The 57,671-nt window shown below is 49.3% G+C and carries 53 protein-coding genes and 1 pseudogene (1 of these 54 running past the window's edge); 50 read left to right on the top strand and 4 right to left on the bottom strand.

What is annotated here, in order from left to right; genetic code table 11:
• The 15 genes from HFE64_05970 to HFE64_05900 all read left to right on the top strand — a co-directional run.
• Positions 1–114 carry the 3' portion of a 1-deoxy-D-xylulose-5-phosphate reductoisomerase gene (locus tag HFE64_05970; protein MCI8633011.1) on the top strand. It extends 1,047 nt beyond the left edge of the window, so only the last 114 of its 1,161 coding nucleotides appear in the window; its start codon lies beyond the left edge, outside the window; its stop codon occupies positions 112–114.
• A gap of 23 nt (positions 115–137) precedes the next feature.
• Positions 138–1,220 (top strand): site-2 protease family protein, encoded by a 1,083-nt coding sequence (locus HFE64_05965; GenBank protein MCI8633010.1) that lies wholly within the window; start codon positions 138–140, stop codon positions 1,218–1,220.
• A 17-nt stretch (positions 1,221–1,237) separates the two neighbouring features.
• Complete coding sequence (gene ispG, locus HFE64_05960) at positions 1,238–2,284, top strand: flavodoxin-dependent (E)-4-hydroxy-3-methylbut-2-enyl-diphosphate synthase (protein ID MCI8633009.1); 1,047 nt, start codon at positions 1,238–1,240, stop codon at positions 2,282–2,284.
• Entirely contained in the window at positions 2,271–7,109 is a 4,839-nt protein-coding gene (locus HFE64_05955; GenBank protein ID MCI8633008.1) for a PolC-type DNA polymerase III, read from the top strand. The genes ispG and HFE64_05955 overlap by 14 nt, the downstream gene beginning before the upstream one ends.
• Before the next feature lie 170 nt (positions 7,110–7,279).
• The gene (locus tag HFE64_05950) at positions 7,280–7,699 is read left to right on the top strand and encodes a ribosome maturation factor RimP (GenBank protein ID MCI8633007.1); all 420 of its coding nucleotides are present in this window, start codon (positions 7,280–7,282) and stop codon (positions 7,697–7,699) included.
• A 25-nt stretch (positions 7,700–7,724) separates the two neighbouring features.
• Positions 7,725–8,852, top strand: coding sequence for a transcription termination/antitermination protein NusA (nusA, locus tag HFE64_05945; GenBank protein MCI8633006.1), 1,128 nt, complete (start codon positions 7,725–7,727; stop codon positions 8,850–8,852).
• The gene (locus tag HFE64_05940) at positions 8,849–9,118 is read left to right on the top strand and encodes a YlxR family protein (GenBank protein MCI8633005.1); all 270 of its coding nucleotides are present in this window, start codon (positions 8,849–8,851) and stop codon (positions 9,116–9,118) included. Before nusA ends, HFE64_05940 begins: the two co-directional genes overlap by 4 nt.
• A complete protein-coding gene (locus HFE64_05935) occupies positions 9,108–9,434 on the top strand; it encodes a 50S ribosomal protein L7ae (protein ID MCI8633004.1) in 327 nt (108 codons plus the stop codon). The genes HFE64_05940 and HFE64_05935 overlap by 11 nt, the downstream gene beginning before the upstream one ends.
• Before the next feature lie 16 nt (positions 9,435–9,450).
• Positions 9,451–12,327 carry a translation initiation factor IF-2 gene (infB, locus tag HFE64_05930; GenBank protein ID MCI8633003.1) on the top strand — a complete coding sequence of 959 codons (2,877 nt, stop codon included), beginning with the start codon at positions 9,451–9,453 and terminating at the stop codon, positions 12,325–12,327.
• A gap of 25 nt (positions 12,328–12,352) precedes the next feature.
• Positions 12,353–12,754, top strand: a complete 402-nt coding sequence (rbfA, locus tag HFE64_05925; GenBank protein ID MCI8633002.1) for a 30S ribosome-binding factor RbfA — start codon at positions 12,353–12,355, stop codon at positions 12,752–12,754.
• The gene (locus HFE64_05920) at positions 12,751–13,758 is read left to right on the top strand and encodes a bifunctional oligoribonuclease/PAP phosphatase NrnA (GenBank protein ID MCI8633001.1); all 1,008 of its coding nucleotides are present in this window, start codon (positions 12,751–12,753) and stop codon (positions 13,756–13,758) included. The genes rbfA and HFE64_05920 overlap by 4 nt, the downstream gene beginning before the upstream one ends.
• Positions 13,758–14,660: a tRNA pseudouridine(55) synthase TruB gene (gene truB, locus HFE64_05915; GenBank protein MCI8633000.1), complete on the top strand. Its 903-nt coding sequence runs from the start codon at positions 13,758–13,760 to the stop codon at positions 14,658–14,660. The genes HFE64_05920 and truB overlap by 1 nt, the downstream gene beginning before the upstream one ends.
• Before the next feature lie 13 nt (positions 14,661–14,673).
• Positions 14,674–15,624 (top strand): bifunctional riboflavin kinase/FAD synthetase, encoded by a 951-nt coding sequence (locus HFE64_05910; protein ID MCI8632999.1) that lies wholly within the window; start codon positions 14,674–14,676, stop codon positions 15,622–15,624.
• Complete coding sequence (alaS, locus tag HFE64_05905; GenBank protein ID MCI8632998.1) at positions 15,611–18,250, top strand: alanine--tRNA ligase; 2,640 nt, start codon at positions 15,611–15,613, stop codon at positions 18,248–18,250. The genes HFE64_05910 and alaS overlap by 14 nt, the downstream gene beginning before the upstream one ends.
• Positions 18,251–18,370: 120 nt before the next feature.
• Complete coding sequence (locus tag HFE64_05900; protein MCI8632997.1) at positions 18,371–18,931, top strand: biotin transporter BioY; 561 nt, start codon at positions 18,371–18,373, stop codon at positions 18,929–18,931.
• A gap of 18 nt (positions 18,932–18,949) precedes the next feature.
• Here HFE64_05900 and HFE64_05895 read toward each other — a convergent pair whose 3' ends face one another.
• Positions 18,950–19,414: a hypothetical protein gene (locus HFE64_05895; protein ID MCI8632996.1), complete on the bottom strand. Its 465-nt coding sequence runs from the start codon at positions 19,412–19,414 to the stop codon at positions 18,950–18,952.
• A gap of 308 nt (positions 19,415–19,722) precedes the next feature.
• Here HFE64_05895 and rsgA point away from each other — a divergent pair, with 308 nt between their 5' ends.
• The 3 genes and pseudogenes from rsgA (at position 19,723) to HFE64_05880 (ending at position 22,486) form a co-directional block, all read left to right on the top strand.
• Entirely contained in the window at positions 19,723–20,754 is a 1,032-nt protein-coding gene (gene rsgA / locus HFE64_05890) for a ribosome small subunit-dependent GTPase A (GenBank protein MCI8632995.1), read from the top strand.
• A 67-nt stretch (positions 20,755–20,821) separates the two neighbouring features.
• On the top strand, positions 20,822–21,976 hold the full coding sequence (locus HFE64_05885) for a S1 RNA-binding domain-containing protein (GenBank protein MCI8632994.1): 1,155 nt from the start codon (positions 20,822–20,824) through the stop codon (positions 21,974–21,976).
• Positions 21,977–22,304: 328 nt separating this feature from the next.
• Positions 22,305–22,486 (top strand): annotated as a pseudogene (locus tag HFE64_05880) (transposase).
• 141 nt (positions 22,487–22,627) lie between these two features.
• Here HFE64_05880 and HFE64_05875 read toward each other — a convergent pair.
• Positions 22,628–23,539, bottom strand: a complete 912-nt coding sequence (locus tag HFE64_05875; GenBank protein MCI8632993.1) for a sugar phosphate isomerase/epimerase — start codon at positions 23,537–23,539, stop codon at positions 22,628–22,630.
• A 200-nt stretch (positions 23,540–23,739) separates the two neighbouring features.
• Here HFE64_05875 and HFE64_05870 point away from each other — a divergent pair, with 200 nt between their 5' ends.
• The 29 genes from HFE64_05870 to HFE64_05730 all read left to right on the top strand — a co-directional run bounded on the left by HFE64_05870 (position 23,740) and on the right by HFE64_05730 (position 54,776).
• The gene (locus tag HFE64_05870) at positions 23,740–24,390 is read left to right on the top strand and encodes a single-stranded DNA-binding protein (protein MCI8632992.1); all 651 of its coding nucleotides are present in this window, start codon (positions 23,740–23,742) and stop codon (positions 24,388–24,390) included.
• A gap of 312 nt (positions 24,391–24,702) precedes the next feature.
• A complete protein-coding gene (locus HFE64_05865) occupies positions 24,703–24,921 on the top strand; it encodes an acyl carrier protein (protein MCI8632991.1) in 219 nt (72 codons plus the stop codon).
• Positions 24,918–25,814 carry a nucleotidyltransferase family protein gene (locus HFE64_05860; GenBank protein MCI8632990.1) on the top strand — a complete coding sequence of 299 codons (897 nt, stop codon included), beginning with the start codon at positions 24,918–24,920 and terminating at the stop codon, positions 25,812–25,814. Before HFE64_05865 ends, HFE64_05860 begins: the two co-directional genes overlap by 4 nt.
• Positions 25,811–27,277, top strand: a complete 1,467-nt coding sequence (locus HFE64_05855) for an HAD-IIIC family phosphatase (GenBank protein ID MCI8632989.1) — start codon at positions 25,811–25,813, stop codon at positions 27,275–27,277. The genes HFE64_05860 and HFE64_05855 overlap by 4 nt, the downstream gene beginning before the upstream one ends.
• A gap of 8 nt (positions 27,278–27,285) precedes the next feature.
• Entirely contained in the window at positions 27,286–28,320 is a 1,035-nt protein-coding gene (locus HFE64_05850; protein ID MCI8632988.1) for a hypothetical protein, read from the top strand.
• Positions 28,321–28,475: 155 nt separating this feature from the next.
• Positions 28,476–28,751, top strand: coding sequence for an HU family DNA-binding protein (locus tag HFE64_05845; GenBank protein MCI8632987.1), 276 nt, complete (start codon positions 28,476–28,478; stop codon positions 28,749–28,751).
• A gap of 75 nt (positions 28,752–28,826) precedes the next feature.
• Positions 28,827–29,066 carry an RNA-binding S4 domain-containing protein gene (locus HFE64_05840; GenBank protein MCI8632986.1) on the top strand — a complete coding sequence of 80 codons (240 nt, stop codon included), beginning with the start codon at positions 28,827–28,829 and terminating at the stop codon, positions 29,064–29,066.
• A gap of 73 nt (positions 29,067–29,139) precedes the next feature.
• On the top strand, positions 29,140–29,418 hold the full coding sequence (gene yabP / locus HFE64_05835; protein ID MCI8632985.1) for a sporulation protein YabP: 279 nt from the start codon (positions 29,140–29,142) through the stop codon (positions 29,416–29,418).
• A 3-nt stretch (positions 29,419–29,421) separates the two neighbouring features.
• Positions 29,422–29,826: a hypothetical protein gene (locus HFE64_05830; GenBank protein ID MCI8632984.1), complete on the top strand. Its 405-nt coding sequence runs from the start codon at positions 29,422–29,424 to the stop codon at positions 29,824–29,826.
• Between the two features lie 28 nt (positions 29,827–29,854).
• Entirely contained in the window at positions 29,855–30,193 is a 339-nt protein-coding gene (locus tag HFE64_05825) for a hypothetical protein (protein MCI8632983.1), read from the top strand.
• A gap of 364 nt (positions 30,194–30,557) precedes the next feature.
• Positions 30,558–32,861: a SpoIIE family protein phosphatase gene (locus HFE64_05820; GenBank protein MCI8632982.1), complete on the top strand. Its 2,304-nt coding sequence runs from the start codon at positions 30,558–30,560 to the stop codon at positions 32,859–32,861.
• A 76-nt stretch (positions 32,862–32,937) separates the two neighbouring features.
• Positions 32,938–34,287: a tRNA lysidine(34) synthetase TilS gene (gene tilS / locus HFE64_05815; protein ID MCI8632981.1), complete on the top strand. Its 1,350-nt coding sequence runs from the start codon at positions 32,938–32,940 to the stop codon at positions 34,285–34,287.
• Positions 34,280–34,780: a hypoxanthine phosphoribosyltransferase gene (hpt, locus tag HFE64_05810; protein ID MCI8632980.1), complete on the top strand. Its 501-nt coding sequence runs from the start codon at positions 34,280–34,282 to the stop codon at positions 34,778–34,780. Before tilS ends, hpt begins: the two co-directional genes overlap by 8 nt.
• A 60-nt stretch (positions 34,781–34,840) precedes the next feature.
• Positions 34,841–36,658: an ATP-dependent zinc metalloprotease FtsH gene (gene hflB / locus HFE64_05805; GenBank protein ID MCI8632979.1), complete on the top strand. Its 1,818-nt coding sequence runs from the start codon at positions 34,841–34,843 to the stop codon at positions 36,656–36,658.
• A gap of 70 nt (positions 36,659–36,728) precedes the next feature.
• A complete protein-coding gene (locus HFE64_05800) occupies positions 36,729–37,055 on the top strand; it encodes a hypothetical protein (protein MCI8632978.1) in 327 nt (108 codons plus the stop codon).
• Position 37,056: 1 nt separating this feature from the next.
• Positions 37,057–37,851 carry a type III pantothenate kinase gene (locus tag HFE64_05795; GenBank protein MCI8632977.1) on the top strand — a complete coding sequence of 265 codons (795 nt, stop codon included), beginning with the start codon at positions 37,057–37,059 and terminating at the stop codon, positions 37,849–37,851.
• Positions 37,848–38,792 (top strand): tRNA dihydrouridine synthase DusB, encoded by a 945-nt coding sequence (gene dusB, locus HFE64_05790; GenBank protein MCI8632976.1) that lies wholly within the window; start codon positions 37,848–37,850, stop codon positions 38,790–38,792. The genes HFE64_05795 and dusB overlap by 4 nt, the downstream gene beginning before the upstream one ends.
• A gap of 71 nt (positions 38,793–38,863) precedes the next feature.
• Complete coding sequence (greA, locus tag HFE64_05785) at positions 38,864–39,340, top strand: transcription elongation factor GreA (GenBank protein ID MCI8632975.1); 477 nt, start codon at positions 38,864–38,866, stop codon at positions 39,338–39,340.
• A gap of 20 nt (positions 39,341–39,360) precedes the next feature.
• Positions 39,361–40,848 carry a lysine--tRNA ligase gene (lysS, locus tag HFE64_05780; protein ID MCI8632974.1) on the top strand — a complete coding sequence of 496 codons (1,488 nt, stop codon included), beginning with the start codon at positions 39,361–39,363 and terminating at the stop codon, positions 40,846–40,848.
• A gap of 66 nt (positions 40,849–40,914) precedes the next feature.
• Positions 40,915–41,307: a cytidine deaminase gene (locus HFE64_05775; protein MCI8632973.1), complete on the top strand. Its 393-nt coding sequence runs from the start codon at positions 40,915–40,917 to the stop codon at positions 41,305–41,307.
• A gap of 38 nt (positions 41,308–41,345) precedes the next feature.
• Complete coding sequence (locus tag HFE64_05770) at positions 41,346–42,020, top strand: hypothetical protein (protein ID MCI8632972.1); 675 nt, start codon at positions 41,346–41,348, stop codon at positions 42,018–42,020.
• 53 nt (positions 42,021–42,073) lie between these two features.
• The gene (locus tag HFE64_05765; GenBank protein ID MCI8632971.1) at positions 42,074–42,997 is read left to right on the top strand and encodes a GNAT family N-acetyltransferase; all 924 of its coding nucleotides are present in this window, start codon (positions 42,074–42,076) and stop codon (positions 42,995–42,997) included.
• Positions 42,998–43,032: 35 nt separating this feature from the next.
• Complete coding sequence (locus HFE64_05760; protein ID MCI8632970.1) at positions 43,033–43,218, top strand: hypothetical protein; 186 nt, start codon at positions 43,033–43,035, stop codon at positions 43,216–43,218.
• Positions 43,200–44,804, top strand: coding sequence for a phosphoenolpyruvate carboxykinase (ATP) (pckA, locus tag HFE64_05755; GenBank protein MCI8632969.1), 1,605 nt, complete (start codon positions 43,200–43,202; stop codon positions 44,802–44,804). The genes HFE64_05760 and pckA overlap by 19 nt, the downstream gene beginning before the upstream one ends.
• Positions 44,805–45,021: 217 nt before the next feature.
• Positions 45,022–50,028: a hypothetical protein gene (locus tag HFE64_05750; GenBank protein MCI8632968.1), complete on the top strand. Its 5,007-nt coding sequence runs from the start codon at positions 45,022–45,024 to the stop codon at positions 50,026–50,028.
• Positions 50,029–50,182: 154 nt separating this feature from the next.
• Positions 50,183–50,860, top strand: coding sequence for a response regulator transcription factor (locus tag HFE64_05745; GenBank protein MCI8632967.1), 678 nt, complete (start codon positions 50,183–50,185; stop codon positions 50,858–50,860).
• 10 nt (positions 50,861–50,870) lie between these two features.
• On the top strand, positions 50,871–51,863 hold the full coding sequence (locus tag HFE64_05740; protein MCI8632966.1) for a HAMP domain-containing histidine kinase: 993 nt from the start codon (positions 50,871–50,873) through the stop codon (positions 51,861–51,863).
• A 121-nt stretch (positions 51,864–51,984) separates the two neighbouring features.
• Positions 51,985–52,749 (top strand): ABC transporter ATP-binding protein, encoded by a 765-nt coding sequence (locus tag HFE64_05735; GenBank protein MCI8632965.1) that lies wholly within the window; start codon positions 51,985–51,987, stop codon positions 52,747–52,749.
• A complete protein-coding gene (locus HFE64_05730) occupies positions 52,746–54,776 on the top strand; it encodes an FtsX-like permease family protein (GenBank protein MCI8632964.1) in 2,031 nt (676 codons plus the stop codon). The genes HFE64_05735 and HFE64_05730 overlap by 4 nt, the downstream gene beginning before the upstream one ends.
• Positions 54,777–54,816: 40 nt before the next feature.
• On the opposite strand, the gene HFE64_05725 is transcribed toward HFE64_05730, so the two are convergent.
• On the bottom strand, positions 54,817–55,848 hold the full coding sequence (locus tag HFE64_05725) for a radical SAM protein (protein ID MCI8632963.1): 1,032 nt from the start codon (positions 55,846–55,848) through the stop codon (positions 54,817–54,819).
• A complete protein-coding gene (locus HFE64_05720) occupies positions 55,839–56,105 on the bottom strand; it encodes an HPr-rel-A system PqqD family peptide chaperone (GenBank protein MCI8632962.1) in 267 nt (88 codons plus the stop codon). The genes HFE64_05725 and HFE64_05720 overlap by 10 nt, the downstream gene beginning before the upstream one ends.
• Positions 56,106–56,347: 242 nt before the next feature.
• Between HFE64_05720 and HFE64_05715 the strand changes: the two genes are divergently transcribed.
• From HFE64_05715 to HFE64_05705, 3 genes are all read left to right on the top strand, one after another.
• Positions 56,348–57,088: a transglycosylase domain-containing protein gene (locus tag HFE64_05715; GenBank protein ID MCI8632961.1), complete on the top strand. Its 741-nt coding sequence runs from the start codon at positions 56,348–56,350 to the stop codon at positions 57,086–57,088.
• Between the two features lie 85 nt (positions 57,089–57,173).
• A complete protein-coding gene (locus HFE64_05710) occupies positions 57,174–57,461 on the top strand; it encodes a DUF2325 domain-containing protein (GenBank protein MCI8632960.1) in 288 nt (95 codons plus the stop codon).
• A gap of 21 nt (positions 57,462–57,482) precedes the next feature.
• Entirely contained in the window at positions 57,483–57,647 is a 165-nt protein-coding gene (locus tag HFE64_05705) for a FeoB-associated Cys-rich membrane protein (protein MCI8632959.1), read from the top strand.
• Positions 57,648–57,671: the final 24 nt, after the last annotated feature.

The raw sequence follows: 57,671 nt of genomic DNA, 5'->3' as shown, positions 1-57,671 counted from the left end.
AGGGTCGTGGAACAGGCGCTGGAGGCCTATGACAGGCAGGAAAATACACAAAAGGAATATACGCTGGAAGAGGTAGTACAGATTCGGGGTTGGGTAGAAAAGCGGCTTTCATAAGGGCCGGGCTGAATGGAGGAAGTATGAGCATTATTCTGACGCTGCTGGTGTTTACAATCATCGTTGTGATCCATGAATGGGGACATTTTATCATGGCGCGCCACCATGGAATCCGGGTGGAGGAGTTTGCGATCGGCATGGGGCCGGCGCTGTGGAAGCATAAGACAAAAAAGGATATGATTTTTTCAGTGCGCCTCTTGCCAATCGGCGGGTTTTGCAAAATGAAGGGCGAAGAGCCGGAAGAGGGGCAGGAGGCAGATGAGGATTCTTTCACTGCCAAATCACCGGGAGCAAGGGCGAGCGTGGCGGCGGCAGGGCCGATCATGAATTTCATACTGGCCTTTGTTTTGCTGCTCATTTTTAATCTGTGCTATGGTTATGCCGATACAGAGGTGCAATCGGTGGAGGCGGATTATCCTGCCATGCAGGCAGGGCTGGAGGCGGGAGACCGTATTGTACAGCTGAATGGAGAGCGTATCCATGTGTATAATAAAATCAGCTTTTTGCTGATGAATTATCAGGCGGATGAAGAGGTGGAGCTGGTGGTAGAAAAGGCGGACGGCAGTGAGAAGACGCTGCGGTTTCCGCTGCGGTACGATGAAGAAAATCAGCGCTACCGGATGGGATTTACGGCAGGAAAATCAGGCGGCATAGGAGAACAGATTGCAAAAAAGGGATTTTTTAAGGCAGTATGGGATATGCTCAGCCAGAGCTTTTGGTATCTGTGCTTTGAGGTAGAGCTTACGATCCGCAGCTTTGCCATGCTGTTTACCGGTAAAATCGGACTGGATGCAGTGGCCGGACCCATCGGTATGGTCAGCGTGGTAGGCGAAACCTATCAGGCCGCGGCCTCTTACGGCATTATGGCGATTCTCAGCAGTATGTCCAGTCTGATGGTGCTCTTGAGCGCCAATTTGGGAGTGCTCAATCTGTTTCCGGTTCCGGGGCTGGACGGAAGCCGTTTAGTATTTTTAGGGCTGGAGAAAATTCGTAAAAAGCCGCTGAATCCGAAGCTGGAAAATACGATTTATTTAGTGGGCTTTATTTTATTATTTGGTCTGATGGCGGTGGTGGCGCTGAATGATGTGCTGCGGCTGTTCCAGTAAAAGGGGGACTACGGAGAATGCATACAAAAGAAGTGAATATTGGCGGCGTTAAGATCGGCGGTGAAAACCCGATTGCCATTCAGTCGATGACCAATACCAAGACAGCGGATGTGAAGGCAACGGTTGAGCAAATCTGCCGGCTGGAGGAGGCCGGCTGCGAAATCATCCGCTGTACGGTTCCGGATAGAGAGAGCGCACAGGCGCTGACGCAGATCAAAAAGCAGATTCATATCCCGCTGGTGGCGGATATTCATTTTGATTACCGCATGGCGATTGCCGCCATGGAAAACGGAGCGGATAAGATCCGCATCAATCCCGGCAATCTGGGCGGAGTAGAAAATCTGAAGAAGGTCGTAGAGGTCGCCAAGGAGCGTGAAATCCCCATCCGTGTAGGCGTAAACGGCGGATCGCTGGAGGCTGATCTGCTGCAAACCTATGGACATACAGCAAAGGCACTGAGCATGAGCGCCCTGCGGAATGTCCGCTATCTGGAGGAGCTTGGGTTTGAGGATATTGTCGTATCGATCAAGGCTTCTGAGGTCAGACGCTGCGTCGAAAGCTATGAGCTGTTTGCCAAAGAATGTACATATCCGTTGCATATTGGGATCACAGAGGCCGGCACGATCGAGGACGGCTCTATTAAATCGGCGCTGGGACTGGGTACTTTGCTATACGAGGGGCTGGGAGATACGCTGCGCGTTTCTTTGACCGGAGATCCGGTAGAGGAGGTGCGCGTGGCGCAGAAAATCCTGCATTTTATGGGACTGCGGCGGTTTGGAATCGAGTTCGTATCCTGCCCAACCTGCGGGAGAACCAATATTGATTTGATCGAGCTTGCCAATCAGGCACAGAAAGCACTGGCAGGGATTAAAAAGCCAATTAAAGTGGCCATCATGGGATGCATTGTCAATGGGCCGGGCGAAGCCAAGGAAGCCGATTTAGGAATCGCCGGCGGCAAAGGAGAAGGGCTGCTGTTTAGGAAAGGAGAAATCCTGCGCAAGGTGCCGGAGGATCAGCTTTTGGCAGCGCTGGTTGAAGAGGTGAAGGCCTATGACGCCGTATGACCGGTCGCTGATCGATGTTTTTCCGGGGGCTTTTCGGCAGGAGAGCGCCGGTCTGGCAGCAGGCGTGCAGGTGCTCAAGGTAGAGGTGTGCCAGAGCGCATGCAAAATGGACATCTATATTCGCTGCAGGCGGGCGCTTTCAGAGGATGAACGTGCCCTTTTGACGGCCTGTATCGATATATATATGGAAGGCCGGGTGCAGGTTTCGCTGATAGAAAACGAGCCGGTAAATCTGCAGCAAATGACGGACAATCAGAAAAAACAGGTGATACTCGAGAGGCTGCGTGAAGAGCAGCCTTCTTGCGCTGCCCTTTTGCATGCCATGCCGTTTTTGTTTGCACAGGGCCGGCTTGACATTCAGGTAAAACCGGCAGCGCTCAAGATTATGCGTTTGCGCCATACTAAGGAGAAGCTGGAAGAAATTCTTCAGTTCCTGGGAATGGAGTGCGAGGTCAGGCTCATAGAGAATGAAGCGGTCGAGCCAGAGGCAGAGCCTGTTTCGGCAGAGGCGCCGCCCAGCAGGCAGAGCAGGGCAGAAGAAGAGAGCCGGCCGGAGCTTCCCTGGGAGGAGGATGGAGCCGCCGAGGCGGCAAAAACGCTGCCGGATGATGCCTTTTTTGCCGCTTACGGAGCGGAGGAGCCGCTGCGCCCTGCCGAAAACAGCCGGCAGCAGATGCCGGCGGATCTGCCAGGCAGGGAAGCAGGCGATATAAAAGAAGAGGACATGCCGGTGGACAAAAAGAAAAAAAATCAGGTCATGTGCGGTAAGCCTATCAATACGAAGGATGAAATTCCGCTTGCCAGATGCGATGAGGAGCGGCGGATGGTAGTGACCCGCGGGATTATCAGTACGATTCACTGCCGGGAAATTCAAAACGGCAAAGCCATCTTAACGATTCGGATTACAGATTATATAGACAGTGTAGAGGTTAAGGCCTTTGTTGTGCACAAGACCTATAAAAGCCGGATGGAAACGCAGCTGGTAAAGGGCGCTACCATCCTTGTCAAAGGAAGTCTGCAGATGGATAGCTATGTGCAGGATCTGGTGCTGATGGCCAATCATATTACGCTGTGTGCAGAGCCTCTTCAGGTCAATGAGGAGAAAAAAAAGGAGCTGGAGGGGATGATTTTAGGCCGGCCCTTTGAGGGCGAAGCCGTAAGCATTAAAAGCGTATTAGGACAGGAGCCGGACAGGCCCGTGATTTTGCAAGGAGATATTATCCAGAGCGAAGGCAAGGAGATTCGAAATGGCCGCACGCTGATGACGATAGATATCACCGACTATACGGGTTCCATCTCCGTAAAGGCGTTTATGGAAACGGCTGATCTGGAAACAAAAGCCGGACTGATGAAAAAAGGCAAACAGATTAAAGTAAAGGGCCGCGTTAAATTTGATGATCAGTACGCACACGAATACCAGATGACAGCGGATGCGATCATTCCGACAAAGGACAGCTTAAAGCCAGAGCGGCAGGACACCTGTGAGGAAAAGAGGGTCGAGCTGCATGCGCATACCAAGATCAGTGAGATGGATGCCGTAGTATCACCGACGGATTTGGTCATGCAGGCGCATCGCTGGGGGCATCCGGCAGTGGCCATCACCGATCACGGCGTGGTGCAGGGCTTTCCGGAGGCAATGGATGCGGCCAAAAAATGCGGCATCAAGGTGATTTACGGCGTAGAGGCCTATTTGGTCGATGATTTAAAAACAGCCGTAGAGAATGATCAGGGACAGAGCTTCGAAGACCGGTTTGTTGTATTTGATATTGAGACAACCGGATTTAATAAAAAAGAGGATCAGATTCTGGAAATCGGCGCGGTGATGATAGAAAAGGGGAAAATCATAGATCGCTTTAGCCGGTTCATAGATCCACAGCGGCCGATCCCGGCCAGAATCACAGAGCTTACCTCTATTACGGATGAGGATGTCCGGGGGCAGGGGACAATTCAGGAGGTGCTGCCAGATTTTAAGGAATGGGCAGGCAGCAGTGTGCTGGTGGCCCATAATGCCGCGTTCGATACGGGTTTTATCCAAAATAAAAATGCGCAGCTAGGCGAGGCGCCGATGACCAATACGGTGGTCGATACATTGGAGCTGGCGCGGGGACTGTTTGAGCTGCGCCGCTATACGCTGGACTCTGTGGCGAAGCATTTGGACATATCATTGGAAAACCATCACCGGGCAGTGGACGATGCCGAAGCGACAGCGGAGATTTTTATAAAGTGTCTGGCTTTGCTGCGCGAGCAGGGCATAGAGGCGCTGTCACAGGTGAATGCATATATCCATAAAAACACCGATGTAAAGCGGCTGCGTTCGCATCATGCGGTGATTTTGGTGAAGAATCAGACGGGCCTGCGTAATCTGTATGAGCTGGTTTCGCTGGCGCATCTGGATTATTTTTACCGGCAGCCGCGGATTCCTAAAAGCGAGTATCTGCGGTTAAAGGAAGGGCTGCTGATCGGCACAGCCTGCGAGGCAGGCGAGCTGTACCAGGCTGTTCTGGAGAACGACGGGATGGAGACGCTGGAGCGTCTGGTCCGCTTTTATGATTATCTGGAAATTCAGCCAGTGGGAAACAATGCGTTTATGATTGCCGATCCGGACCGGGATAACGTAAACTCGGTAGAGGACCTGCAGGAGATCAATCGGCGGATTGTGCAGCTGGGGCTGGAGTATGATAAGCCGGTGGTGGCCACCTGCGACGTGCATTTCAAGGAACCGGAGGATGCTGTTTTCCGCAAGATCCTGATGGCCTCAAAGGGTTTTAAGGATGCGGACAATCAGGCGCCGCTGTATTTTAGAACGACCAATGAGATGCTGGAGGAGTTTGCCTATTTGGGCCCTGAGCTCTGCCATCAGGTGGTGATCGACAATCCGGTGCGGATCAGCGAAATGGTGGAGAAGATTCTGCCCATTCCGGACGGACAGTTTTCACCGGTGATTGAAGGCGCAGAGGAGGAGCTGCGTGATGCCGTATACGGAAAGGCAAAGGCCATGTACGGAGATCCGCTGCCGGAGGTTGTGGCAGCGCGTCTGGATCATGAGATGAAATGTATCATCAAAAACGGCTTTGCCACGCTCTATGTGCTGGCGAGGCGGTTGGTACTGCATTCGGTGGCCGATGGCTATTATGTGGGCTCGCGGGGATCGGTGGGCTCTTCCCTGGTGGCGACCATGGCGGAGATTACCGAGATCAATCCGCTACAGGCGCACTATTATTGCAAAAAATGTCAGTACAGCGATTTTGACTCTCCAGAGGTAAAGGCAAAGGCCGGTATGTCGGGCTTTGATCTGCCGGACAAGGTGTGTCCCGTGTGCGGTACGCCGCTGACGAAGGACGGACAGGAGATTCCGTTTGAGGTGTTCTTGGGCTTTGACGGCGATAAGGAGCCGGATATTGATCTGAACTTTTCCGGTGAATACCAGCCCAAGGCGCATGCCTATGTGGAGGAGATGTTTGGAACGGGTCATGTGTTTCGGGCGGGCACGATGGGCGGTTTGGCCGATAAAACGGCTTACGGAATGGTGCGCAAATATCTGGAGGAGCGCGGACAGACGGCCAGCAATGCTGAGATCAATTATCTGATCTCCGGCTGTTTGGATGTCAAGCGCACCACCGGGCAGCATCCCGGCGGTCAGATCATTGTACCGATGGGTTACAGCGTGTATGATTTCTGTCCGGTGCAGCATCCGGCCAACGATATGAATACGCCGATCGTAACGACGCATTTTGATTATAATCAGCTGCACGGCCGGTTGCTTAAGCTGGACATTCTGGGGCATGATGATCCTACGATGGTGCGTATGCTGGAGGATCTGACCCAGACAAAGGCCACAGAAGTGCCGCTAGATGATCCCAAGGTGATGTCACTGTTTTTAAATACTGATGCACTGGGCGTGACGCCGGAGCAGATCGGGAGCCCAGTGGGCACCTATGGCATCTCTGAGTTTGGTACGCGGTTCGTGCGGCAGATGCTGGTGGATACGAAGCCGCAGAATTTCTCGGATCTCGTGCGTATTTCAGGGCTTTCTCACGGGACAGATGTGTGGAATAATAATGCAAAGGATATCGTGGATCAGGGCATTGCGCCGATCTCAGAATGCATCTGTACGCGTGAGGATATCATGATTGATCTGATCCATCTGGGCATGGATAAGCTGCAGTCCTTTAAAATTATGGAGGCCGTGCGAAAGGGAAAAAAAGGACCAGGCCTTAAGCAAAGCGATATTGATGATATGATTGCACACGGCATTGAGCCATGGTATCTGGAATCCTGCAAAAAGATTCAGTACCTGTTTCCCAAGGGACATGCCGCCGCCTATGTGACTATGTCGCTGCGCATTGCCTATTACAAGGTGTACCACATGGAGGCCTATTACGCTGCCTTTTACACGATTCGCGCCGACAGCTTTGATTATGAGACGATGGCGCGCGGAGAAGAGCGGGCGCGCGAGGCCATGGCCGCAGTGGATGCCAAGTCCAAGGAGGAGCAGACGGCGAAGGATAAGGAGGTCCGTACGCTTTTGGAGCTTGTGATCGAATCCTATTGCCGGGGCATGGAATTTTTGCCGATCGATCTGTATGAGTCCGATCATCACAAATTCCGTATCATTGACGGCAAGCTGCTGCCGCCGTTTGATACCCTGAGCGGCATGGGCGCCACGGCAGCAGAGTCCATCGTGGAGGCGCGGCAGGAGGGAGAATTTCTGACCATCGAGGATTTTATCAACCGCACCAAGGTCAGCCGGACGATGGCCGAGACCATGAAGAGCCTGGGCATCATGGGCGATCTGCCGGACACCGATCAAATGAGCCTATTTTAATACTTGCATTTCATGCATGAAAGTGCTATAATATCCATAAAATATGGTAATGAGAGGAGTGAGCGAAGAGCTCACTCTTCTGTATTATAAGAGGGAAAACGGAGGGGAAAGTGAAAAAACAGGAGCTAATTGCATATGTAGAGTCCATAGCGCTCCCGCTTACGCAGCAAATGCACTACGAGCTGGTCGATGTGGATTATGTCAAAGAGGGACCCAACTGGTATTTAAAGGTATTCGCCGACAAAGAGGGCGGCTTTTCGATCAACGACTGCGTCGATCTGAGCCATGCGCTGGAGAAAGAGCTAGAAAAGCAGGATCCGATCGAGACGGCCTATATCCTGGAGGTCAGCTCTCCGGGGCTTGACCGGCCCCTTAAAAAAGACAAGGATTATGCCAGAAGCATTGGCAAGCTGGTCGATGTCAAGCTGTATCAGCCGTCAGAGGCGGCCGGAGGCCAAAAAAGCTTTCAGGCCAAGCTTTTGAGCTACGATCCGCAGACAGAAGCAGCAGAGCTGGAGCTGGAGGATGGAACCAGTCTTCAGGTGATGAAAAAAGAAATGTCCAGTATCAGGCTGGCCGTGGTTTTTTAAACATATTAAGGAGGAATTGGAAAAAATGAACGAATTGATTCAGGCTTTGGAGCAGCTCCAAGCGGAAAAGGGGATTGACAAAGAGGTCATCTTTGAAGCGATTGAGGCGTCGCTGGTGACAGCCTGTAAAAAGAATTTCGGAACCTCGCAGAATGTCACTGTGAATATGGACCGGAATAAAGGAACTGTTCGGGTGCTGGCCTGGAAGAACGTGGTAGAAGAAGTGACGGATCCGGCGCTGGAGATTCTGGTGGACGAGGCGGTCAAAATCAACGCCAATTATAAGGTGGGCGACGTATGTGAAATAGAAGTAACGCCTAAAAATTTTGGCCGCATTGCGGCCCAGAACGCGAAGCAGGTCGTTGTGCAGAAGCTGCGGGAGGCGGAGCGCGGCATTGTATACGGCGAATATAAGGGTAAGGAACGCGATATGGTGTCGGGACTGATTCAGCGCAAAGAGAAGGGAAATGTGTACCTCAATCTGGGCAAGATCGAGGCGCTTCTGGCACCGAAGGAGCAGATCCCGGGAGAGCCCTATGCGATGAACCAGCGGATCAAGGCCTATGTGCTGGAGGTGAAAAACGGACAGCGCGGCCCGATGGTGATGGTGTCCAGAACGCACCCGGAGCTGATCAAGCGGCTGTTTGAGCAGGAGGTGCCGGAAATTCATGATGGTATCGTGATGATCAAGAGCATTTCCCGCGAGGCCGGCTCCAGATCAAAGATTGCCGTGTACAGCAAGGATCCGATGGTAGATCCGCTGGGGGCCTGCGTGGGCCCAAGCGGAAACCGCGTAAATACCATCGTGCATGAGCTGGCGGGAGAGAAGATCGATATTGTGATCTGGAACGAGGAACCGGCTCGGTTTATCGCTGCGGCGCTGAGCCCGGCAGAGGTGGACCGGGTAGAGGTGGACAAAGAGGGCTTTACGGCTACGGTTGTCGTGCCGGATCATCAGCTTTCTTTGGCGATTGGTAAGGAAGGACAGAACGCGCGGCTGGCAGCGCGGCTGACAGGATACAAAATCGATATCAAGAGTGAAACGCAGGCAGCTCAGGAAGCGGAGGAAGAGGAGTACGAATACGAGTACGAGTTCGTAGAAGAAGACGAAGATGAGCTGACCATGGATGAGAGCATTGGTGAAGAAGAATGAAAATGCGAAAAACCCCGAGGCGTAAATGCATGGGGTGTCAGGAAGTGCAGGATAAAAAGAATCTGATCCGCGTTGTGCGGTCTCCGGAAGGAGAAATCAGTATCGATCTGACCGGACGAAAGGCAGGACGGGGCGCATACCTGTGTCCAAAGGCGGAATGTCTGGAGAAGGCGATTAAAACAAAGGCGCTGGAGCGGTCCTTAGAGGTAACGATGGAAGCGGCGCTCTATGATACATTGAGAAAAGAGCTGTCGGATGATGAATGAACAGAAAAAACCAAGAGCATTGTTTATGCTGGGGCTCTGCCGGAAGGCGGGAAAAAGCCGGAGCGGAGAGGAGCTCTGCGAGGAGGCCATACGAAGCCAAAAGGCGTGTGTGGTGCTGATTGCGCAGGATGCGTCCCCCAATACCTATAAGAAATTCCATGATAAATGCAGGTTTTATTCAGTGCCGATCATCGATACTCCTTTTTCTAAGGAAGAGCTGGGCGCTGCCATGGGGCAGACGGAGCGTTCCTGCGTTGCGATTTGTGAACAGGGCCTGGCTAAAGGATTAACGGAAGTTTTGCAGAAAAATGCATAGATGAGGTGGAAAAATAGTGGCAAAAATCAGAGTACAACAATTGGCAAAAGAGCTCAACGTACCGGTGCAGGAGATTATGAAAAAGCTGGAGGGGCTGGGAATTTTTGTTCCCAATCCGATGAGCACACTGGAACCGGCGGAGGTAGTGAAGATCAAATCCCTCATTACCGGCAAGAAAATTACAATGGTAAGAAAAAAGGTGGTCAAGACGGCGCCTGCGGAAGCGACGGAAAAGAAGGCAGAAGCCAAGGAGAAGCCGGCAGAGGCGGCTGAAGAGAAAAAGGCAGCGCCTGCAAAACCAGCGGAAGTGAAGGCTGAGGCAAAAGCAGAGGCAAAGGCGGAGCCGGCCAAAGAAGAAAAGAAGCCGGAAGCGGTAAAGGCAGCCGAAAAGCCGGAGAAGGCTCCAGAGACAAAGCCGGCAGAGGCGGCTTCTGCTAAGCCGGAGAAGTCAGCTTCTCAGCAGTCAGAAAAAGCCAAAGAGGAAAAGCCGGCGGCGGAAGCTGCGAAAGCGCGTCAGGAAACAGCAGGAGCGCAGCAAAGAGGCGGTGAGCGCAGACCGCGGACCGAGGGCGGTATGCAGGACAGAAGACAAAGCCGCAGCGGCGACGGAAGGCGCACAGGAGGCGCTCGCCCGGCCGATGGCCGCAGCAGTGAAGGCCGGGGCGGAGAGAATCGCCGGTATGGCGCGCAGGGCGGCGAACGCAGTGCAAACGGCTCTTATAACCGAAATGCAGGCGGCCGCAGCGGTGATAGCCGCGGCAGCGATAATCGGAGCGGTGAAGGCCGGCGCTATAATAACAATAACGGCAGCGGACGAGGCAGCCAGAGCGGCGATAGAAGCACAGGCGGCTATAACAGAGGCGGTCAGGACCATCGCCGCAGCGAAGGCAGAAGGAGCAGCGCTGATTTTCTGGATACGGGCCTGGCGATTCCGGAGCGTCCAAAGCTGGATGAAAAGCCGGTGAAGAAAAATGACCGGATCCGCAAGGAAAAACAGAAAAACACAGCCACTGAAGAATATAAGAATAAGAAAAATAAGCTGATGCAGGAGGCCAATTATCTGGAGGATGACCGTCTGGCCAGACACAAGAAAAAAGGCCCCAAGAAGCCGGTAGAGCGCCAGGCTGTGCAGGAGGAGGAGATCTCTATCATTGCACTGCCGGACAGCATGACGGTAAAAGAGTTTGCCGATATGCTGCACAAGCCGATTAACCAGATCATCAAGGCTTTGATGGGCAAGGGCATTATGGCAGGGCTTAATCAGATGATTGAATTTGAGCAGGCCGAAGAGCTGGCGATGGATATGGGCATTTTGGTAGAGCATCAGGTGGAAGAGGATATCTTTGCCGCCTACGCCAATCATGAAGAGGACAGCGAAGAGGATATGGCAACCAGACCTCCGGTCGTGGTTGTTATGGGACATGTCGATCATGGTAAAACCTCGTTGCTGGATGCGATCCGCGATACCAAGGTCACCGAAGGAGAGGCCGGCGGTATTACGCAGCACATCGGTGCTTCTGTGGTAGAGATTGAGGGACGCAAGATCACATTTTTAGATACGCCCGGACATGAGGCCTTTACGGCCATGCGTATGCGCGGCGCGCAGGTAACCGATATCGCGATCCTAGTAGTGGCCGCAGACGACGGCGTAATGCCGCAGACAGTGGAAGCCATCAATCATGCCAAGGCAGCCGGCATCCAGATCATCGTAGCCATTAACAAGATGGATAAGCCGGGAGCAAATCCGGATCGGGTGAAGCAGGAGCTCACGGAGCACGGCCTGATTGCAGAGGATTGGGGCGGTACGACGATCTGCGTTCCGGTCTCTGCCAAGAAAAGAGAAGGCATTGACAATCTGCTGGAGATGGTGCTTCTGGTGGCAGATATGGGAGAGTTAAAGGCAAATCCCAATTGCTTGGCCTCCGGAACCGTAGTAGAATCTCAGCTAGACCGCGGCCGCGGAGCTGTGGCGACAGTGCTTGTACAGCGCGGAACGCTGCATGTGGGCGATACCATTGTGGCCGGCAGTGCCTTCGGCAGAGTCAAGGCCATGGTGGATGATAAAGGCCGCCGCGTGAAGGAGGCAGGTCCTTCTAAGCCGGTGGAAATCATTGGCCTTAATGAGGTACCGGCGGCAGGAGAAACCTTCTATCATACGGAGACAGAGAGAGAAGCGCGCCTGCTGGCAGAAAAAGTGAGCGCAAGAGAAAGAACGAAGCTGATCGAGGGCAATAAGAAGGTCAACCTGAACGATCTGTTTGGCGATATCCAGGCCGGCAATGTGAAAGAATTAAACATTGTAGTAAAAGCAGATGTGCAGGGCTCGGTAGAAGCTGTGAAGCAGAGTCTGGAGAAGCTTTCCAATGAAGAAGTAAGCGTAAAGGTCATTCACGGTGCGGTCGGTGCTGTCAACGAATCCGATGTAATGCTGGCTTCAGCTTCTAATTCGATTATTATTGGCTTTAATGTACGCCCCGATGCTTCTGCAAAATCCGTAGCCGAAGAGCAGAAGGTAGATGTTCGCTTATACCGCGTTATCTATAATGCCATTGAGGATATCGAAGCAGCCATGAAGGGTATGCTGGATCCGGAATTCCAAGAGAAGGTGATCGGCCATGCCGAAGTGCGGCAGGTGTTTAAGGCTTCTGGAGTAGGCACCATTGCCGGCTCTTATGTAACAGATGGAAAAATCAACCGCAATGCATCGGCACGGCTGGTGCGCGACGGCATTGTCATCCATGAAGGGGCGCTTGGATCGCTGCGGCGCTTTAAGGATGATGTCAAAGAGGTGAATACCGGCTTTGAATGCGGTATCATGTTTGAAAAATACAGCGATATTAAAGAAGGCGATGTGATCGAAGCCTTCATTATGGAAGAAATTAAACGCGACTAAATGCGGCAGCATGAGAGGAAACAGAATGCAGACAAGAAGAAATCAAAACAGAGGCGTGCGGATCAATGAAGCGGTGAGAGAGGAAATGGCGCTTATTTTGCGCGATCTTAAGGATCCTCGCATCGATATGATGACCTCCATCGTGAAAACGGATATCACACGGGATCTGAAATACTGCAAGATCTATGTGAGCGTTCTGGGAGACGAGGTCAAAAAGGAAGAGGTGCAGGCAGCCCTAAAGTCGGCCAGCGGTTATATCCGGCGCGAGCTGGCCAGGAGGCTGAATCTGCGCAATACGCCGGAGCTTACTTTCCTCATGGATGATTCGATTGAATACAGCATCCACATAGGCGAGCGCTTCAAGGAGATTCAGCAGGAGGACGAAGCCAGGCACAGGCTGCAGGAAAATCCGGAGGAGGAAGCATGAGCCGGGAAGAATTTGCGAAGCAGCTGCTTCGGTTTATGAGCCGGTATGACCGCTTTTTGCTGAGCGGTCATATCCGGCCCGACGGCGACAGTGTGGGCGTTTGCACAGCCATGGCGCTGGCACTGCAGAATATGGGCAAGGAGGCCTGCATTGTATTTGACGGCGATGCAAGCCGGTATACGAGTATCGTGCCTCGGGTTCCGGCTCTGCCGGAGGAGCTGGCAGTTAAAGATGCCGGAAAGTTCTTTAAAACAGGGACAAGCTATGCGTTTATGATGATGGACTGCTCAGAACCGGAGCGCACCGGGCGGGCGGCGGATGCGATCATGACGGCTGAGGCCAGTATGACGATCGATCATCATATTACCAGCAAGGAAACGGCAGATTTTAATTATACAGAAGCCCAAACGGGCTCGACATGTGAAATTCTGTATGCGCTTTTCAAGCTGGCGCAGGTGCCGATCACGCAGGAGATGGCGACCGCGCTGTTTATGGGAGCGGCCTTTGATACAGGAGGCTTCCGCCACAGCAATACGACGGCAGATACCTACGCCATGGCGGCCGATCTGAAGGCAAAGGGCGTTGACAGCACCTTTTTGCTGAATTATCTTTTCCACACGCGCAAGTTTATCGAAGCAAGGGCCATGAGCGCCGCGCTGAAAAACGCTAAGCTTTATGAAGGAGGCATCCTGATCTCCTGCATGACGCAGCGGGACTTCTTTATGATGGGAATGAATGCGAAGGATGCAGACGGCGTCGTCGGCAGTCTGATGGAGATCGAAGAGGCGCAGGTGGCCTGTTATCTGCGCGAGATCGAGGACGGCCTGATCCGCGTGAATATGCGGTCAAGAGAAACAGTGAATGTGGCCCGCATCGCGCAGCTTTTTGGCGGCGGCGGCCATGTGCAGGCAGCCGGCTGCACAGTAGAAGAGCCGATGCTGCTGGTTAAGGAAAAGCTGCTGGAGGCAATCCGCCGCCAGCTGACAGAGGAAGTCAAGGCGTGATGGAACTAAATGGCGTCATCAATCTTTATAAGGAAAAGGGCTTTACCTCCCACGATGCAATTGCGGTGCTGCGCGGCATTTTGAAGGTTAAAAAAATCGGACATACCGGAACGCTGGATCCAGATGCGACAGGCGTGCTGCCGGTCTGCGTCGGCAAAGCAACCAAGGTAGCGCAGCTCATTATGGGGAGCGACAAGGAGTACATCGCGGAGCTCGCCTTTGGCAGCGAGACAGATACGCAGGATGCCTCGGGCAAAGTGCTGCAAACCTTTGACTATGAGTATGATCCCCGAAAGGTGGAGGAGGCCGTGCAGTCCTTTGCCGGCAGCTACGATCAGGTTCCGCCCATGTATTCAGCGCTCAAGGTAGGCGGGATGAAGCTCTATGAGCTGGCGCGCGAGGGCATGGAGGTCGAACGTGCCTCCCGGACGGTGCAGATCCAAGAGATTGCCCTTTTAGCACAGAGCGCCGCAGGCGCAAAAATTCGCGTGCGCTGCTCTAAAGGGACGTATATCCGTACGCTGTGTGAGGATATTGGCCGGCAGTTAGGCTACGGAGCCCATATGCTGAGTCTGGAGAGGGTCCAGACAGGGCCTTACCGGGTAGAGGACAGCTACCGGATCGATGAGATCCGGACCCTGCAGCAGCAGGGCAGAAGCGCAGAATTTTTACAGGATCTGAATGCATTATTTATGGATCTGGCAGTGAAGCAGGTGATTCCAGAGGAGGATATTTTGCTGCGAAACGGCAACTATCTGACATATCCAGCCGCAGAGGTGGGCGCTCAGATGGGCCAGGTGTTTAGAATGCAGACCTCCGATGGAAAGCTGGCCGGTCTATACCGGGTGACGGAGCTGCTGGGCGAGCAGACACGCCTGAGAGCCTATAAGATGTTTGTGTAAGGAGAAAAGCTTGATGCAGGTGATCAGAGAGACCGTGCAAACGGCCATGAGAAAGCAGGCAGAGCCGGCGGTTGTCGTATTGGGGAATTTTGACGGTGTACACCGAGGGCACCGGCTGCTGCTCGAACAAGCGGATCAGATAGCTAAGCGGCAGGGGCTTTTGCGGCGCGTCCTCACCTTTGCGCCGCATCCCAAGCAGGCCATGGGGCAGGAAGGCTTTAAGCTGATCTATGAGGAAGAGCAAAAAATTGCCCTGATGAAAGAAACAGGGCTGGTGGACGAGCTGATCCTTTTAACCTTTGATCAGAAGCTGCAGGGCATGCCGGCCAAAGAATTTTTTGCGTCTGTTTTGCAGCAGCGCTGCCACGCACAGGCGGTGGTCGTAGGAGATAATTTCCGGTTTGGCCGCGGCGGAGAAGGGGATGCCGCTTTGCTGCAGGGGCTTTGCGAAGAAAGCGGAAAGCAGTGTGCGGTCGTCAGCAGAAGAAAGGCAGGCGATATACCGATCTCCAGCAGCAGGATTCGGACGCTTTTGGAAGCTGGACAGCTGGAAGAGGCAGCCTTATTGCTGGGACGGCCGTATTTTGTGGAAGGAACCGTAAAAAAGGGCAAGCAGCTAGGGCAGAAAATGCAGACCCCGACGATCAATATCCCCATGGAGGAAAAGCGGCTGGCGCCGAAAAGTGGCGTTTATATTTCAAAAACATATATTGGGAAAGAGTGCTTTCCCAGCATTTCTAATGTGGGACACAATCCGACGGTGGGCGGAGAAAGCCTGCGCACAGAAACGCATATTTTGGATTTTTCCGGTGATCTGTATGGATGCAGGATCCGCGTAGAGCTTTTAAAGTTTCTGCGGCCGGAAATTCGGTTTGAAAGCGTAGAGGCGCTTTATTATCAGCTGGCTAAGGATGTAAAGCGTGCAAAGGATTATTTTTTGGAGGAGAATCATGAAGAAATATAGTGTCAATGAGCTAAGAGAAATGTTTCTTTCCTTTTTTGAATCAAAGGAGCATTTGCGGATGAAGAGTTTCCCGTTGGTGCCGCAAAATGACAAGAGCCTGCTTTTGATCAACGCAGGCATGGCACCGCTGAAGCCGTATTTTACCGGGCAGGAGATTCCGCCGAAAAGACGTGTGACGACCTGTCAGAAATGTATTCGGACAAGCGATATCGAAAATGTAGGCAAGACGGCGCGGCACGGCACCTTTTTTGAAATGCTGGGCAACTTTTCCTTTGGCGATTATTTTAAAAGAGAAGCCATTCATTGGACCTGGGAATTTTTAACCGAGGTGGTGGGACTGGATAAGGACCGATTATACCCTTCGGTATATCTGGATGATGATGAAGCCTTTCAGATCTGGAATGAGGAGATCGGCATTCCGGCCGAGCGCATTTTCCGCTTCGGCAAAGAAGACAATTTCTGGGAGCATGGAGCAGGCCCCTGCGGCCCCTGCTCGGAGGTGTATTATGACCGCGGTGAAAAGTATGGCTGCGGCAAGCCGGGCTGTACGGTGGGCTGTGACTGCGACCGCTACATGGAGGTCTGGAACGACGTATTTACTCAGTTTGAAGGCGACGGCGAAGGCGGATATACGGAGCTGAAAAATAAGAATATCGACACCGGTATGGGTCTGGAGCGATTGGCTGTGGCCGTACAGGATGTAGAATCGATGTTTGATATTGATACGATGAAGGCGATCCGCGACAGCGTTTGCCGCATTGCGGGCGTTGCATACGGAAAAGAGCATGAGACGGATGTATCGATTCGCGTGATTACCGATCATGTGCGTTCGGTGACCTTCATGACTTCGGATGGCGTGCTGCCGTCTAATGATGGCAGAGGCTATGTGCTGCGCCGTTTGCTGCGCCGTGCAGCGCGTCACGGCCGTCTGCTGGGGATTAAAAGACCGTTTTTGACCGAGGTTGCGGATGTGGTGATTGAAAATTCTAAGGATGCCTATCCGGAGCTGAGCGATAAGCAGGAGTACATTAATAAGGTGCTTTCCAGTGAGGAGGAGAAGTTCTACCAGACGCTGGACAGCGGTTTGGCAATTCTGAAGGGCTATATGGAGGAGCTCACGGCGGCCGGCGAGAAGATGCTGAGTGCGGAGCGGGTGTTTAAGCTGTATGATACGTATGGCTTCCCGGTGGATCTGACGCAGGAGATTCTGCAGGAGCAGGGCCTGACGCTGGATGAAGAGGGTTTTAGCAAAGAGATGCAGGCGCAGCGGGAGCGTGCCAGAAATGCGCGCGGCGAGACCAACTATATGGGCGCACAGGAGACGATCTATCATGAGCTGGATCCGGCGATGGTGACAGAGTTTGACGGATATGACCGTCTGTGGATGGTGGAGGCGGAGATTCTGGCGATGACTGGGGAAGGGGAGATTCTGTACACGGCGATGCCGGGAACACAGGTGACGATCTTTACAGATAAAACGCCGTTCTATGCTACGATGGGCGGACAAGAGGGCGATCAGGGCACCCTTCAGACCGATACCGGTTTGGTAGAGGTGGACAGCACCATTAAGGCCATCGGAGATAAAATCGGTCATGTGGGCACGGTTTTAGAGGGCATGATTACCGTCGGACAGAAGGCTAAGCTGGTGGTGGACGAGCAAAACAGAATGGCCACAGCCAGAAATCATAGCGCGACGCATCTGCTGCAGAAGGCGCTGCGCAATGTGCTGGGATCGCATGTAGAGCAGGCAGGCTCTTATGTGACGGCTGATCGGCTGCGCTTTGACTTTACGCATTTTCAGGCAATGACGCCGCAGGAGCTGGGCAGAGTTGAGCGTGAGGTCAATCGTCAGATTCTGGCGGGCCTTGCGGTGAAGACAGATGTGATGACGATGGAAGAAGCGCGAAAGAGCGGAGCGATGGCTCTGTTCGGAGAAAAATACGGCAGCTCGGTGCGCGTGGTCTCGATGGGAGACTATAGCAAGGAGCTGTGCGGCGGTACGCATCTTAAGAATACGGCGCAGGCAGGCAGCTTTAAAATCATTTCCGAGAATGGCGTAGCGGCCGGCGTGAGACGAATTGAGGCGCTTACGGGCGAGGGTGCTTTAGCCTATTATGAGAAGCAGGAGGAGGAGCTGCAGCAGGCAGCTTCGGCGCTGAAGACCAGTAAGGAGCGGCTGGTAGAGGCGGCGGCTGGTTTGACAGAGCAGGTCAAGGAGCTGCAGCGCCAGCTGGCGGCCCTGCAAAGTAAGATGGCGACGGGCACGGCAGAGGAGCTCCTGCAGAAGGCAGAGAAGATCGGTGATATTGCGCTGCTGGCGGCATATCAGCCGGAGCTGGATGCGAATGCGCTGCGTCAGCTGGGCGATAGCCTGAAGGATAAGCTGGGAGAATGCGTGATCATTCTGGGAAGTGGAAAGGATAAGCTTCAGTTTGTTGTCATGGCCACAGAGGCCGCGGTTAAGGCGGGTGCCCACGCAGGCAACATTGTGAAAGAGGCAGCCAAAACCGCAGGCGGCGGCGGCGGTGGCCGGCCTAACATGGCACAGGCCGGCGGCAAGGATGCTGGCAAAGCAGAAGAGGCCATTCAGGCAGCGAAAGAGATGGCGCGCATGCAGCTTCAATAAAAGATAGAGCATCAAGGAGATTGTCACCCTATTATAAATATTAGGTTGACAATCTCCTTTTGTTGTTTTATAATAGGCTTCGGAATCATGATTTACATTACAACAGGAGAAAGTAAAAAGATGACGAAGACACTAGGACGAACGCATGAAATGGTATATATTGCTGTTTTTGCGGTGCTGATTGCCGTATGTTCATGGATATCGATTCCTACGGAAATTCCATTTACACTGCAGACCATGGGCGTTGTTTTAGCCGGCGGTATTTTGGGCGGCAAACGTGCTACGATCGCAGTGCTGGTCTACATACTTCTTGGTGCCGTAGGCGTACCGGTCTTTTCTGGATTTACCGGAGGACTGAGTATTTTGGCAGGGACAACAGGCGGCTATATTATTGGATTTTTGGGGACAACATTGGTGATGTGGCTGATGCAGCGCTGCTTTGGAAACAAGCTGCCGGTGCTGATCCTTTCTATGGTGCTGGGAATTTTGGTATGCTATGCCTTTGGGACACTTTGGTTTGCCGTTGTGTATGCTAAAACGATGGGAGCTACGGGCCTGCTGACGATCTTGGGCTGGTGCGTATTTCCGTTTATCATTCCGGACCTCATCAAAATTGCAGTCGCTATTTTAATCATAAGCTCGTTGCAAAAAGTAACAGGGCGCCGTTTCTCTCAGGAATGAGAGAAAGGCGCCTAGCCTTTAGGCAGCGTTTTTAGAAAGGCGAAGGCCTTCGCGCAGGGTCCGCTTTTCCAGAGCGATCAGCTCGCCGACCAGATGCTGGGATTTGCTGGTAGCCAGAGGATAGCGCCTTAGATCATTCATAAGAGACTTAAGAGCCATGCGAGCACCTAAAATAAGGGTTTTGGAGATTCGCTTTTCTGGGTTACGCGGTGAAACCTGCATCGCGACAAAGCGGGTACGCATTTTGGCCATGGGGCCGATATCGCGGGGCGCTGTTAAATAGGGACGCATCTGCTCGGCGGCGATAGCCATAATGCGCCGGTGCTCATGCGCTAGGTCTAAAAGAAGATTCTTGGTCTTTTCACAGCTGCTTTTTTCAATCAGGCGGTGTACGCTGTCTATACCCATCTGACACCCCTGATACACATGATTTAAAAGCTCCTGCGTTTCATATGAAATTGGTTTTGCTTTGCTGATTGACATATCCTTTCCTCCATTTGAATTGTATGCTATGGTATGACTGCTAATAATATGGCTAAAATGAAAGGGCTTCATACAGGCAGAAGCCAAATAAGCAAGATTGATTATAATCAAATCATGTCTTGTTAAACTAAAGGAAAAAACCTATACTAAAAAAGAAAAATCAAACTTGTAAAGAAGGGAGAGATGAAAGATGAAACGAGATAGCAGGTGTGTGATTTGACGGAAATCTTTTACTTTTTTACAGGGCCAATTCACACGCGGAGGCGTGTTTTTTTATGCTCTGAAATCAAAACATAAGGAGTATAGCATTGGAATTAAAAGAAACAAGGATTGCCAGAGTGGTTGGACAGCATAAGCAGCGGCTGGAGCTGATGACCGAGCAGGGAGCGAGGAGCGGAAGGCTGAAAACGGCAGCGTTTTTCCGCGATGCGGATCAGGATTTTCCTACGGTGGGAGACTGGGTAGAGATTCATGAAGAAGGAGGAATGTGCCAGATTTTAAAAGTTTTGCCGAGAAAAAGCGTATTTTATCGGTATAACGGAGCGACGGAGCGCAGCGGTAAACAGGCTGTGGCTGCCAATATGGATTATATATGGATTTTGACCTCTTGCAATCAGGAGATGAATCTGCGCCGCCTTGAGCGCTACATCGCGCAGGCGCAGGCTAGTGGAGCCAGGCCGGTGATTGTGCTGACCAAGAGCGATCTGACAGAGGAGGCAGAGAGGCTGCGAGAGCAGGTGACGGAGATCTGCGCGGGAATCCATGTCCATGTGGTCAGCAGTCATACGGGAGCGGGCCTTGAGCAGCTTCGCTGTTATATGACGGAGGGAAGTAGCATCGCGCTGCTGGGCTCATCGGGTGTGGGCAAGTCGAGTCTGGTGAATGCACTGCTGGGAGAGGCGCGGATGAAGACCTCTGAGATCAGGGAAAAGGACGACAGAGGCCGGCATACAACCACGCATCGTCAGCTGCTGATGGCAGAAAATGGCGCGGCGCTCATGGATACGCCGGGAATGCGGACGGTTACGCTGTGGGACAGCGAGGCCAGCGTGGAGGAGCTTTTTAGCAGTCTGGAGGAGCTGGAGCAGCAGTGCCGCTACCGCAGCTGCACACACCAGCAGGAACCGGGCTGCGCCGTGCGGCAGGCGATTGAAGAGGGATGGCTCTCGGCCGCGCGCTGGCAGGCATATCAGGATCTGAAAAAAGAGAGCGCAAGGACGAAGCGAATGGAGCAGCGGGTAGCCAATAAGAATTTTAGAAAGATTCAAAAGGCTAACCATAAGCGCCGGCAAAAGGGAGAGCGCGCGCAGAATAAAAATATTTTGGATTGGAATGAATAAAAAAGGCTTGTCAAAACCAATCGGCGCTAGTATAGTACCAATAGGACAGAAATAAGGAGGGACGGATATGGAATCCATGGAGAATTTTGAAGCCATGCTGGAGGCTTCGTTCCGGCAGGTGCATAACGGCGATCTTGTTGAAGGAACCATCCTGCAGGTCAGCGGCGACAGCGCAGTTGTCGATATTGGCAGCTATATGGACGGAATTCTGACGCAAGATCAGCTCTTATATGATGGACAGACGATGGCTGAGTATCCGGAGGGCACTAAGCTGATGCTGATGGTGCTGCGTGTGGACTCGCGCAGCAGTCAGATCCTGCTTTCCAAAAAGGAAGCCGATAAAATTGTCGTTTGGGATGAGCTCGAGCAGAAACGTGAAAACGGCGAGAGCATTACCGTAAAGGTCAAAGCCGCAGTCAAAGGCGGTCTGCGCATCCAGTACCAGAGCGTGCAGGGCTTTATGCCGGCATCGCAGGTCTCTGATCATTATATGGAGGATCTGGCAGAATATGCAGGGCAGGAGCTGGAGGCACTGATTCTGGAGATCAACCGGGAAAAGCGCGACTTTACGGTATCGCATAGGGAGCTGCTCCGCCAGGCGGAAAAGGCGGCGAAGGCACATGCCTTGCACACCTTACAATCCGGGGACAGGCGTCAGGGCAAGGTGGTAAAGCTGGAAAAGTATGGGGCCTTTATTGAGCTAGAGCGCGGCGTGATTGGTCTTTTGCATGTGAGCGATATGGCATGGACGAGAGTGAAGCATCCTTCTGAAATGCTGCAGATCGGTGATGATGTTACGGTCGTTGTGCAGGAAGTCGATGCAGAACGCGGGCGCATTAGCCTCAGTCTAAAGGCAGTGGGAGAAAATCCTTGGATGCAGCTGCCATTTGAGGTGGGGGATGTCCTGATGCAAAAGCCCGTTACGCATATGATTGCCAGCGGCGCTTTTGTACAGCTTACGCCTGAGCTGGAGGGATTTTTGCCTATTTCACAGATCAGCGAAAAGCGGATTCAAACGGTGCGTGAGGTGCTGAAGGAAGGCGATCTGGTCAATGTGTTGGTGCGCAGCACGGATCCAGAAAACCGGCGCATCTCGCTGAGCATGCGGGACGTAGAGCAGGGAGAGGAAATCTCACTGGCGGAAGGCGGCTATGAGCAGGCGGAGGAAGAAGTGACCTCCTCGCTGGGGCAGGCTCTGGCCGGGCTTGACTGGGAAGAATAAAAAGGAGGATTTTATTCTTCCCTTGCGCTAATGATGCGATTGGTGGCCTTTTGCATCGCTGGTGCCGCTGGCGGTCGTTTGCACCAATGATGGCTGAAATCAAAAATATAGCTGAAGGTTTTACGCGATTTTGATTTTTTGCGCCATGCTTGGTGGAATTTCTTCCACCATATTGCTCTTCAGAGGCTGTTCATGACGGGGAATTTTCCGCCATCATCCGCCTTCTCCGCCAGAGCCAGCTGAATTTTTTCAGCTAATTTTAAATTTTTGCTATACACAGCTGAACACCCCATCACGCATCAAAACGGAGTTGTAAAAAGTCACCTGAATTTATATTTCTGATCCGGTATATACTTTTGTGAGGGTATGGATCACATTGGCCTATCAAGATATTTTGTCGAAAAAGGCTGCAAAATAGGTCACTCAAGGTGTGATGAACAAAAGCGCCTTAAAGTGATACTCTTTGCATTTATGGAAAATGATGCCTGTTCCGTGCGAGAGCTTGAAAAACGGGAAGAGCATGCAAATGATTATGTCACTGAATTGTTGATGAGACACAAAGAAACGCCAGAACTGGCATTTGCCGGAACTGGCGTTTCTTTATCAGAGACTTTTTTACAGCCCCTATTTGATTGTCTGAAGGAAGTTTAATTATACATGATTCCAGATATAACGGGCAGTCTTCAGGCACATATCGGTAGCAGCGCAGCATTCCTCCATACCCTCAAATTCGATGGAAATATGCTGGTCGTAGCCGGCGTGCTTGACGATGCTTAAGATGTTCCAAATGTCAAGATCACCCTGTCCGAGAATGGAGCCGCGCAGCAGAGTTTTGCCGCTGCAGGTGGGGAACCAGCGACCGCCGAAGCAGCTGGCTTCGCCCTCTGTGACCATACGATCTGCAGGACGGATATAGAAATCCTTTAAATGAATGCAGTCAGCATAGGAAACACATTTAGCAACAGACACATCGTTGATTTCATCCACGCAACGGAAGTTACCGACATCCATGGTCATGCCGAGGTTAGGACGATTGGCAGCCTCGATCAGGCGAATGATCCGGTCGGCGCCGTTGACATAGCGGCCATGATTTTCAAGCGTGGTATTGAGTCCGATAGATGCTGCATAATCGGCAAGCTCCTGAATGGCAGCAACCAAACGGGGGAAATCCTTTTCAAATTGCTGCGGCGTGTTGATCTGCTGTGGATGCTGGCCAGTGCAGGTGTCATGGCGCATTTTTTTGATGCCCAGCATTGTGCAGATCTGCATGTACTTTTTGATCCGTTCGATTTCATCCCGTACCTCTTGCTCAGTATCTTTCAATACGCAAGCATTCAGAGAGAAGGAGGACAGCTCCAGTCCAACAGAATCGGCCCGGTCTTTGATCGACTGTACAAGCGGTGTGTTGATAGAACCATCTTCTAACAAGAAAGGCGTATCAAAGGGAACCAGCTCCAGATGCTCACAGCCGTGCTCTTTAGCCCAATCCACGATGTCCAGAATGTTCATTGTGCCATCTTTTTGATGGGCATTCAGGGAATAACTGCTAATACCAAGTTTCATAATAAAGCCTCCTGATTCATAAATTTTAAAATGGTTTTTAAAACGATTTTAATATAGTGACATTATACGGTATCGTATAGAAGTTTGTCAAGTCATTTAGTCATATTTTCCAAAGCCGTACGTATATATAGGAAGAATGCGGATCAAAGAGAAAAGCCGCTTGGGTAAAACACACATACAATACGGAGGGAGATCTGGAGATGACGGAGCAGGTGATTAAAAATAATATGGTAGAAATCGTAGGGAGGCTGGACGATGAGCTTGTCTATAGCCATACGGTATATGGAGAGGATTTTTATACGGCTAAAATAAGAGTCACACGTTTATCTGATTCATATGATGAAATTCCCGTGATGATTTCTAATCGGCTATTGAATCCGGAACAGATATACAGTGGACATATGATTCGCGTAGAGGGACAGTTCCGCTCGTATAATCAGCATACGGAGAATAAAAGTAAGCTATTGCTTTCGGTATTTGTTCGGGATCTAGAGGTTCTGGATGTAGAAGAGGAGGAGCTAAAAGGATGGGATACACCCAATCAGATTTTTTTAGATGGGTATGTCTGCAAAGCCCCTATTTACCGAAAGACTCCTTTAGGACGGGAAATTACCGATCTGCTGCTGGCAGTGAATCGGCCTTATAATAAATCGGATTATATTCCTGCGATTGCCTGGGGGCGGAATGCGCGCTTTGCCGCCAATTTCCCGGTGGGGAGCCGCATCAGAATCTGGGGGCGCATTCAAAGCCGACAATATCAAAAACGGATTGGTCAGGAAGGGGAAGTAGAGCAGAGGACCGCATATGAAATATCGATTTCTAAAATGGAAACGGTAGACCAGCTGTCATGATGACGGCTGGTTTTTTAATATGTTTCAAAAATTTACAATATATGGATTTAGCTAGAAAAAAGACTATCCCCATGGTATAATAAAGGCGGCAAGGCAATTTAGGCTAATCAAGCCCCTGAGCCGCCTTATGAGTTTGACGCAAAGCGTCAAACTCTGGTGTCGTCATGGTATAATAAAGGCGGCAAGGCAATTTTGAGGATTCAAGTCCGTGAGCCGCTTTCCAAGTTTGATGTCAAGCATCAAACTCCGATATCGCACAGGGAAACAAGAATCCCGCAGGGATTAAAACAAATGAGCAACTAGGAGGAGACAATGGAAGAAACGATTCGTAGGGTACTAACAGAACTGATCAGTGAAGAAGCCGGCAAAGCCGGAAGACAGGCGGATCTACGCGAGCTAGGCATGGATTCTATCGCGTTTATAAAAATTGTCGTAGCGCTTGAAGAGGAAAGCGGAAAAGAAGTCGATGATGAATACCTTTTACTGGATGCGATGAATACAATTGAAAAGATGGAAAGGGCGCTTAGATGAACGCAGAAGAATTGCTGCGAAAAGCAGCGGTAAAGGTGCAGTATCAATACCTTCTTTCTTTACTAAAAGAAAAAGCCGATTTTCCATATGCCATCATCAAGGGAGAGGCCCTTTCGTGTCAGGCCTTTGGAGAACCAAGAAAGAGGCAAAGCAACGATATTGATCTTTTGATAGAAAAGCAGAACCTCAAAAAACTCGAATCAATTCTCCTGGAGGACGGATTTACAACAGGATCGCTAACCAGGCAGGAGCAGGTCATTGCAAAGGCCTTTTCTCATCAGACAGCGCCCTATCAGAAAAAGCTTTCATTTGGCACCCTGCTATTAGACATCAACTATGAGCTGCTTTGGGGAGAATGGGACGGACCGCGGCCTCTAGTAGCCGATTTTCTAAAACGGCGTGAGATCCTGCCAATCTATGATCTGGAAGTCCCGGCACTATCTATTTCCGATGCCTTTCTGCAGCTCTGTCTGCATCATTATAAAGATATGAATAGCCTGTATCATCTGGCACAGTACAACCCAATCACGCGCAGAGCCTTTCAGGATATTGCGGCCTTCTGGCAGCGGCGCCGGGATGAGCTTGACTGGACTGCATTAACCAGCTGGATGGATGCCTATCAGCTAAAGCCGTATTTTTATTACATTTTATATTACACGGCCAAAGCCTGTGAAATGCCCGCTCTGGCGCAGCAGGTCAGCAGCCTGAAAACACCGGCAGGAGAAGAGCTGCTCGAACAATTTGGACTTGCCAAGGCAGAAAAAAAGCGCTGGCCCCTTCCTTTTGAGGAGCGTCTCGACAATCCCGGCCTTCCTCAAATCGTACGCCAGCTCCTGACCCCAGCCGACAAAGAGAAGCTAAAACAAAATCGAAAAATATTTGGTGGAACATGACATACATAGAGCTGAAACAGCAAATAGAGCGCTTACAGCAAACAGCGGCAGAATGCATTCAGGCAGAGATCATATCCGACATGCCGCTGCAGCCATGGTTTGAGCTATATCTGCAGGAGGCATGGGCAAAGCTGGGGAAAAAAGCGCACATCAGCAGAACCCCTTGGGAAGAGCGCCAGCAGCCCAAAAAGCCGGATACAATACGCATCATATGGCCGGGGCCACAGGCAGTGCAGCTTGTGCAGGACGAGGCCGACATAAGAGTAAGTCAGGAGCGCCTCTCCAGCCCCCTATTTTCATTTTACGGCGCGGCATGGCCGCCAAGTCAGACCGCAGAGCCGCCCTTCGCACGCGATGGTGTACTGAATTTAGAATGGATCATAGCCGAGATTGGACTAGAACGGTCTATGGCAAAAGGAGAGAGGCGCTGGGGAGACTATTATAGCGCAGAGCTGCAAAAGCAAGTAGCCATTCAGGCCGTGCGGCTGTATGAGACGAGGCATGGACGCAGAAAGAAATGCATTGTGCTGGACTGTGACGGCGTACTTTGGGGCGGAGTCGTCAGCGAGGATGGCATAGCCGGTATTCAAATTGCAGAAACCGGTACAGGGCAGGCCTATCATCAATTTCAAAGCCTGCTCAAGCGCTTGCAGGAGCACGGGATCATACTGGCTGTATGCAGTAAAAATGAACCTGAGGATGTAAAACAGGTCTTTCGTAGTCATACGGCTATGGTGCTCAAAGAAGAGGATATTGCCGCATGGTCCATCAGCTGGAAGCCTAAATCAGAACAAATTGCGGATCTAGCTGATATTTTGCAGCTGGACCCCCAGGATATGGTGCTAATTGATGATCAGGAGTGGGAGCTCGCACAGGTGAAGAGCCATTATCCACAAATGGGCAGCGTATGGTTTCAGAAAGAGACAATTTTTAAGAAGCTGGCAGAACAGATATGGATCATGCCAGAGGATCAAAATGCACAGAACCAGCTGCGACTGCAGACCTATCAGGATAATGTAAAGCGGGAAGAGCTGCGGAAAAATGCAGTCAGCTACGAGGAATTTTTAAACCAGCTGGATACCAGAATTCGGATTCAGCCAGCAAAGGAATCGGATCTGGCACGAATCAGCGATCTGAGCCGCAGAGCCAACCGCTGTACCAACGGGGTACGCTATACGGCAGAAGAGCTGCGGCAAAACCGGCAGGGCTACGAGCTGCAGGCTGTCTTTATGTCGGATGTCTATCGGGATCTGGGGTTAGTCGGCTGCATTGGCCTAGACAGAAATAAGAAAAGTTTGGATCTGTTTTGCCTTTCCTGCCGGGCGCTGGGCAGAGAGGCAGAAAAGAAGCTCATCAGCCAGCTGCCGGAATGGATTCAGAGCTACCGCTGGCAGGATACAACAAAAAATGAATGGCTGCGGCAGTGGCTGCGCAGTCAAAGAAACTGGAAAGAAATCAAGTGAGAAATCAAATGAAAGAAGCGACTTGGAAGCACGAATTTAGAACCTATCAGGGAAAGCCCGATTTTTTGTATCAGAATATGATGATGTGCCGGGATAAGTCTTGGCTTGCCGTATCGAGGCAGAGGCTTAGTCGCGAAGAGCAGATAGCCGCCTGTCTCCATGATTTGCAGCCGGGGGTATGGCTGCAAAAAGAAAGCGGGGATTTTTCGATTGAGCTGGAGGACTGGAGCTCGCATCATCTGTATGAATACTGTTTTGTAGAGGGAAGCTTTGAAGAAAAGCTGAAAAAGCTGCATGCGCTGCTGGCAGAAGGCAGGGAAGCCTATATCGGAACCATTCACCCGCTGCTGCCTTTTTCAGCGCGCTATCATCCGGCGCTCGATACGCAGCATTATCAGCAGCCGAATCATGTTTTTGTCATTTTGGGAGAAGAAGCGGGGCGTTATATCTATTTTGATACCTCATCGATTCATAGCACCGGTTATGTGCCGTATCCGCGAAATCCTGAGCTTGGATGGATCGAGCAAAGCACCGTGGACGCCATTTTGCAGCAGATGTTTCAGCTGGCCTATGTAGAGTGGCATGAAGAAAACCGGAGCCGTCTGAAGAGCTATGGCCATGAGCTGCTTGCGGCCTATGCCGCCGGATATAGGGAAGAAAGAGTGTTTAAATACGAAAAGGAAGCAGAAAGGCTGTATAGGGGGCGCAGGGCGATTCAGCTTCTGATGGCATGTCTGTCGGGGCCGGAGCTGGATCTGTCGGGGCCGGATACGGAATATGATTTTATCGAGCAGGGCGATATTCTGAACTGGAAGCTGACGGATCTTGCGACGAGGCGGAAGGTGATGGCGCATTGGCTTGCCCATGAGAGGCCTGAGCTGAAGGAGCTGATGGAGGCCTCTGCCATGGCGTGGGAGCGGCTGAGTACGCTGGTCTTGTACCGCCGGCAGCGCCGGAAATATGGAAATGATGCCCGCTATGCCCGGCTTTTGAGTGAAATTATGAGCTTGGAGGACAAAATTTACATCTTCTTGGCGAAATAGGCTTGACAAATGGCGGGAAGGCGTATATATATAATAGAGTATTGAGTGCGAAGGGAAGAATACGTCCCTGCAGCAGCCTGCAGTAATGTGCAGAACATAAATGACAGTCATCTGCGGATGACCGGATTATTTTATTCCACAGGAGGAGATTTATAATGAACAAGGCTCAGTTAGTAGCTGCTATGGCAGAGAACGCAGAAATGACCAAAAAAGATGCGGAGAAGGCATTGGCGGCATTTGAAGAGGTAATCACCACTTCTTTGCAGAAAGGTGAGAAAATTCAGCTGGTAGGCTTCGGTACCTTTGAAGTGGTTGCAAGACCTGAAAGAACTGGTATCAATCCTCAGACCAAACAGACCATTACCATTCAGGCTTCCAAGACGCCTAAATTCAAACCCGGCAAGGCTTTGAAGGACGCAATCAACGAATAATAAAAGTGAAGATGGATTCAAATCCCGGTAATGGTTACCGGGATTTTTTCAGCTGTATTTTAGAAAGGAGAAGGCATGAGATTAGATAAATATTTAAAGGTTTCCCGCCTAATCAAACGGCGCACTGTGGCTAATGAGGCCTGCGATGCAGGGCGCGTATCGATCAATGAGAAGATAGCCAAAGCAGGCACAGAGGTGCATTTGGGGGATGTGATTGAGATCCGCTTTGGCAGCAGCACGGTGCGCGTTAAGGTGACCAGCCTGTCCGAGCATGTGCGCAAAGAAGAGGCCGGAGCTATGTATACGGCATTATAACAGGCAGAGATGGTATATAATGTCAGGATGATTCATAAGATGTCCTATAGCAATCAGGAAGCGAGGAGGACATATGGACGCGGCCAAATTGAATCACCGGCTGTTGATGGATAGCCGAAAAAAGGTAGAGGTAACAGGTGTTTTGGACCTGCTTGTGTTTGATGAAACTGAGGTAATCATGGAGACCAGCGAGGGGATGCTGAGCATTCGGGGGACGGATCTTCATATGAGCAGTCTAAATTTAGACCAAGGACAGGTAGGGCTGGCAGGAGAGGTCAGTGAAATTGTTTATGATGAAGTGGTAAACAGTAAAAATAAGTCCGGTTTGATGAGCCGCCTGTTTAGGAGCTGATGGATGAGATATCAGCAGGCATGGCTTTTTATATATTTTGTCATTTTAGGAGCAGGAGGGAGCCTGATTTATGACGGACTCCGAGCGGTGCGGCGGAGCATCCGGCACTGTGTGGGAGCGGTGCTGGCAGAGGACGGGATCTTTTGGATTGCCGCCTTTGCTGCCTGCTATGCGCTGTTTTTTCTGAAAAATCAGGGGGCGCTGCGAGGATATGGCTTTTTAGGAATCGTATGCGGCTGTATACTCTATTTTTTGTTGCTCAGTCCCATCTTTTTGAGGATTTGGTGCGGAATATGGAAGCTGCTGCTGTTTCCGGTTCATAAATGGCAGAAATACAGAGAGAAAAGCAGGCTGCGAAAACAGCTGAAAAAAGAAAAAACTGTTGACGAAAACCAGCAGATAGAGTAAGATGAAGCTAAAGAAGGGAGGCGCGCGCATGGCAAAACAGACAGAAGAAAAAACCGTATATTATTCAGAAGTGACGAAGGCAGAACATCCGGCGCTGCGCTGGCTGAAAAAGTTTTCCGTTTTTATTTTTGTCGTAGCATTCATGGGAGCTTGTCTGTGGCAGATTTTTGATCTGAAGGCGCAGGGAAAACAGCTGGATCAGACGGTGGGACAGCTGCAGGATCAAATCGAAGAGGAAAAAGAAAAGCAGCTGCAGATTAAAGTAGATTTAGAGTATTATCAGTCCGATGAATATAAAGAGCAGATGGCGCGCGATCGCTGTAAGCTGATCTATCCAGGAGAGTTCTTAATTAATATTCAAAAATAAGTGAAAAATGATGTAACAGAAAAATCGCCCAGACTATGAGGTCTGAGCGATTTTTTGGTATCATGGTTTTTTGCTCTGTTTGGCCGGAGGTCCGTCCCTTGAGGCTGGCAGGGAAGTTTTAAAGAGGAGATTCAACCGATTTAACGTGCCAAATGAGGCTAAAGCACGTTAAAAGGCAGATTTCAGCAGCAGGTAACGCGGCTATGGCAACCGCCCAGAGTCTAGACGCAAAGCCCTGTTTTTTGTTGGAATTCGGCGAAAAATTTTGGCGTTTGAACGTCAGAAATCAACAAATTCCTTAGAGGCCTGTCCGTATAATAAAGCGTATCAATCAATAGAAGTATGACGAAACAGGGAGAAGCTTATGAACGGATGGGAATTGGATAACCAAAAAAAAGCACAGATCTGGCCGTTGATACAGGGAATATTCTGGGGGCTGCCGCTGCCTTTTTTGATGAGCTTAAAAATTGGCTTTGATTTTTACATTTTAGGACCGGCCTATTATCTGGCCATGATCCAGCAAAAGCGATGGCGGCTTCCGGCGATGCTGATGGGGCTTGTGGGCGTGATCCTTTTGGAGACAGAAGCGCTTCGCTGGAAATATGGTCTGATTTTATTGCTTTTTACGGTAGAAGAGGTTTATCTGGATTGGAAAAAGCCTTTGCTGCCCTTTTGGAAACGCTGCCTGACATATGAGATGGGGCTTGTTGCCGCTGTAGTCATTTTGAGTCTTTTAGGCAAAATGGCCGGCTACCAGCTGATCAGTATATTTTTGGAGGCAGCGTTTCTGATGGGGGCTGCCTGTTTGTATCATACTGTATTGCAGACAAAAGGGGCATATGATGAATGGATGCTGGCGGGCATTTCATTAGCGGCAGGGACTATGCTGGCAGCATTCCACTGGGTACAGGTGAGCAGTCTGATTCCGGCAGAGATTGTGCTGCTTTGGCTAGCACTGATCAGCAGCTATGAGCTGGGGATTGCAAAGGGAATGCTGCTAACGCTTCCGGCGGGATTTTTTATGCGCCTTACGCTGACAGCCGGTGAGGGACTGGTGATTCTGGCAATGCTTCTGATTGTGATTGCCGGTGTTTTTCGCGACATGGGCAAGCGCGCTACCGTTGCGGCCTGTTTTTCGGGCGGAAGTTTGTGGGTCCTTCTGTTTATGGGAGGGATGAATGTGGTTCCCGGAATCCTGACCGTGGGCACGGCTTTGCTTGCTTTTGGGATCACGCCGAACAAAACAATGGAAAAGGCGCAAAAAAGAAGAAGGCCGGAAAAGGGGCTGGAGAAGCAGTGGCAGCGGTATTTTGAAAATAAACTGGGTCAAGGAGCACAGGCATTTCAGAAAATGGCGGATCTGATCTGTGTGCCGCACCGCCAGCTGCGAATTACCAGTCAGGATTTAGTTTATTTAAAAGAGGATCTGGCAGGCAGTCTGTGTCAGGAATGCCAAAATCAAAAGATTTGCTGGGGCAAGCAGTACGCCAGAACGCATGAGGCAGTGGTACGCGTGATGGAGGCTTCGCGGCAAAAAGGAAGGGTGGAGAGAAAAGATCTATCCAAGGAGTTTTTGGAAAGCTGCTGCAGAGCCAGTGATTTTGTGCGGACAGTGAACCGGCATTACGAGCTGTACCGGCTTAACCAAAGCTGGGAGAATCGGATGGCACAGAGCGCACAGCTGCTGCAGGGACAGTATGAAGCAATGGCAGCCTATTTAGGCACAATGCGGGAGCATTTTGCCGGAGAGCTGGAGGCAGAAGAGGCAGTCAAGCAAAGAATTTTTCGCTATTTAAAGCGTCAGGGAATTCCCGTAGGAGATGTTTGGGCGCTAACGAGCGAAAAAGAAAGCCGCGTACAGGTTGACATCGAAACAGCAAGAGCGCTTAATGAGCATGAAATAAGCGGTTGTCAGCAAGTACTGAGAGAGATATTTGGGTGTCCGGTTGTGCTGCGCGAAAAGCGCAGTCTTACAGGAGGCTATCATCGATACCGGTTTAGCGATCCGAATCTTTACCGCTTGAAAATGGGCGTCAGCTCCTGGGCGAGAGAGAGCCACAGCAGCGGAGACAGCTATACGGCCCAGCGACTGGATGAGTACCGCTTTGTAGTTGCCCTGGGAGACGGAATGGGCAGCGGCAAGAGAGCGCAGGAGGAGAGCCATAAAGCGCTTGCTTTATTGGAGCAGCTGCTGCTGACAGGCGTAGAAGAGGAACGAGCCGTCGAACTGCTGAATACGACACTTGTGCTGTCGAGCAAGGACGAGGTCTTTACCACGATTGATCTGGCGCTCCTGAATTTGCACAGCGGACAGCTTAAGCTGGTCAAGGCAGGCAGCTGCGTCACCTTCCTGCGCAGCAGGGCTGCTGTGCATGTGTACCGGAGTCAGTCGCTTCCGGTTGGCATTTTGGAGCAGCCGGAGCCGGAGACCTTTGCGCATCAGATGCAGGATGGCGATCTGATTGTGATGATATCGGACGGTGTGCTGGATCAGCTGCCGGAGCCTAAGCAAGGAGAGAAATGGATCCGGCGGTATCTGATGAAAACAGAGGAAGAGGATCCGCAGCGGCTGGCGGAGAATCTGCAGCAGCAGCTGTCTCCTTATATGCCGCAGGTGCGGGATGACCAGACTGTTTTGGCAGTACGGGTAGAAAAGTTAAATTTGTAAAAAATGCTTTGAAAGCAGGCGCTGCTATGATAAAATAAAAGGAAAACGGGCATGTTTGCTAGGAGGAGGGAGCACAGTGCTGAGAGACGAAGTCAAGCAGGTGCTGCAGCAGCATCAAATGGTAGCAAGCGGGCAGCGGCTGGTGGCTGCGCTTTCCGGCGGAAGGGATTCCGTATGCCTGCTGCATATTTTAAAAGGCCTTCAGCCTTGTTTGGCGTATGAGCTTTCGGCCGTACACGTGCACCATGGCCTCAGAGAAGAAGCAGATCAGGAGGAAGCCTTCTGCCGCAGGCTTTGCCGGGAATGGGAGATTCCGCTGACAGTATATCATGTCGATGTGCCGGCGCGCATCCAAGCGAGCGGAGAGTCAGTTGAGGAAGCGGCGCGCAGCCTGCGGTACGAGGCGTTTGAAAAGCTAGATGCCGATCGCATCGCTCTGGCGCATCACCAGCAGGATCAGGCGGAGACCGTGCTGCTGCACCTGCTCAGGGGCAGCGCGCTCACGGGGCTTTGCGGCATGCGCCCTGTACGAATGCCGTATATCCGTCCGCTGCTATATACAGAAAGAGCGGCGATCGAGCAGTATATAACAGATCATGCATTAGCGTATATGGAGGATAAATCCAATCAGGATACCGCCTTTCGGCGCAACAAAATCCGGCATGAGCTTTTGCCGTTGCTGCAGCAAGAATACAATCCGGAGATTGTGAGGATACTCTCCCAAACGGCGCAGGTGCTGCAGGAGGAGGAGAGCTATATACAGGCGCAGCTGCCTGCTGCGCCCCAAGGGAACCTTTCGGTCTCATGGCTGTTATCCTATCCTGAAAACCTGCAGAAAAGAATTTTAAAGCTGTGGCTGGCACAGGCCGGGCTTTGGCAAAATATTTCTCATACGCATATGGAGCAGCTAGTTCAGCTCCTTCATAAGAAGGGCGGCAAGAGGATATCACTTCCAAAAGGCTTGACGGTGGACAAAAGCTATGATATACTTCATATTTATAAAAATGTACCCTGCAGGCAGATTGTGCCATCTATGCCAGTATTTGAAATGGAACGAATCTCCATTAAAGAAGCAAGAGAAGATTGGAAAAAAGGACAGAAGGATGGTACAGGGATTCCGGATTTGCCAGAGGAAAAGTGGCTTAGTGCCGATGCGCTTGAAGAGCTTCCGGTCTGGCGCTATCGCAGGTCCGGAGACTATCTGATGATAGGCGGCGGACGAAAAAAGCTAAAAGAGTACTTAATCGATGAAAAAATTCCAAGGCAGGAGCGAGACGCACTGCCGCTTTTAGCGGCTGGCGCCCATATTTTATGGGTATGGGGGCATCGAATCAGCGAAGGAGCAAAGGTTACGGAAAATACGCAGCAGGTGCTGCATGTGAGGAGGCTTTTAGATGTTTCAGGATCGGATTCATGTGATGATTGATCAGGATACGCTAGAAAAGAGAATTCAGGAGCTGGGCAAAACAATCTCGGAGGAGTATGCGGGCAAGGAGATTTTGCTGGTGTGCATACTCAAGGGCGGCGCCATGTTTATGACGCAGCTGGCCAAATACATAACCGTACCGGTCACCATGGATTTTATGATACTGTCGAGCTATGGCAATGATTTAATCAGCACCGGCACGGTAAGCATCAAAAAAGATATGGATGAAGATATTGAAGGAAAGCATGTGCTGGTAGTGGAGGACATAGTGGATACGGGCAGAACGCTTTGGTTCCTGCGTGAGCTTTTAAAGGAGCGCAAAGCAGCGTCTGTCAAAATCTGCACGATGCTTGACAAACCGGCACGGCGCGTTGTGCCAGTAGAGGTAGAGTATACGGGCTTTGAAATTGAGGATGAGTTTGTTGTGGGGTACGGTCTTGACTATGAGCAGCATTATCGTAATCTGCCTTACATTGGGTATGTAGAAGTATAAGAAGCAGGAGGTTTCGGTTTGAAGGACGGTTATAAAGGACTGGGCATATACAGCGTAATCATGATTGTGCTGGCGCTGGTTCTGATATTTAACGGCTTTGATTTTGGATTTAATAGTATGGCGCGGGTTTCTGATGCGCAGCTGCATCAGGATTTGCAGGAAGGAAAAATTAAGGAAATATCCATCACCCCTATCAAGGTGGGGACGGCTAATATGGGCGATGCAGTCTTGATTTATCAGGACGGAGCTGCGGCTAAAACGGTCTATGTATCCGATATCGACCATTTTAGAGAAGAAATGAGCCAAAACTATCAGGGGGTCATCGTAACGGTAGAGACGATAGAACCAGATAGCATATGGAGCAGTTTGCTGCCCATGGTGATGATGACGGTGATTCTGGGGATTATCATGCTGTTTATCTGGGCCCGCATGCAGGGCGGCGGAGGCAGCAACGGCAAAATGATGAATTTTGGCAAAAGCCGTGCGCAGGTGATCGATAAAGCCAATAATCCGATTCGATTTGCCAATGTGGCAGGTCTGGAAGAAGAAAAGGAGGAGATGAAGGAGGTCGTTGATTTTCTTCGCAGTCCTCAGCGCTTTGTTGAGCTTGGCGCCAGAATCCCCAAGGGAGTTTTGCTGGTGGGCCCGCCGGGAACCGGCAAGACCTATTTGGCCAAAGCGGTAGCCGGAGAGGCAGGTGTACCTTTCTTTAGTATTTCTGGTTCAGATTTTGTAGAGATGTTTGTCGGCGTGGGCGCATCCCGCGTGCGGGATTTGTTTGAAAAGGCCAAGAAAAGCGCACCCAGTATTGTATTTATTGATGAAATCGACGCCGTTGGCCGGCAAAGAGGTGCGGGACTTGGCGGCGGTCATGATGAAAGAGAGCAGACGCTTAATCAGCTTCTGGTGGAAATGGATGGTTTCGGCGTCAATTACGGCGTAATCGTGATTGCGGCCACCAACCGAGTGGATATTCTGGATCCGGCGCTGCTGCGCCCCGGGCGTTTTGACCGGCAGGTGGTGGTGGGGCGTCCCGATGTAAAGGGGCGTGAAGAGGTACTGCGTGTCCATTCCAAGACAAAGCCTTTGGGTGAGGATGTGGACCTGAAAACAGTAGCACAGACGACGGCAGGATTTACGCCGGCTGATCTGGAAAATCTGCTGAATGAGGCCGCCATTTTTGCGGCAAGAGGGAACCGGCATTTTATTACAATGGAGGACGTACAGAAAGCCTTCATTAAAGTAGGGGTCGGTACGGAAAAGAAAAGCAGAGTGATCTCGGCGAGAGAAAAGAATATCACGGCGATTCATGAAGCAGGGCATGCCATTTTGCATCATGTGCTGCCGGGGCTTGATCCTGTGCATAGCATTTCTATTATTCCTACCGGTATGGCAGGCGGATATACAATGCCGCTGCCAGAGGAGGATACACTTTACTGGACTAAGAGCCAGATGGAGCTTGAGATTGTTGCACTTTTGGGTGGCCGGGTCGCAGAAGAGCTTGAAATCGGCGATGTAACAACAGGTGCTTCCAACGATATTCAGCGCGCCACCTCGATGGCACGCGGCATGGTCATGAAATACGGTATGAGCGATAAGCTGGGACTGGTGCAGCTGGGAGAAGAGAACGAGGAAGTATTTTTAGGACGGGATATCGGACATACCCGCAATTACGGCGAGGATGTAGCGGCGACCATCGACGGAGAAATCAGGCGAATCATTGAAGAAGCCCATCAAAAGGCCACGGCGCTTCTTACAGAATATCATGATGTACTTTTAAAGACGCGTGATTTGCTGCTAAAGCAGGAAAAGGTTACCGGAGAAGAATTTGCTTCCCTTTTTAACAGCAGAGAGCCGCAAGGAGAAGGCGCGCTGTAAAATGTTATCATCCAATAAGATGCTGCCGAAAATAGGTGGCATCTTATTTTAGCATAGGAGGATAGAATTGGTGCAGGAAGAAAAAGTAATTCTGGCATATGCGAGTCAGTATAAAGAAAAGTATTATTTTAATGAGTCGTTAGGAAAGCTTCCAGAGACTGTGAAAAATGAAGTGATTATGTGCCTGGTGTTTATCACAGAAGAGGCCGGAGGCGTAGCTGAACTTGGATTTTACACAGATGGTGAGGTATATATAGACAGCTACTGTGAGGAAGATGATTTAGGATATGATGCCATATCGGCAGGACTTTTGGTAAGAGAAGTAGAGCGGGAGCATGCGGAGCTGCTAGAGAAGCTGCAGCTTTGGTATCAGGTCATACAAGAGGCGGGAAGATAACATGCTATTAGTATTTGATATTGGAAACACACAAATTAAAATGGGCGTATTTAAAGAGGAGCAGCTGGTTGCCAGTTGGCGGATGACCACAGGAGCGACTAAGACCTCTGATGAATACGGGATTGATATCCGCATGCTGCTGGAATGTGAAGGACTGCATGCGCATGATTTTGAGCAGGTTGTCATTTCTTCTGTAGTACCGCATATGATGCATTCCTTTTGTAATGCCATCCGCAGATATATACAGAAGGAACCGCTCGTGATCGGCCCTGGAATTAAAACCGGAGTCTGCATTAAAACAGAAAATCCCAAGGAAGTAGGTGCGGATCTGATTGCGGATGTGGCTGCTGCTTGTGAGATCTACGGAGCCCCTTGTCTGGTGGTCGATTTTGGAACTGCGACTAAATATGAAGTGATCAATGAAAAAGGAGAATTTATAGCCGCTGTTTTTGCACCGGGAATCGGCATCTCGGCGGATGCACTTTGTTCGCGGGCGGCGCAGCTTCCCATGATTGAGATCAAAAAACCGGCCAGTATTTTGAATGCCAATACGGTGGAATGCATGCAGGCTGGCTTGGTATACGGCTACATTGGGCAGGTAGAATATATCGTCGGGCAAATTAAAAAAGAAATGGGGCTTCCCGATTTGCAGGTCATCGCAACAGGGGGATTTAGCCGGATTTTTGCACAGGAGCTTCCCTGCATCCATCAATATGATGCAGCGCTTACCCTTAAGGGACTGCAGATTATCGCTAAGCGAAATGCAAAAAAGAGCAGCAGGAAAAGCAGAAAATGAGGATTGGGTCTTTAGCATTAAAGAGCAATGTACTGGCGGCGCCTATGGCGGGTGTATCAGACTCCAGCTTCCGGCGCTTATGCCGCGAGCAGGGAGCAGGCGCCGTCTACACAGAAATGGTCAGTGCAAAAGCGCTGCATTATCAAAATGAAAATACGGCGGCTCTTTTATATAAAGAAGCAGAGGAGGAGCCGGTGATTTTGCAGCTCTTCGGTTCGGAACCACAGCTGATGGCAGAAGAAGCGCAGAAGTTACAAGACCGGTTTGCGGCTATTGATTTGAATATGGGCTGTCCGGCCCCTAAAATTGTCAAGAATCATGAGGGCTCTGCACTGTTAAAAAGGCCGCGTCTGGTATATGAAATTATCAGGCAGGTGAGTCAGGCTGTAAAGATTCCGGTGACAGTCAAGATTAGAAAAGGATGCGAGCGGACAGAGGATGTCGCCGTGCAGATTGCTCAGGTCTGTGAGGAGGCAGGCGCAGCTGCCATTACAGTACATGGACGCACGGCGGCTGAAATGTACAGCGGACGGGCCGATTGGGATGTAATTCGTCGTGTGAAGGAGGCCGTACAGATTCCAGTCATTGGCAATGGCGATGTAGTGGATGCTTATACTGCTAAAAAAATGCTTCTGCAGACCGGCTGTGATGGTATTATGGTGGGAAGGGCGAGCAGAGGAAATCCATGGATCTTTTCAGAGATATGTGAATATCTGCAGAGCGGACAAACACTGCCCAGGCCAAAGCAGGAGGAGATTTTGCAAATGGCACTTCGGCATGCCGCTATGATCATAGAGGAAAAAGGAGAGTTTGTTGGAATCCGGCAGATGCGATCGCATATTTTATGGTATTTAAAGGGGATGCCAAGCAGCACGGAGAAGAAAAGAAGGCTGCAGCAAATTTCAAGCTTAAAGGAACTGCAGGAGCTGCTCATGCCTTGACAAGAATACGCCTGCAGGGTATAATAAGCGGATGTCAGGAAAGGTCTGATAAGAAAGGGAAGGTTTTAAATATGGAGACAAAAAAAGTAATTTTAACCCATGCGGGTATGGAAAAAATGGAGCAGGAGCTGCTCGAGTTGAAAACGGTCAAACGCCATGAAGTAGCGCAAAAGATTAAAGAGGCGAGAGCACAAGGAGATTTATCCGAAAATGCAGAATACGATGCAGCTAAGGATGAACAGGGAAAAATTGAGGGACGTATCGCCGAACTTGAAAAGACACTGCGCAATGCGCAGGTGATCGATGAAGAAGATACCGATTTGAATAAAGTATCCTTAGGCTGCCGTGTGGTATTATATGATCAGGAATTTGATGAGAATATTACCTATACGATTGTGGGATCTACCGAGGCGGATCCTATGGAAGGCCTGATCTCAAATGAATCGCCTGTAGGCGCGGCTGTACTGGGCGCGGCTGTAGGTGATGAGGTAGAGGTAACAACGCCTGGCGGCGTAACAGTTTTTAAGGTGCTGGAAATCAGTCGATAAAGAAGCAGAAGGAGATATATATGGCAAATGAGAATCAGGGCGGGCAGGATCTAAATCAAATCCTGCGCCTGCGCAGAGAAAAGCTGGCGGAGATGCAAGAAGCAGGAAAGGATCCGTATACCGTAACTAAATTTGATGTCACAGCGCACAGCACAGATATCACCAAGCATTTTGATGAGATGGAGGGACAGACCGTTTCTGTGGCAGGCCGGCTGATGACCAAACGGGTCATGGGAAAAGCCTCTTTCTGTCATATTCAGGATAAACGGGGACAGATCCAGGCATATGTCACCAGAGATCTTTTGGGAGAAGACGCCTATAAGGAGTTTAAACGATATCATGACGCCGGCGACATCATTGGCGTTACGGGAGAGGTGTTCCGGACACAAAAAGGAGAGGTTTCCGTAAAGGCGCACAAAGTGGAGCTTCTTTCTAAAAGTCTTCAGACATTGCCGGAGAAATACCATGGCTTAACTGATACAGAAACCCGGTATCGTCAGCGTTATTTGGATTTGGTCATGAATCCGGAGGTCAAGGAGACCTTTCAAAAGCGCTCCGCAATCATCAGCAGCATTCGCCGATATTTAGATGCGCAGGGCTTTATGGAGGTAGAGACGCCGATGCTGGTGAGCAATGCCGGCGGTGCAGCAGCGCGTCCCTTTGTTACGCATTACAATGCACTAAATGAGGATATTAAGCTTAGAATTTCCCTAGAGCTTTATTTAAAGCGTCTTATTGTCGGCGGCTTGGAGCGCGTGTATGAAATTGGCAGGGTCTTTAGAAATGAAGGCATTGACACACGGCACAACCCGGAATTTACATTGATGGAGCTGTATCAGGCTTATACGGATTATCACGGTATGATGGATCTTTCTGAAAATCTGTTCCGGCATGTGGCACAGGAAGTGCTGGGCACTACGCTGATCACCTATAATGGCATTGAGATTGATTTAGGAAAGCCTTTTGCCCGCATTACCATGCTGGATGCGGTAAAGCAATATGCGGGTGTAGATTTCAATGAGGTGCCCGATACAGAGGCAGCTAAGGCTCTTGCGAAGCAGCATGGAATTGAATTTGAAGAGCGTCATAAGAAGGGCGATATCCTCAATCTTTTCTTTGAAAAGTATGTGGAGGAGCATTTAGTGCAACCTACATTTGTCATGGATCATCCAATTGAGATTTCTCCGCTGACTAAGAAAAAGCCGGAGAATCCGGAATATGTTGAGCGCTTTGAGCTTTTTATGAATACATGGGAAGTAGCCAACGCGTACTCTGAGCTCAACGATCCGATTGATCAGAGAGAGCGTTTTGCTGCGCAGGAGGAGCTTTTAGCGCAGGGAGATGAAGAAGCGAACCATACGGATGAGGACTTCTTAAATGCATTAGAGCTGGGCATGCCGCCTACAGGAGGCATCGGTATTGGTATTGATCGTATGATCATGCTGCTCACCGATTCTCCGGCCATTCGAGATGTGCTTTTCTTTCCGCAGATGAAATCCTTGGAATAAAAGGGAGTGGGCAGTTCCATAACGGAATTGCCCATTTTTAATAGACTATATTGGGGAGGCAATAGAATGAATGAAATTTGGACTCAGCTATATAATGCAGCAATGAAAGTGGTAAACCCGCGTGAGGTTTCAAGTAGCATAGAGGCAGGCGGAGTTGCCGCCGCAGTTGAATCCGCATCGGGTAAGATCTATGTAGGTGTGTGCATAGACACATCTTGTACGCTTGGCGTTTGTGCAGAGAGAAATGCTATTTTCAACATGATTACCAACGGCGAAAATGCGATCCGGCGTGTCATAGCTATAAATAGCGAAGGCAAGGCAATGCCGCCCTGCGGAGCCTGCCGTGAGCTGATGACGCAGCTTATGCCAGAAGAGTATCAGAGCATTGAAATTATGCTTGACAATGAAAACAATAAAATTGTGACGCTCGGCGAGTTGACGCCTGAGTGGTGGATATAAAGCATACTCAATAATGGAGTAGTAGAAAGGAAATTAAAATGAAAACATTATTAAAAGGATTTTCCATTGCAAACTTGATGCTACTGCTGTTTGGAGGGATCTTTTTGGGAATGACAATCCAGAAGGGGCATATGATTCAGCTTTTAAAGCCGGCTCATAATTATGATGAAGTGCTGGGAGAGGGACTTGCAGAGGGGGATCATGTACAGGGAGATATATACTATAGCTTGGGACAGTTTGCAACGCAATCAACCTATACCCAGTATGAGGACTATCGCACAGCCGCTAAGACCTCCGGGTATTATTATATCATTCCGGTAGGAAACTCTGGACTGGCGGCTGTATATGTCCGCAAGGCAGATAAACAGATCATGGATCAGATCACGAATGAGACCTATGCCTATCTGGAAGGAGGCGCGAGTCCGCAGACAGTTTTGCATTTTAATGGCGTTGCTGTTGAAATGGAGGAAAGTTTAGCAGGGTTAGAAGCAGCATTCAGAGAGCAGCTTAAGCAGTGGGAGTACAGCGACCAGGATATAGAAACGATCATACAGGCGACAGAAGGAAAGCTTCTGGTATTGGAAGGCCCGGCAGACGTAACAACGGTTTACGCCATGGCGGGGGTAGGTCTTCTGGTTATTGCACTGGCAGTGTTTCTGTTTATTCGCAAATATAAAAAAGAGAAGGCATGGGCGGCTCAAGAAGAAGAGTGAGCGCTGCTTTTATCAGCTTAGTAGAGTACTGGCTTGAAGGAGGGAATCGGTAAATGATTTATATGCGAGAAGCCTGCAGGCAGGATGTGGATGCCATCATCGATTTAATTAAAAAACGCATGAAATGGATGGATCAAAAAGGATTGCAGCAATGGAATACGGCAGAGTATCTTGCGATATATCCTAAAACATATTTTTTGCAGCATAGCGCATCTTTTATTGTAGCAGTGGCAGAAGAAAAGATTGTAGGCGCTGCCGCTGTTTTTAAGCAGGATGAGCGGTGGCCGGAAGGAGGAGAGGCGCTTTATGTGCATCACCTTGTGTCAGACCCCGCCTGTCATGGCGTGGGGGCGGCCTTGCTGGAGCACATAGAAAAAGCAGCCTATCAGCAGGGGCTTGCCGCTGTGCGGCTGGACTGCGGGGTCAATAATAAAGCGCTTAATGCATACTATGAGGCGCATGGCTACGAGGCGCGCGGTTACTGCGAGGAGGGATCCTATCATGGGATCAGGCGGGAAAAGACCAGATTCTGGCTTAAGCTCAGGGATCATGCTGAGCTGCTGCAGGAGGCTGCGCAGTGGTTTCATGCTAAATGGCATATCCCGGAAAGCGCTTATCAGGAGAGCATGCAGGAGTGCTTGGAGGGGCGAGCGGCAGTGCCGCAATGGTATGTTGTGATTGAATATGGCAAGATTATTGCGGGTCTGGGCGTAATTGAAAATGACTTTCATGATCGCAAGGATCTGGCGCCTAATGTATGCGCTGTATATGTGGAGGAGGCATACCGCCGGCAGGGGATCGCAGGGCAAATGCTGAATCTGGTCTGCGCGGACATGAAGGAAAAACAGGTGGATACCTTATATTTGCTCACAGATCATACTGGGTTTTACGAGAGATATGGATGGGAGTTTTTGTGCATGGTACAAGGCGATGGGGAGGAGACCCCGTCGAGGATGTACAGGCACCAGCAGCAATGAAAATGCAGGTGAAGCTAGATTAACTTGCATTTTAAATGGACAAAATTGAAAATTTAAAAGATTTTCTTGATTTTATGATTTTATCTTGTATAATATACGCTAGAGGAGATTGGCATATTTTCTCCCGCCAATGCTTTGTGAAGGCAGAGTTGCGTGTGTTACCTATTCACGATATTCTATTAAGAAAGAGGTTAAATGTAAAATGGCAGAAATCAATTTAAGTAAGTATGGCATCACAGGGACCCCGGAAATTGTTCATAATCCTTCTTATGAGTTGTTATTTGAAGAAGAGACCAAAACAGATCTGGAAGGGTTTGAAAAAGGACAGGTCAGCGAGCTTGGTGCCGTGAATGTAATGACTGGTATTTATACCGGACGTTCTCCGCAGGATAAATTTATTGTCATGGATGAAAATTCCAAGGATACCGTGTGGTGGACTTCTGATGAATATAAGAACGATAACCATCCGGCTAGTGAAGAGACATGGAATGTTGTAAAAGAGATTGCACTGAAAGAGCTTTCTAATAAGAAGCTGTTTGTTGTTGATGCATTCTGTGGTGCTAATGAAGACACTCGCATGGCGATTCGTTTTATTATGGAAGTGGCATGGCAGGCCCATTTCGTTAAAAATATGTTTATTCAGCCTACGGAAGAGGAGCTGGCAAGCTTTGAGCCTGATTTTGTGGTATACAACGCTTCTAAAGCTAAAGTTGAGAACTACAAAGAGCTGGGGCTGAATTCAGAAACGGCTGTTATGTTTAACATTACCAGCCGCGAGCAGGTTATTGTGAATACTTGGTATGGCGGTGAGATGAAGAAGGGTATGTTCTCTATGATGAACTATTACCTGCCGCTTAAAGGAATCGCGTCGATGCACTGCTCAGCGAACACGGATATGAATGGTGAGAATACCGCGATTTTCTTTGGCCTTTCCGGCACAGGTAAAACAACGCTGTCTACCGATCCTAAGCGTCTTTTGATCGGTGATGATGAGCATGGCTGGGATGACAACGGCGTGTTTAACTTTGAGGGCGGCTGCTATGCAAAGGTAATTAACCTTGACAAGGAGTCTGAGCCTGATATTTACAATGCAATCAAACGGGATGCATTATTAGAAAATGTAACCTTGGATGCAGAGGGCAAAATTGATTTTGACGATAAGAGCGTCACGGAGAATACGCGTGTATCCTATCCGATCAATCATATTGAAAAGATTGTGCGCCCTGTTTCTTCTGCTCCGGCTGCTAAAAATGTAATTTTCCTTTCTGCAGATGCATTTGGCGTACTGCCTCCTGTTTCTATTCTGACTCCTGAGCAGACACAGTATTATTTCCTGTCTGGCTTTACGGCAAAGCTGGCTGGCACCGAGCGCGGTATTACAGAGCCTACGCCCACCTTCTCTGCTTGCTTTGGTCAGGCGTTCCTGGAGCTGCATCCGACTAAGTATGCAGAAGAGCTGGTTAAGAAAATGGAGCAGAGCGGAGCAAAGGCTTACTTGGTAAACACAGGCTGGAATGGTACAGGAAAGCGTATTTCTATCCGCGATACACGCGGTATCATCGATGCGATTTTGAGCGGAGATATTCTGAATGCACCGACCAAGACAATTCCGCATTTCAATTTTGAAGTGCCGACCGAACTGCCAGGTGTAGATCCGGCCATTTTGGATCCTCGCGATACCTATGCTAATGTAGCAGAGTGGGAAGAAAAAGCGCAGGATCTGGCACAGAGATTTGTCAAGAACTTTGCTAAATATGAGGGCAATGAGGCAGGCAAGGCTCTGGTTTCTGCTGGCCCGCAGGCATAATAGCAGTTTGAACTAGCTTTCTTAAAAGCAGCTTAAAAGGAATTTCCTTTTAGGCTGCTTTTTATTTATCGTGCCCTTAAAGAATAATATTTATATTGACACTCGCATTTTAGTGTGATAAAATTTTTTACAAATTCATAAGTTTGCTTTGGCAAACTCTTTTTGTATTTCAATTGTGAATCACCGATTGAAATTAACATAACGGAGGAGTGTGAGTATGAAAGGAATGGCTAGAAGACAACTGCTTTCTGTAGTATTGGTCATTTGTATGCTGCTTTCTGCAATAGGCAGCACTACATTTGTGTCAGCAGCAGAAGAAGCGGGTCTTAGCGAAGACAGCATCTTACACACAGAAGAGTATCAAGATGCTGAAGATGAAGCAGAAAGTTCGGAAATAACGGATCTGAACGAGGAAAGCTCTGAAACAGAGCGTTTTGAGACGGAGGATTCAGAAAATGAGACTTCTTTGACAGAAGAGGAATCCGTCGGGCAGAATTTGAAGATTACTTCATGGAACTGGATAGATGAGGAAGAATATCTGGTATATAATGAAGAAAATGCGCGTTGGGAATTGGCACTTCTTGGCGTCAACGAAGAGCAGGTTCTTACGAAAGAGGATCTGGCTATGTTTTTGCCGGCAGAGATCCAGGCTGTATTAGAGAATGGAACGGAAGAGACGCTGGCGATCAGTTGGGTGCTGGATGAGTTTCCGGAAGAGGGCCTTTCAGAAGGTTCCCATTCTTTACTGGCAAGCTTGCCGGAAGGCTATGAGCTTGCAGAAGAAACAGCTGCTCTGCAAGCAGATCTTGTGCTGGGCGGAGCTATGATGCTGGATGCATCTGCCAGCATTTCCGTGGGCGGTCTGACGATTACGGCTGATGATGGACAAGCGCTGGCCTATGGCGCGGCAGCAGGCGCTGAATATGAAATCTATACGGTTTCTAATGTGATTTATGTTCAGACAAGCAGAGCGCTTACCGTGCAGGGAACGACCACAACGCATGGGATTGCCGTTGTGGCTGGCAAGCATGCCGAGATTACTTTTGCAGGTGTTACTATCACAACAGCGGCGATGCCGCCGGTAAATATTTTGCCGAACACGGCAGCGGCGCCGACTACGCTGCATTTAACACTGGCAGATGGAAGCAGTAATATTTTGAATCCGTCAACAGGTGCTAATAATGCGGGTATCCATGTTGCATATGGTTCTGCGCTTACAATTGATGACAGCCTTTGTAATCCTGTTGCAATTGAAGGAGGACGTCTGGTTGAGGACTGTACGATGGGAGACACTGTGATTAAAGCAGGGGAACCGGCGTGGAAATTAGACAGTGCACATCCGGGTTCTCTTACCGTGTATTCGGGGACCAATGGAGCATGTATTGGTGGTAATCATGGCGAAAACAGCGGCCAAATTACAATCAATGGCGGTCAGATTACTGTCAATGCATATACCAACGGCGGCAGCAGCAGTGCCGGTGCTGGCATCGGTGGCGGCAATACCGGCGGTGCGGGCTGTTCTTTGGATGGCGGCGGTATTACAATTAATGGCGGCATCATTGATGCTACAGCAAGTTATCATGGAGCGGCTATCGGCGCAGGCTGGAATGCCAAAACCGCAGGAGTTGGACATGCCGGAATGGTTCCTGGCGATATTACAATTAATGGCGGTTATATCACGGCAACAGGAAAAGACCATGGAAATGCATTTGGCGGTGCTTGTAATAGTGCTAGCAATATCGGGCATGGTGCAGGCAGCACGCCCCATGAGATTAAGATTACAGGCGGTACTCTGCTGCCGAAATCTAATAACAATGGAACGCAGTGGGATATCGGCGCTGCAGGAGGAAAAGTTATTGTTACAGGCGGCTCCTTTTTCCCGGCAGCCTATAACGGCGGGTACAGTATTCAAGGTGCTTCAGTTGTTAGCTCTGATGGCACGCCTTTGATTATGGTGACGATTGACTTATCTAGTTATACATACAAGGATAAAGATGGAAATGATATACCCTTAAAGCAGGGAGATTTTCTGTATAGTTACGGCGTAACCATTGATGGTACGCCGGTTACTCCGGAATATGGTCTTGCAACTAAGCTGGACAATACAAAGAAGCTATACTTTTGGCTTCCGGCGTCATCAAAGGGTAAGCCTGTTTCTATTTCTAAAGTAATCCTTCAGACAGCAGAGGGAGTAAAGGTGGATACGACATATCCATTTACGCTGGAGGAAGTAGGCGGATCAAGCGGTGACGTAACAAAGCGATATGTTACATTTGAAGTCGACGAATCAAAGTTCAGTGCTGAGCTGAAGGAAATGCTGAATAAGCGCTATGATGGCACTCCATTTGACTGGGAGCTTTTGAATGAAGAAATTGCAAAGCAGGAGATTTCAGTACCGCAGCCAGTAGGCGGAATCATTAATAAAGCAGACCAGATAGAGGAAACGGCTGTCAGATTGACGGATGCAGATGGAAAGCCAACAGGAGAAGGAAGCAGTGCGGAAGGATTCTCTCAGGCAGGAACGTATACAATTCAGCTGAATTATAAAGAGTATGCATCGGATGCAGATTTTAGCAAAACCTTCTGGGGGCACCAGACAACGATTAGCTCGGTGATTACGCGTGCCGATACGCGAGTGCTGGATGTGGACTATCAGTATACCTATAAAAATGGTCTTACCGAAGATACCGCAACGAGTAAAACTGATTTCTCGACAATGACCCTTACGGCAAATGTGCTGCCGGCTGACGGAGAGGCGCTTACCTGTGAGGCTCCTAGCGGAACAGTTCAGTTTTATATTAACGGCGTAAAGGTAGGGAGCCCGGTTGCCTTAACTCCGGTAAAAACGGATGCGGGAGCCGCTGCTGCAAGATCTAGAGCCAGAGCACGCGCTATGGTTACAGGTCAAGCGCAGGCTTCGGGGTACAATTACTCGACTGCTACGTTGACTATGGATTATAATACCAGCAATTATCTGGTTCCAGAAGGCGATGACGGAGAGTTTAAGGTAACGGCTAAATATTTGGGAAGCGGCAACTATACGCTTTCGGATGGACAGGCTGAAGAAATGAATGAGCCCGCTGAGTTTCCGTTTACTACAGTACCGGGTTCTGTCGTTACGCCGGAAGAAACAAAGGAATTAGATCCGGATGTGGTTGTGCCGGTTTTAGAGACGCTTGAGCCTGACTATGATGTCGTAGATGAGGAAGATGGTAATCAGCGCCTGACGGCCTATTATAAGGATGCCATCACACGCAAAGCTGTGAAACCGGAAGAGGGCAGCGCAGAAGAAGCTGAGAAGCTTGGAAAAGATGAACTAGCTGTTATTCTGAATGAACGGTATGCGTTCACAAACAATATCAATAAACCGCTGACTAATAATACAGGTGCAATGGTATCGTTGAAAGCCGATGACATTGTGATTACTGATGCCGAAGGAAATGAGGTAACGGAAATTACTCTCAGCGAGGCGACCAATTATAAAATTGTAGCTTCTGTTAAACAGGATGATGCATATGATGGCAACGTCGTGCGGACGGGGGCTGTGCTTACGATTGACTATAAAGTTGTCGATGTAGCTGAAGCGGTAGAAAATGGTACGCCTGAAGTTGATGTGGATACGGATGGTGACGGATATCCGGATATTAATATCGATACCGATGATGACGGCGAGCCAGATGTGAATCTGGATACGGATGGAACGGGTAAGCCGGATACGAACGTGGACACGGACGATGACGGCAAGCCGGATGTGAACGTAGATACAGACGGCGACGGCAAACCGGATGTCAATATTGTGGATAAAGATGGCGACGGCAAACCGGACAACATCGATCCGAAGGATCCGGATCAGGATAAGACACCGGATATCAATATCGTGGATAAGGATGGCGACGGCGAGCCAGATGATCTGGACGATCTGACACCGGAGGATCTTAAAGATCTGAAGCCGGATGTGAATATCGATACAGATGGCGACGGCAAGCCGGATACGAATGTGGACACGGACGATGACGGCAAGCCGGATGTGAACGTGGATACAGATGGCGACGGCAAGCCGGATGTCAATATCGTGGATAAGGATGGAGACGGCAAGCCGGATAACATCGATCCGAAGGATCCGGATCAGGATAAGACACCGGATGTGAACATCGTGGATAAGGATGGAGACGGTAAGCCCGATGATCTGGATGATCTGACACCGGAGGATCTTAAAGATCTGAAGCCGGATGTGAACGTGGATACAGATGGCGACGGCAAGCCGGATACGAACGTGGACACGGACGATGACGGCAAGCCGGATGTGAACGTAGATATAGACGGCGACGGCAAGCCGGATGTCAATATCGTGGATAAGGATGGAGACGGCAAGCCGGACAACATTGATCCGAAGGATCCGGATCAGGATAAAACGCCGGATGTGAACATCGTGGATAAGGACGGAGATGGTAAGCCAGATGATCTGGATGACCTGACACCGGAGGATCTTAAAGATCTGAAGCCGGATGTGAATATCGATACAGACGGGGACGGCAAGCCGGATACGAACGTGGACACGGACGATGACGGCAAGCCGGATGTGAACGTGGATACAGATGGCGACGGTAAGCCGGATGTCAATATCGTGGATAAGGATGGCGACGGCAAACCGGATAATATCGATCCGAAGGATCCGGATCAGGACAAGACGCCGGATGTGAACATTATTGATAAAGATGGAGACGGCAAGCCGAATGTAAATGTGGATACGACCGGGGATGGGAAGCCCAACATCAATATTGTCGATAAGGATGGAGACGGCAAGCCGGATATCGGAATTGTCAACAAGGGCGATCAGACGCCGCTGCCGGATGTGAATGTCGATACAGACGGGGATGGTAAACCGGATGTGAATGTGGATACGACCGGGGATGGTAAACCTAACCTGAATATCATTGATAAAGATGGGGATGGTAAACCAGATCAGGGAATTGATCCCACTCGCCCGGGTAATCCGAATGTGAATGTAGATCTGGACGGCGATGGTAAGCCAGATCTTAATATTGATACGGATGGCGATGGCAAACCGGATCAAAATATCGATGCTGACGGTGATGGCAAGATTGATCACGTGGGACCGGCCACAGGTGACCAAACAGCACTTCCGTTTGTGGTAGGACTGATGATGGCCGTGCTGGGTATTGCACTGCTCTTAGCAGCTAAAAAACGGATTGTGAATCGATAAGATAAAGAGCTCCTTACATGGGAAATCATACCTGTGTAAGGGGCTTTTTGTTAAACTAAAATTAAGAAAAAAGAAAGTAGAAATCAAAAAAAGGATGCAGTATAATGAATGCAGATATAGTTAGTATTTAAAAGTAGAGCATCGGGGAATAAAAATGGAAAATGCAAGAATTTTAATTGTAGAGGATGATGCAGGCATTGCAGAGGCAATTAGAAAGCAGGCTGAAATGTGGAATCTGCAGACGCAGTGCGCGCAGGATTTTCGCAATATCCTAGACGAGGTAGAGGCGTATAAGCCGCATTTAATTTTGCTTGATATTGGACTTCCGTTTTATAATGGATATCATTGGTGTATGGAAATACGAAAAACATCCAAAGTACCGATTATATTTATTTCATCAGCGGCTGATAACATGAATATTGTAATGGCCATGAATATGGGAGGAGACGACTTTGTTGCCAAGCCCTTTGACCAAAGTGTTTTAATGGCTAAAATTCAGGCGGTTTTGAGGCGTACCTATGATTTTGGAGGGGCAGCTCCTGTTTTGGAGCATAGGGGCGCTATTTTAGATACAGGAGATAATACGCTGCGGTATGAAGAAAATAAGATTATGCTGACCAAAAATGAATACCGGATTTTATTAGCGCTAATGGAAAACAAGGGAAGGATCGTTAGCCGCGAGGAGCTGATGGAACGACTGTGGCAAACCGATAGCTTTGTCGATGATAATACGCTGACGGTTAATATCAACCGGCTGCGAAAAAAATTAGGAGCGGCAGGTCTTGAAGGGTTTATTACAACACAGTTTGGTGTGGGATATCTGATTGCATAGGGGGGATAGGATGAAGTTATGGCGCCTATATTTGAGGCAAAAACGAACGGGTCTGCTGTGCTTCGGACTGTTTGCTGTCATTTTTGCCGTTACCTTTTTTCTTTATCATTTACCGATAGAAGCGGTTATGTATCCTGTGGTGTTGTGCGCATTAGCAGGTCTTTTGTTTTTAAGCCTTGAGTTTGGTAAGGTGTATAAAAAGCATGCGTATCTGGTGCGTTTGCAGGAAAGTGTAGAAAAAACAGCCTTACAGCTACCGGAAGTGGCAGGGATAGAAGAGAAGGATTATCAGGATTTGGTATGTTTGCTAAAGAAAAGTAAAGCGGAGATTGAAGAGCAGATGACGGAGCGATATATGGATATGATTGAGTATTATACGGTCTGGGCACATCAGATTAAAACGCCCATTGCCTCTATGAAGCTCACTCTGCAAAATGAAGATTTTCCGGTGGCAAAAGGACTTTCGGAAGATTTGTTTCGTATAGAGCAGTATGTAGAGATGGTGCTTTGTTACCTGCGTTTAGATGCACAATCAACGGATTATGTTATTGAAGAATATGAGCTGGATGAAATGGTAAAGCAAACAGTTAAAAAGCTAGCAACACAGTTTATCCGTAAAAAAATTCAGCTCTGTTATCAGCCGCTGCATCAACGTGTAATTACAGATGAGAAATGGCTGATGTTTGTTATAGAGCAGGTGCTTTCCAATGCTATTAAGTATACTAAAGCAGGAGGGAGTATTACAATTCGGATGGAGGAGCCGCAGGTGTTATGTATCTGCGATACAGGAATTGGGATTGCACCGGAGGATTTGCCGCGTGTTTTTGAAAAGGGCTATACCGGATATAACGGTAGGAGTGATAAAAAAGCCAGTGGGATTGGGTTGTATTTGTGTAGAAGAATTTGTACAAATTTAGGACATACCATCTCGATCAATTCTTCTCTGGACAGTGGAACGATTGTCAGAATTCATTTGCAGCAGAGAAGGATAGAAATTGAGTGATGAAGAATAGAAATTCTTACGCGAATGTTAGAAATGGAAGAGGAAATGTAAGCCGATTCGATGGCGCTGCATTTCTTCTTTTTGCTATACTACGTGTATCAAGTAACAGGAGGCAAAGCAATTGAGTATTTTAGAAGTGAATCATGTTAAAAAAATCTATACAACTCGGTTTGGCGGAAGCACGGTGGAAGCGCTGAGAAAGGTTTCTTTTAGTGTGGAGCAAGGAGAGTATGTGGCAATTATGGGGGAGTCGGGTTCGGGGAAGAGTACCCTTTTAAACATTGTGGCAGCGCTCGATAAACCAACCAGCGGTACGGTGATGCTGGATGGACAAAATCTGATGCAGATCAAAGAGTCGGCGATTGCTGAATTTCGCCGGGACCATTTGGGGTTTGTGTTCCAGGAATTTAACCTGCTGGATACCTTTTCTTTGCAGGATAACATATTTTTACCCCTTGTTCTCGCGGGGAAAAAATATGAAGAGATGAATCAGAGGCTGCAGCCGATTGCGGCTGAGCTGGGGATTCAGGATATATTAAAAAAATATCCATATGAAGTATCGGGTGGACAAAAGCAAAGGGCGGCAGTGGCAAGAGCCTTGATTACAGGGCCGAGGCTGATCTTGGCCGACGAACCGACAGGGGCTTTGGATTCCCGGGCCACCGATGAGCTTTTGCGGCTTTTTGCAAAGATCAATCAAAAAGAACAGACGATCCTGATGGTGACGCATTCAGTAAAGGCGGCAAGTCATGCAAGCAGAGTACTGTTTATTAAAGACGGAGAAGTATTTCATCAGATTTATCGGGGAAACAGCACAAATGAAGAGCTATATCAAAAAATCTCTGATACATTGACCATGCTGGCAACAGGGGGGAGGAACCAATGAAAAAAGGGCTGTACCGAAGACTGGCATGGACGGGTATCCGGAAAAATAAGCGCTTATATGTGCCCTACATTTTAACCTGCATTGGCATGGTGATGATGTTTTATATTTTTGCCTTTTTAAGCAGTGACCGGGTAATGGAAACGATGCCGGGGAAGGCCATGCTGGGATCCATTATGAATATGGGATGTATCGTGCTTATTATTTTTGCGGCTATTTTTCTTTTCTATACGAATTCATTTTTAACCCGCGGCAGAAAAAAGGAATTTGGTCTCTATAATATTTTAGGGATGGGTAAAAAGAATTTAGCTAAAGTGTTATTATGGGAAAACCTGATCGTGGCTGGATTGGCATTTACAATTGGCATAGTGATGGGAATTCTTTTTTCAAAGCTGGCAGAGCTTGGCATTATCAATTTGACGCAGGGGGAGATCACCTTTTCGCTGCAAATTGATGTATCATGCATATTTTTTACGCTTCGGGTATTTGCTGTAATCTTTTTTCTGATCTTTTTGAATGTACTGCGGCAAATTCAATTGTCGAAGCCAATCGAGCTTTTGCGCAGCGAGCATGCGGGAGAAAAACCGCCGAAGGCGAATTGGGTCTTGGCATTCCTGGGGGCGGTAATTTTGGGAACGGCCTACTATATCGCGGTTTCCATTCAGGATCCGGTGGTCGCACTGGTATGGTTTTTTATCGCAGTCATCATGGTAATCCTTGGTACGTATCTGCTGTTCATTTCCGGATCTGTCGCAATCTGCAGGCTTTTGCAAAAAAGAAAACGGTATTATTATCAAAGCAATCATTTTGTGTCTCTTTCCTCCATGATCTACCGCATGAAGCGTAATGGAGCGGGACTAGCGTCTATTTGCATTTTGTGTACCATGGTGTTGGTCATGATTTCTTCCAGCATGTGTTTGTATATTGGAAAAGAAGACAGCCTGAAAGCACAGTATTTGCGGGGGATGAACCTTTCGGCGCAGATACCGGATATGACAATGATGCGGGCAGAGAGACTGGAAAATGTGCGTCATATGGTACAGGAGGCTGTGGAAGAAAAAAAGCAGAGCATGGAGAATGTTCTGGATTATCGCTGCGCACTGATGGATGCGCGGATTGAAGATGGCAAGATCCTTACGGATGATGTCGGATTATATGAATTTGAAGCCGATAGCTATGCCAATGTGTGGCAGGTTTTTGTGGTACCGTTAGAAGATTATAATGAGGTGATGCATCAAAATGAGACGCTGGAGCAGGGAGAGGTACTGCTGTACACAAGCCGCAGGGACTATACGGAGGATACGGTCGCTTTTGGCGCCTCTGCGCCGCTGAAGGTCAAGAAGACAGTGCCGGAGTTTGTGGAAGCAGCCTACGGCGTTGAACAGGTGATTCCTTCTATGTATGTTTTTGTGCCTGATTTTGAGCAGCAGATTGCACCGATGCTGTCTCTGGCGGATTTTGCGGGCGATCAGATGGTTAGATTAAAATGGTACTATGGGTTTGATGTGCAGGATCAAAAGGCGCAGATGGAGCTGGGGGAGCTTTTGCTGAAGAAGCTGGAGGAAAACGGGGCGTTTGAGATGCATATATCTTTGGAAAACCGAGCCGAGGAGCAGGATGACTTCTATGCGCTTTATGGAGGATTGTTCTTCTTGGGGATCTTGCTGGGAACGGTGTTTATCTGTGCGGCAGTACTCATTATATACTATAAGCAAATTTCAGAAGGATATGAGGACCAGGCGCGGTTTGGCATTATGCAGAAGGTTGGCATGACCAAAAAGGAGATTAGGAAAAGTATCAACTCTCAGGTTCTTACGGTATTCTTTTTGCCGTTGATAGCGGCAGGCGTGCATCTGATGTTTGCGTTTCCGATTATTTTTAAGCTGCTGATGCTTTTTAGCCTGATGAATAAAGTGCTTCTGATTGGAGTAACGGCAGGAAGCTTCGTCGTGTTTGGCTTATTTTATGGTGTGGTATATCATATCACTTCAAAGGCCTATTATGGAATTGTAAGCGGTGCGAAAGAATAATAAAAAACAGGCATGCTCGCTGAAGAGCATGCCTGCTGGATTAGATTTCGAGTTTGCTTAGGTGCTTGGCAAGCTCAAAGTCTGCGATTTCCAGCTTGCGTGTAAGACAGTCACCGTCGTTGCCGAGCGGGTCGCCGCAGGCGTAATCGGCAATCGCCATACAGCCTTTGGCGCATTTTTGGCGTACCATACAGCGGTGGCACTGAAAGTCGGCTGCCGCGCGTTCCTGAGCCAGCTTGGAGATGCGGTTCATGCCGGCTGTAAGCGTTTCTTTTGAATCGGTTAAGATATTGCCGATGCTGAAACGCGGATCATACAAAAGCTGACAGGGCTGCACGCAGCCGTCGGTTTTGATCAGAACTGCCATATCATAGTCAGGATCCACTAATGGGCACTGGCGTGTACTGTAGGGAAGGACTGCTTTGATTGGAGATTGGGCATTGAGGCGGTCCAGCAGCTTGAGAATATGGATTTTTTGCTGAGGAGTCAGTGCTTTGGTTTCCCATTCGTCGGCCGCATTCCCGTTGCAGTGGATAAAAGCATATTCGGGGATGCCGCCGTGGGAGATGGCCATATGGAAGAAGGCTTCCGCATCGTCCAGATTTTTCTGGGAGAGCACCATCTTTACCAGAGGAAGGAATCGGGGAGAGGCAAGGCGGTCGAGAAAGGCGGCGGCGCGGGAAAATGCGCCGGCTCCCCGCGTTAAAGCGTTGATCCGCTCGCAAGAGCCGTCTAGGCTGATCTGTACCTGAAAGCGTGCGGGATCACTGTGGACCAGAGAGAAGAATTCGGGCATATGTATAGTTCCGTTAGTGACAAAGCGAAACTGGAACTGCGTATGAGCCTGCATATAGGCGAGCAAAGCGTTCATTTCGGTGTACAAAAATGGTTCTCCACCGCCAAAAGCAAAGCTCTCACAGCCAAATTCAGAAGATAAGCGCTCCATCAGATAGGCAAGGTCGGCAAAGCGAAGCTCGCAGCGGGTTTGGTTGAGCCCAGAACGGTTGTAGCAGGTGATGCAATTTAGGTTACAGAGATTGGTGATCTCGATGTAAACATTTTTTATTCGCATGTCACGAGGATCCCCTGAGCAACAAGCTTGCCGAGAAATTCATCGACATCGCGGCGGATTTCGCCGGGAGAGGCCATGTATTCCTGGGACAGCTTATCGGTAATCGCATCTAATGTGGCGCCATCGCCCATTGCATGGAGGATTGCATATCCGATATCATCCAGAATACAGCTGTCGCCGGAGGCTGGATTGAAAACCACTAGGCCGCTTTCATCTGTCTCTATAAATTCCATTGAATGATTTTTCTTGAATAACATACTATATAACCCCCTGAGTGATGAAAATAATTTAGCTTATTTTATATCTAATTGGAAAAATATGCAAGATGATTTTGCGTAAAAGGAGCAGAAAATATGAAAAATCCAAATTTCAAAAAAAATATTTCACATTTATTTGAAATAGCGGGGCGCGTTATGCTATGTATATTGCTGATTCCCATTAGTGTTTTACTGCTTTTGGTGTATATAGCAAATCAGCTCATAGAAAGGAGAAACAAAAAATGAAACATAAGGCACATGGTATCAGAAATGGATTGCTAGGCGGACTGGCGGCGCTCTTGATCGTCTTTTTTCTTATAGCAGGCTGGTATGGTATAAAAGGATACCGAATGTACCGACAGGCAGTGGCGGAGGCACCGATTGCTGAGCTGGGAGAGAGTCTGCGTGAAAATGAAAATTTTACATACTATGATGAACTGCCGCCTTTATATGTGGAAGCGGTGATTGCGGCAGAGGATAAACGATTTGAATCTCATCATGGAATTGATATACTGGCAATTGGCAGAGCCATTTGGACGGACCTGACAACACTGTCTTTTGCAGAGGGGGGAAGTACAATTACGCAGCAGATTGCCAAGAATCAATTGTTTACACAGGAAAAGCGCATAGAGCGTAAGGTAGCGGAAGTTTTTGCTGCTTTTGCATTAGAAAAGCAGTACAGCAAAAAGGAGCTTTTTGAAATTTACGTGAATACGATTTATTTTGGCAGTGGATATTATGGAATATATGAAGCAGCACAAGGATATTTTGGCAAGCAGCCTTCAGAGCTTACCGCATATGAAGCGATCATGCTGGCCGGGCTGCCCAATGCTCCTTCCCTATATTCGCCTGATGAAAATCAAGAGCTTGCCCAGCAGAGAATGAAGGTAGTGCTTGACTGTATGATTAAAAGCGGCAAGGTTACGCAGCAGGAGGCGGCTACCATTTTAGAGATGCCAAAGCGGCAAGCTGCTTTTGAATAAATAGCTTTCGTGAGCAGTTGACAAAGATGGGATATAGTGGTAAAATAAAGTAGTTAGTTGATACTAACTAGAAAGGAGAGCGCTAATGAGTGTTGTAATCGTAGGCGGAAATGAAAGAATGGCCAATCTTTATGAAACTATTTGTAAACAATATGGTTGCAAGGCGAAGGTGTTTGTAAAAGAAAATGGACCGCTCAAGAAAAAACTTGGAGTGCCGGATCTGTTGATTCTATTCACGCAAACAGTATCCCATAAAATGGCGCTCAGCGCCTGCAAGGAAGCACAGCGCTGTAAAGTCCCGGTAGAGAGAGTTGCCTCGAGCAGTGCGGCAGCCTTACGGCAGACTCTGAGAAAATATGTAGAGACCGCTTAACTAACAAGGAGGATTTACTATATGCTGGCAACTGTCATGATTTCGATTCTGTTGATCGTACTCGTCATTCTCATTATCAGAAAATTATGCAGAGATAAAAGGTCGGGGACTGCTTCCTGCGGATGCGGCTGCAGCGGTTGCCCGCATGCAGGGGCGTGCAGGATAAAAAAAGATGAATTTAAGTGATAATAAGGAAAAGTTAAGGGAAGC

The sequence above is a fragment of the Lachnospiraceae bacterium genome (genome assembly GCA_022794035.1).
Taxonomy (GTDB): domain Bacteria; phylum Bacillota; class Clostridia; order Lachnospirales; family Bianqueaceae; genus CALWPV01.
The sequence above is the reverse complement of the archived record's forward strand: the minus strand, read 5'-3'. Positions and strand labels throughout refer to the sequence as shown.

Coding starts and splice junctions, on each gene's coding strand:
- HFE64_05965 (MCI8633010.1), top strand. CDS start 138: ATGAGCATTATTCTGACGCTGCTGGTGTTTACAATCATCGTTGTGATC.
- ispG (MCI8633009.1), top strand. CDS start 1,238: ATGCATACAAAAGAAGTGAATATTGGCGGCGTTAAGATCGGCGGTGAA.
- HFE64_05955 (MCI8633008.1), top strand. CDS start 2,271: ATGACGCCGTATGACCGGTCGCTGATCGATGTTTTTCCGGGGGCTTTT.
- HFE64_05950 (MCI8633007.1), top strand. CDS start 7,280: ATGCACTACGAGCTGGTCGATGTGGATTATGTCAAAGAGGGACCCAAC.
- nusA (MCI8633006.1), top strand. CDS start 7,725: ATGAACGAATTGATTCAGGCTTTGGAGCAGCTCCAAGCGGAAAAGGGG.
- HFE64_05940 (MCI8633005.1), top strand. CDS start 8,849: ATGAAAATGCGAAAAACCCCGAGGCGTAAATGCATGGGGTGTCAGGAA.
- HFE64_05935 (MCI8633004.1), top strand. CDS start 9,108: ATGATGAATGAACAGAAAAAACCAAGAGCATTGTTTATGCTGGGGCTC.
- rbfA (MCI8633002.1), top strand. CDS start 12,353: ATGCAGACAAGAAGAAATCAAAACAGAGGCGTGCGGATCAATGAAGCG.
- HFE64_05920 (MCI8633001.1), top strand. CDS start 12,751: ATGAGCCGGGAAGAATTTGCGAAGCAGCTGCTTCGGTTTATGAGCCGG.
- truB (MCI8633000.1), top strand. CDS start 13,758: ATGGAACTAAATGGCGTCATCAATCTTTATAAGGAAAAGGGCTTTACC.
- HFE64_05910 (MCI8632999.1), top strand. CDS start 14,674: ATGCAGGTGATCAGAGAGACCGTGCAAACGGCCATGAGAAAGCAGGCA.
- alaS (MCI8632998.1), top strand. CDS start 15,611: ATGAAGAAATATAGTGTCAATGAGCTAAGAGAAATGTTTCTTTCCTTT.
- HFE64_05900 (MCI8632997.1), top strand. CDS start 18,371: ATGACGAAGACACTAGGACGAACGCATGAAATGGTATATATTGCTGTT.
- HFE64_05895 (MCI8632996.1), bottom strand. CDS start 19,414: ATGTCAATCAGCAAAGCAAAACCAATTTCATATGAAACGCAGGAGCTT.
- HFE64_05885 (MCI8632994.1), top strand. CDS start 20,822: ATGGAATCCATGGAGAATTTTGAAGCCATGCTGGAGGCTTCGTTCCGG.
- HFE64_05875 (MCI8632993.1), bottom strand. CDS start 23,539: ATGAAACTTGGTATTAGCAGTTATTCCCTGAATGCCCATCAAAAAGAT.
- HFE64_05870 (MCI8632992.1), top strand. CDS start 23,740: ATGACGGAGCAGGTGATTAAAAATAATATGGTAGAAATCGTAGGGAGG.
- HFE64_05865 (MCI8632991.1), top strand. CDS start 24,703: ATGGAAGAAACGATTCGTAGGGTACTAACAGAACTGATCAGTGAAGAA.
- HFE64_05860 (MCI8632990.1), top strand. CDS start 24,918: ATGAACGCAGAAGAATTGCTGCGAAAAGCAGCGGTAAAGGTGCAGTAT.
- HFE64_05855 (MCI8632989.1), top strand. CDS start 25,811: ATGACATACATAGAGCTGAAACAGCAAATAGAGCGCTTACAGCAAACA.
- HFE64_05850 (MCI8632988.1), top strand. CDS start 27,286: ATGAAAGAAGCGACTTGGAAGCACGAATTTAGAACCTATCAGGGAAAG.
- HFE64_05845 (MCI8632987.1), top strand. CDS start 28,476: ATGAACAAGGCTCAGTTAGTAGCTGCTATGGCAGAGAACGCAGAAATG.
- HFE64_05840 (MCI8632986.1), top strand. CDS start 28,827: ATGAGATTAGATAAATATTTAAAGGTTTCCCGCCTAATCAAACGGCGC.
- yabP (MCI8632985.1), top strand. CDS start 29,140: ATGGACGCGGCCAAATTGAATCACCGGCTGTTGATGGATAGCCGAAAA.
- HFE64_05830 (MCI8632984.1), top strand. CDS start 29,422: ATGAGATATCAGCAGGCATGGCTTTTTATATATTTTGTCATTTTAGGA.
- HFE64_05825 (MCI8632983.1), top strand. CDS start 29,855: ATGGCAAAACAGACAGAAGAAAAAACCGTATATTATTCAGAAGTGACG.
- HFE64_05820 (MCI8632982.1), top strand. CDS start 30,558: ATGAACGGATGGGAATTGGATAACCAAAAAAAAGCACAGATCTGGCCG.
- hpt (MCI8632980.1), top strand. CDS start 34,280: ATGATTGATCAGGATACGCTAGAAAAGAGAATTCAGGAGCTGGGCAAA.
- hflB (MCI8632979.1), top strand. CDS start 34,841: ATGATTGTGCTGGCGCTGGTTCTGATATTTAACGGCTTTGATTTTGGA.
- HFE64_05795 (MCI8632977.1), top strand. CDS start 37,057: ATGCTATTAGTATTTGATATTGGAAACACACAAATTAAAATGGGCGTA.
- dusB (MCI8632976.1), top strand. CDS start 37,848: ATGAGGATTGGGTCTTTAGCATTAAAGAGCAATGTACTGGCGGCGCCT.
- greA (MCI8632975.1), top strand. CDS start 38,864: ATGGAGACAAAAAAAGTAATTTTAACCCATGCGGGTATGGAAAAAATG.
- lysS (MCI8632974.1), top strand. CDS start 39,361: ATGGCAAATGAGAATCAGGGCGGGCAGGATCTAAATCAAATCCTGCGC.
- HFE64_05775 (MCI8632973.1), top strand. CDS start 40,915: ATGAATGAAATTTGGACTCAGCTATATAATGCAGCAATGAAAGTGGTA.
- HFE64_05770 (MCI8632972.1), top strand. CDS start 41,346: ATGAAAACATTATTAAAAGGATTTTCCATTGCAAACTTGATGCTACTG.
- HFE64_05765 (MCI8632971.1), top strand. CDS start 42,074: ATGATTTATATGCGAGAAGCCTGCAGGCAGGATGTGGATGCCATCATC.
- HFE64_05760 (MCI8632970.1), top strand. CDS start 43,033: ATGGACAAAATTGAAAATTTAAAAGATTTTCTTGATTTTATGATTTTA.
- pckA (MCI8632969.1), top strand. CDS start 43,200: ATGGCAGAAATCAATTTAAGTAAGTATGGCATCACAGGGACCCCGGAA.
- HFE64_05750 (MCI8632968.1), top strand. CDS start 45,022: ATGAAAGGAATGGCTAGAAGACAACTGCTTTCTGTAGTATTGGTCATT.
- HFE64_05745 (MCI8632967.1), top strand. CDS start 50,183: ATGGAAAATGCAAGAATTTTAATTGTAGAGGATGATGCAGGCATTGCA.
- HFE64_05740 (MCI8632966.1), top strand. CDS start 50,871: ATGAAGTTATGGCGCCTATATTTGAGGCAAAAACGAACGGGTCTGCTG.
- HFE64_05730 (MCI8632964.1), top strand. CDS start 52,746: ATGAAAAAAGGGCTGTACCGAAGACTGGCATGGACGGGTATCCGGAAA.
- HFE64_05725 (MCI8632963.1), bottom strand. CDS start 55,848: ATGCGAATAAAAAATGTTTACATCGAGATCACCAATCTCTGTAACCTA.
- HFE64_05720 (MCI8632962.1), bottom strand. CDS start 56,105: ATGTTATTCAAGAAAAATCATTCAATGGAATTTATAGAGACAGATGAA.
- HFE64_05715 (MCI8632961.1), top strand. CDS start 56,348: ATGAAACATAAGGCACATGGTATCAGAAATGGATTGCTAGGCGGACTG.
- HFE64_05710 (MCI8632960.1), top strand. CDS start 57,174: ATGAGTGTTGTAATCGTAGGCGGAAATGAAAGAATGGCCAATCTTTAT.
- HFE64_05705 (MCI8632959.1), top strand. CDS start 57,483: ATGCTGGCAACTGTCATGATTTCGATTCTGTTGATCGTACTCGTCATT.